This is a genomic window from Terasakiella pusilla DSM 6293 (genome assembly GCF_000688235.1).
Taxonomy (GTDB): Bacteria; Pseudomonadota; Alphaproteobacteria; order Rhodospirillales; family Terasakiellaceae; genus Terasakiella; species Terasakiella pusilla.
Map to the genome: position 1 here is coordinate 1 of NZ_JHYO01000028.1, position 50,774 is coordinate 50,774.

A 50,774-nucleotide genomic window follows, 5' to 3' on the forward strand; every position below is an offset into this window, starting at 1 on the left:
AAGGAAACTGTGGAACGCAGTTTTGCTGATGCCAAACAACTACATGGGCACCGCTATGCCCGTCTGAGAGGCCTGACTAAAGTGAAAGAGCAATGCTTGATGGCAGCCACCGCCCAAAACATCAAGAAAATCGCCCTCATCTTAGCCCGTCTCAGGTTTTTATGGCGATATTTACCCACTGGAACGCCCACATATGCCTGAAAATGAAGCAGTGGAGCAACCTGCTTAAAGAAATGTCCAACAGAACAAAAAAACACAACCTTATAGAAAATAACAAACCCCGCCAAAATTGACGGGGTTTGTCAGAGATCTGAGGCACCTCATTTAAGGTGCCTTTTTTCGCATGACCAAGGTAAAACTCATCGGAAAACCAAATCCAGACTCTTCGACATTTTTCCATATGTTTGACACATGCAACGGAAGCTCCTCAATAAATTCAAGGTCCAGCCCGTTGTTGATCCCTGCCATCAAAATATCGCTCAGGGTATACGAAAAAGTTGTCGCAGGTTTGGCTTCATATTTCTCCCCACGATAATAGTCCAACCCTTCAGTTTCCACATAGGGGTCTTTATCAAAATAAGACAACTCCCACACGATTGGTTTATTTCCCTCGTCGGGTTGAACCATATTCAGGAGGGGATGTTGTTCAAACATAAATAGACATCCGCCGGGTTTTAACAGCCTTGCCACAACCTTGAAAAACATCTCAAGATCCGGCATCCATGAAATCACACCATTTGTAATCGTTACAATGTCAAACTTGCGGGTATATTTTTCATCAATTTCATAAATGTCCGTGCAAACAAATTCCACATCCAAACCTGCGGCTTGGGCAAGCTCATTTCCTTGATTTATAAAGCCTTGCGCGCCATCAAACCCAACACAGCGCCCAGCCCCCATATTCTTTACAGAAATTAACTCACGGCCATTGTTGCAGCAAACCTGAGCAACATCCTTGCCCACCACATTCAGCGCCTCAAGTCGTTCTTTTTCAACATCAATGAGGCATGAATAACCGGCCTGACGCACCTCTTCTAACAAGGTCGCCTGATTTTCCTTACCATGGATAGGTGCAACCTCCTCCCATGCCTGGCGGTTTGCCGATGTAATTTCTTTAACACTTTTCGAGATAGTCATAATCACTCTCCCTTTTCTTATACCAAGGCTTATCAGCCACCCTATATCTCAATAAAAAAGGCGACCCTTAAGGCCGCCTTTTTGTCTGTCCGTCATCAAGATGACTTAGTTACGAGTCAACGGCTTGAACTTGATGCGGTGCGGTTGGTCTGCATCGGCACCCAAGCGACGTTTACGGTCAGCTTCGTAATCTTCGTAGTTCCCTTCGAACCAGACGACTTCGGAGTTGCCTTCGAACGCGAGGATGTGTGTTGCGATACGGTCAAGGAACCAGCGATCGTGTGAGATCACCACAGCACAGCCGGCGAAGTTCTCGATCGCTTCTTCCAGCGCGCGCAATGTATCCACGTCCAGATCGTTTGTCGGTTCGTCAAGCAGCAGAACGTTTGCTTCTTCTTTCAACATTTTGGCGAGGTGAACACGGTTACGTTCCCCCCCAGACAGTTGACCCACATTCTTCTGCTGATCACCGCCTTTGAAGTTGAAGCGAGATACATAGGCACGGCTTTGGATTTCGCCATTACCAAGTGCAATCATGTCCAGACCGTCAGAGATTTCATCCCACACAGTCTTATTGTCGTCCAAGCTGTCACGGCTTTGGTCAATGTAGCCCAGCTTAACGGTTTCACCGACGGTGAATGTCCCGCTATCCGGTTCTTCCTGACCTGTGATCATACGGAACAGGGTTGTCTTACCCGCGCCGTTCGGGCCGATGATCCCGACAACACCACCCGCAGGCAGGTTGAATTCAAGGTTTTCATACAACAGCTTGTCTTCAAAGCCTTTGGAGACGCCTTCAGCTTTGATAACCACATTCCCCAGACGCGGCCCCGGCGGGATAACGATCTGTGCGTTGGAGATCTGCTGTTTGATATCCTGATTAAGCAGCTCTTCGTAAGAATTGATACGGGCTTTCTGCTTGGCCTGACGCGCTTTCGGGGACTGCTTGATCCACTCCATCTCGTGGGCAAGGGTCTTCTGACGGTTGGCTTCTTCTTTGGATTCCTGTTCCAGACGCTTCTGCTTCTGTTCCAGCCACTGAGAATAGTTGCCTTCGTAAGGGATAGCTTTACCGCGATCCAATTCAAGGATCCAGCCCGCAACGTTATCAAGGAAGTAACGGTCGTGGGTAACGGCTACAACAGTCCCCGGATAATCTTCAAGGAAGCGTTCCAGCCATGCAACAGATTCCGCATCCAAATGGTTGGTCGGTTCGTCAAGCAGCAGCAGGTCTGGTTTTTCCAGCAAAAGCTTACACAGTGCGACACGGCGTTTCTCACCACCGGACAGCTTATCAACCGCCCAGTCACCCGGTGGGCAACGCAGTGCGTCCATCGCGATCTCGATCGTGCGCTCGATCTCCCAACCGTTTGCAGCGTCGATCTTTTCCTGCAACTCGCCCTGTTCTGCCAACAACGCGTTCATTTCGTCATCGTCCATGGGTTCCATGAACTTGTTGCTGATTTCGTTAAAACGGTCCAGATCGCGCTTGGTATCGCCCAGCGCTTCAATGACGTTTTCGGCAACGGTTTTGCTTTCATCCAGTTGCGGCTCCTGCGGGAGGTAGCCCACTTTGGCGCCGTCAGCGGCCCAAGCTTCACCGTTATAATCCTCGTCCAGACCCGCCATGATTTTCATCAAGGTGGATTTACCTGTCCCGTTGTGCCCCAAAACGCCGATCTTCGCGCCCGGCAGGAACGAGAGATAGACATTCTCGACAACCTTCTTGCCACCGGGATAGACCTTGGAGAGGTCTTTCATGACATATACGTACTGATATGAGGCCATTTAATGAAATCCTTTTAAATTGAAACCTGCTCATAGAGCGACAGGACAACTGCCGCCTAAAATTTCCAACCTTTTAACATATCTTTTTGCAATTAACACCCTTTAAACAAAAGCAAGCTTTGGGCCTTGTAGATCAACCTGACAGCAATTATCTAGAAACATGAGTGTACATCCGTCACTTTTTTCCACAAAACCGAATAGAGCTGAAAGGTGATCTGCGCAGTGCTGAATTTTAAACGAGTTTTCTGTACCCTGATGGTATTCTTCTGTTCCTTCAGTGCGCCTCCGTCCCAAGCCTACAACACCGAATTTTCTACCTATAGCGAAAGGCTGACCCGTCACCTGATCACCGCTATGCGCAAGATGTACGCGGACGATACAATTAACATCGAAGCCTGCTCGACCTGCTACAATCACTTACAGGATCGGCACTTTTATCAGCGCACCCGAGACGTAGACTTTCAGGTTGATGCTTTTTTACGCATGATCGGGATCAATACAGGTGATCTGAAACCACTGGAGATCAGGCCCTACACCAAACAGGATGTAACCGCCGCACTGATCGCCCTGCACGATAAGTTTGAAAAGTTCGCCCTCGACACCCGAATGATTGATCCCAGCAGTAAAGACCTCAACCGTAAAACGGTCGCAGAAAACAGAAAACACACCTTTAATCCCCTAACTTCCTTGGACCGGATAGAGCTTCTTTTATCCGAACTGGGCAGTCCCTCTATTCAACCCAACACGGTCTTACATCGCGCCCGCCTGATGAGCGAACTGGTCAAACGGCTTTGTGATAACGGTCCGTGTAAATCCGTCCCCCACCAGCTCTCCTCTCCGGTCAGCGTCAAGCGTCCTGTCCATGTCTTTACCGAAGTGAATCTCTTGATTATTGAGATGAACGCCTATGTTGAAAAACATCAGCTTACCGCTGTAAACGGCGTTGCCAACGTCAAGGCGCGTGGCAATGTTATCACCCCGGCCGAGGTCTATCGTTTAGCAGGGGTTGCGATGGCGGATCTCGTCGCCATCAACTACGCCAAGTTCGGCACCTCCGATGCCTATGTCGGCCAAATCCCGCCTGCCGCCAACCCCACCGAAGTTTGGCGCGAGGTCAATTACGCCAAACGCCTATTAAAAGCCGTATTGCAATAAAGCTGTCTCTATTGCCAGTAGCCCCGAATAATAATAGTATAAGGAAAAAGGAAGATAAAAAATAATGTTACAGGCTCAGGAGGCTCCACAAGATCATGACAAAATCCGTCTTGGTCGTCGACGACGAACCAAATATCGTTCTTTCGCTTGAATTTTTGATGTCACAAGCCGGCTATGAGGTCCGCGTTGCCCGCGATGGCAACGCTGCTTTAGAAGCGGTGGTGGAAAAAACACCGGACCTGATCCTGCTGGATCTCATGATCCCCGGGCGCGATGGGTATGATGTCTGTCAGACCCTACGCCGCTCGGAAGAATGGGCCAGCATTCCCATCATCATGCTGACCGCCAAAGGCCGTGAAGTAGAAAAAGAAAAAGGTCTGGCCCTGGGGGCGAATGACTATGTCACAAAGCCCTTTTCCACAAGCGAGCTGACCAAGCGGGTCAAAGAACTATTGGGTGATCTATAACTCTCCATGCTGAAACGCATTTCAAAACTCAGCCTGCGTCTTAGAACGTTTCTGTTCTTTCTCTTTCTAGGGCTCTGCGTCCCCCTTATCATCGCAGGCGGGTTCTTTCTCGCTTATGGGCATATTCTGGCGCACAATGATCCGGCAAGCAGCCTGTTTCTGTTTGGGGCGGCGACCTCCGCAGCCCTGATCGGCTGCATTGTTGCCATTGCCCTGTTGTTTGACATCAATGTCGCCAGTCCCATCCAAGGGCTCATCCGCGATATCCAGACCATCCTGCACGGTAACGCCAGCCATAAGGTCGAACTGGATAGCGGCAAATATCTTGCCCACCTGCCGGAAACTGTCCACGACCTTGCCCGCCAGTATCGTCGCCAGCGCATTGAAGTAACCCAAGCCATCAATGCCGCCACATTAGAAACGCAGGAACAAAAAAAGACCCTCGAAGCCGTCCTCAAGGACCTGCATCAAGGAGTCATTATTTGCAACCTCAACAATCAGGTGCTGCTTTATAACCAAAAGGCTTTGTCCCTGCTGCATGTCAGTGGTGATATCGGCTTGATGCGGTCCCTGTTTCGCGTGATTGACAGCCCCCCGATCCTGCATTCCCTGCGCCGGCTGCGCAATCGCTTGGCGGAAGATCGCTTTCAGGATCACCCGGACGGCATGAGCACCTCTTTCGTCTGCGCCACCCTTGATGGGCGCTACACCTTGGAAGCGCGCATGACCATTGTGCTCAATGAGATTGAGCGCACACCGGAAAGCTACATCCTCACCTTTGAAGATGCGACGGAGGAACTCAACGCTCTGGGCAAGCGTGACCATTTGTTGCGTGAGGCCACGGAAGGATTGCGCCAACCAGTCGCCAACCTGCGTGCGGCATCGGAAATGCTGGAAAATGCAGATAATATTGATCCAGATATGCGTGATCGCTTCCAATCCGTCCTCGTCGCCGAAAGCCACAAGCTGTCGAAAAAACTCGACGAACTGGCCCAAGAATATCACGGCCTTGCCACGACCCATTGGCCCATGGCGGATATTTATTCAGCCAACCTCCTCTCTCTCGTGACCCTGAAACTGCAAGATCAGGACAAATTTACTGTTGTCATGACAGGTATCCCGACATGGCTGCATGGGGATAGCCATTCCCTGTTGTTGGCGCTGGATCAACTGTTGCACCGCATCCATGACGCAAACGGGGTCACAAAGTTTGATATCCAAGCCAGTCATCAAAACGGCAAGGTCCATATTGACCTTATATGGGAAGGCCAGCCCCTTTCCTCCAGCAAGATCGATAGTTGGCTCAATGTCCCCCTCACCGATTCCATTGGCGGCATGTCTTTGCGCGATATCTTTGAACATCATCGCTGCGAGATCTGGAGCGAACAGCTTGACCATCAACACTCCCGCCTGCGCTTGCCTATGCTGGCGTCTCATCGCCCCACCGCCGATCACACCAGCGAGCAATTGCCGTCCAGACCGGAATTTTATGATTTCAACCTGCTCAGCAATCCCAACGAACAGTTCGCTGAACTTGCCGACCGCCCCCTATCCGACCTCCCCTTTGTGGTCTTTGATACGGAGACAACGGGCCTGAAACCGTCGGCGGGGGACGAGATCATCGCCATTGCGGGCGTGCGTGTCCTAAAGGGGCGAATTTTGACGGGTGAATCGTTTGCCCGTATCGTCAACCCGAAACGCAGCATCCCCAAAAGCTCCATCAAGTTTCACGGGATCACCGATGAAATGGTCAAGGACAAGCCACCAGCCCAGATCGTCCTGCCGCAATTTCATGACTTTGCAAAAGAATCCGTACTGGTCGCGCATAATGCCGCCTTTGACATGAAGTTCCTGAAAATGAAAGAGGATGATTGTGCCGTGCGCTTTGATCATCCGGTGCTGGATACACTGCTTTTGTCCGTCTTCCTTCATGATCACACAACGGCCCATGGCTTGAACGATATCGCCAAACGCTTTGGCATTGAGATCGAGGGACGCCACACCGCCATTGGTGATGCGCTTGTCACCGCAGGCATCTTCCAACGCATGATCCCCATGTTGAAAGCACGCGGTATTCATACCCTTGGCGATGCGATTACAGCCTGTCAGAAAATTGTCGAAGTCCGCGCTCAGCAAGCTGACTTTTAAAAAGGCCGCAAGTCATGGATATTATACGCACCCCTGTCCCTGTTCTTGGCTGTCCCGAAGATGGCGTGGCACTGGTTGCCATTGGTGATGTGCATGGGCATTTTGGCATGTTGCAAAAAATCATCGCCACCGCCAAAAAGACCCTACCCAAATCCGCGAAAGAGATCGTCTTTGTCTTGCTGGGCGACCTTATTGACCGCGGCGATGCAGCGATTGAGATTATCGATCTGATCCGCGAAGGGATTGAAGACTGGCGGGTCATCCCCATTCTGGGGAATCATGAGCAATTGTTGCTCCGTGTGCTTCATGCTCCTGACGATGATTACCGCCATCACTGGGCCTTATGGCGCGGCAACGGTGGACAAAACACCCTTGAAAACCTGCAAATCAAACTCCCGCCCCTTGCCGACACCGACGTACCAGATCATCGCCGCGCCTTTGAAAAGGCCTTAGGCCAAGATCGCATCGCCGTTTTAAACGCCATGCCCAGCCATTACAAAAGCGGCAATATCCTGTGTGTTCATACCGGGGTCGACCCGACCCTTTCCCTTGAGGAAAATTTCGCCAAAGACAAACTGTCCAACGCGCCGGATCATTGGGCATGGATCCGTGAAGGGTTCTTGGATCATGACGGCACATATCCAGACAACTGTTTCATCGTCCACGGCCATACGGTCTTGCCCGGCCCCACGCTTGCCCCCCATCGCATCGGGCTGGACACCGGTGCTTGTGTCTTTGGCGTGTTAAGCGGGGCGACCTTCTTCAAGGGGGAAATGACGGTCTTTCAAGTCACCGCTGATTAAGGTACAAACCTTCGGGAAAAGAAATATAAGGGAGCTTCAACAATGCGATATCTTGCCTGGGTCATTATGGCCGCTGTCTTTCTGGTCACCTTCTTACTGACTCAAGACTTGTTGATGTCTTTTGCGGCTGAACTGGTCGCCGTTTTTGTCATGCTGATCTTCGGCAAGCAATTCTTCTTTGGGGATCAAACCAACGAAGACTTGAAAAAAGACGACTAATCCTACATCAGGCCCTTGGATGGGCCTTGTTATATTCCGTGCTGATTTTTTCTGCATCCACGGCGGTGTAACGTTGGGTCGTGGAAAGCGAGGCATGGCCCAACAATTCCTGAATGGTGCGCAAATCCCCGCCGCCTGCCAACAGGTGTGTTGCGAAACTGTGGCGCAGCGCGTGCGGCGTCGCATTTTCCGGCAGGTTTAACAAGGGGCGCAATTTGCGAATTTGCCGCTGGATCACACCGGGATCAAGGGCTTTACCGCGCGCCCCGACAAATAACGGGTCGGTCTTATTCAGCTTAAACGGACAGGCTTCCTGATAGGATTTGATCGCTTCAATCACTAAAGGCAGGACAGGCACCATCCGTTCCTTGCGGCCCTTACCGACCACCCGCATCACATCTTCGGTGGGTGCATCGCGCTGTTGCAGGCTTAACGCCTCCCCAATCCGCAAGCCGCAGCCATATAACAGGGTCAGTACCGCCGCGTCGCGTTTCGCAACCCAGCCCATGCCCCGGCTTTCATGCCAGCTCCCGTCACTCAAGGCTTCAATCGCTTGCAGGGAAACCACGGCTTCCTGCTGGCTTAGGGCTTTGGGGACAGACTGTTTTTGCCGTGGGGTGCGCACAGCCGCCAAGGCCGGATTTTGCACCAGCCCCTGACGATCCAGATATTTAAAGAAATTGCGCAAGGTCGACATTTGCCGATTGATGGAACTGCGCGCGATCCCGGCTTCTGTGCGATCCGCCAAAAAACCGCGAAAATCAGCGGTGGTGAATCCTTTTAAATCTTCCACACCCGCGGGATAGCCCAACAGGTTTTGACTAAAGCTAAAAAAGGCAGAGAGATCGCGCAAATACGCATCAAGCGTATGCTTGGAGGCACGACGCTCACTTTCCAGCCAGCGTCGCCAGTTGACAATGGCCTCTTTCAAGGCCGGTTCGCACTCAAACGTAATGCGATCTAGGCCATCAGAGGAGACCGCCATGTCACGCGCTCGTTTCTTCCTGTTCCAGCCATTTTTCGACCAGAATTTCCGCAACCCGTGCCATAAAGGTGATCAGTTCGGTCCCTTGCTGGGGATGGAAGGTGTTGGCATCACGCGAGCCGAGGATCAACAGACCCGCAGGCATCGCTTCACTTGGATAGAGCCGCGCAATCGCAACGGACTGCACCAGATCACGCGCCGCCCCAAACAGGTCATCACCGGGGGCCACATCTGCGATCAGTTGCACGTCATCATCCCCCAAGCGTTTTTGAATTTCCCCACTCGGCAGTAAGACCGGCATCCCATCTGCGGAAATGTCGATGGCCTCCACCGCGCCTTCAAGGGCAACGCAGGCCATGTCGATATCCAGCAGGATCGGCACTTCATCCTGAATGATGCCGATAAATTCATCCAAAGTGCGCGCTTCCATCATCGCCAGCACCGCTTCGTGGGTGGCCAGTTGGACGGACATATTGGATCGGGAATTATCGACCAAGACATCCTGCTTGGCACGCAGGCGCCTTAGGGCTTCATGCTGCAAATCCACAACATGATCCCCGCTATAGCGCTTGGGTAGTTCAAGCACTTCCAGCAAAGACGGATGGTGCACAAAAAAATCTGGATTTTTTTGCAAGTAGGCCTTCACCGACTGAACATCCATATCCGGTGAAAATTTAATATCCGATTCTGAGGTCATGCCTGAACCCTTTGTCTTTCGTCGTCGTCTTAATCGTAAGTGTAGCAGATTACAGGATGCTTTGCCCGGTTTTCGCCCAATCGGCCTCAAACGCTGCCAAACCCTTGTCTGTCAACGGATGATTAAACAGCTGCCACAGCGCCTTTGCCGGAACAGTTGCCACATCAGCACTCGCTTGCGCAGCCTGCACCACATGCAGCGGCCCACGGATGGACGCTGCCAGCACTTCGGTTTGCAGATCAGGGTAGTTGGCGTAAATCTCAACGATATCTTCAATCAAGCTCATGCCATCTTGGCCCAGATCGTCCAGACGACCAATAAACGGGGACACAAACGCCGCACCCGCTTTTGCCGCCAACAACGCTTGAGCAGCCGAGAACACCAGCGTCACATTGACCTGACAACCATCGTCCGCCAAATGCTTACAGGTTTTGATGCCGTCGCGGGTCATCGGCACTTTAATCGCCACGTTATCTGCGATTTTACGCAAGACCGCAGCTTCTTTCATCATGGTTTCAAAATCCGGCGCGGTGACTTCGGCACTGACCGGACCGTCCACGATTTTGCAAATCTCCGCGACCACTTCCAAGAAGGGACGACCGGACTTTGCGATCAGAGACGGGTTTGTTGTCACCCCATCCAGAAGGCCGACATCGGCAAGTTCTTTAATTTCTGTCACATCTGCAGTATCGACGAAAAACTTCATTTGAGTTCCCTTCCATTATCCTGTTTATACCTGTTTGCCGTTTTATCGCGCTTGGGTAAAGACTTTATGACAGAAAATCAAAAAAGGCCCTCTAAATCTAAAAAATTCCCCTCTTTAACATTTGCGCGGTTCCGGTTATGACTTATTTATATATACGTCATTCTTCTCAAGACGAGGGGAAGAAATCAAACAGAATTTATCGCAGGTTCCCTTGTCCCTTTTTGCCGATCAGGAAAAACGCATCAGCGTCCTTCTCCCCCTGCCGTTAAGCGGGGTGTATGACTATGCCTGCCCACCGGGAATGGTGCTGAACGAAGGCGATTTCGTCAATGTTCCCCTTGGCCCGCGCGAACGGATCGGCGTTGTCTGGTCCCTGACGCCCGAAAATCCGGACCTGCCCTTTTCCAAACTCAAGCCCGTCCTTGAAAAACTGGATCAACCGCCCCTGCCTGAACCGTCACGCAAATTCGTTGACTGGGTTGCCAAATATACGCTGCAACCCCAAGGCCTGATCCTCAAGATGGTCATGAGTGTCCCCGGTGCCCTCAAGGACCCTGCCCCCAAAGTCGCCTATATAAAGAGTACGGCACCGAATGATCTGAAAATGACCAAGGCCCGCCAACGTGTCCTTGAATTTATGGACGGCATGCCGCCGCTTGGGGCCACGGATATTGCGCGTGAAGCTGGCGTGGGAACCTCCGTTGTCAAAGGCCTTGCTGAGGCACGCGCCCTTGAGGTCGTCCACGTCCATGACGCCAGCCCTTTTGCCGAGCCTGACTTCCAAAAATCCGGCTTCGCGCTCGCCGACCAACAACAAAACGCTGCCGATGATCTGGTTGAAAAAACCGAGAGCGCGTCCTTTAGCGTCACCCTGCTGGACGGCGTGCCGGGCTCTGGGAAAACCGAAGTCTATTTCGAAGCCATCGCCAAAGCGCTTTCGCTGAATAAACAAAGCCTTGTCCTGCTGCCGGAGATCGCCTTATCCTCCCAATGGCTGTCACGGTTTAAAAAGCGCTTTGGTGTGGAACCGGCCGTCTGGCATTCCGACATCGGGGCCGCCAAACGCAAACAGACCTGGCGCGCGATCATTCGCGGGCAAGTGAAAGTCGTGGTCGGGGCACGTTCCGCCCTGTTTCTACCCTACAAGGACTTGGGTCTGATTATTGTGGATGAGGAACATGACGCGTCTTTCAAGCAGGAAGAAGGCGTCATTTATAATGGACGTGACATGGCGGTCGTGCGCGGACAGATGGGCCATTGCCCCGTTGTGCTGGCGTCCGCCACCCCCTCTTTGGAAACCGCGATCAATAGTTGGGAAGGACGCTACGGCAATCTGCACATGCCGGCCCGTCACGCCAACGTCCCTCTCCCCATCGTGGAAACCATTGATTTGCGCCTTGATAAACCGGAACGCCAAAAATGGCTTTCCCCCGGCCTGGTCAATGCGATTAAAGAAACCGTGGCCCGCGGTGAACAGGTGATGCTGTACCTCAACCGTCGGGGCTATGCGCCCTTGACCCTTTGTCGCTCCTGTGGGCACCGCCTGCAATGCCCCAACTGTACAAGCTGGCTGGTGGAACATCGTAAAAAAGGCAAACTGCAATGCCACCATTGCGGCTATTTCACCCGCCCCCTTAAGACCTGTCCGAACTGTGAGTCAGAAGACAGTTTTGCCGCCTGTGGCCCCGGCGTTGAACGTCTGGCCGAAGAAGTCGCCCTGACTTTCCCCGAAATGCGCTATGTGGTCGCCGCCAGTGACACGGTCACCGGCCCCGCACAAGCCGCCGAAATGGTCAGGAAGATCGAAGATCATGAAGTGGATATCCTGATCGGCACCCAGATGGTTGCCAAGGGGTATCACTTCCCCATGCTGACGCTGGTCGGCGTGGTCGATGCCGACCTTGGCCTATCCGGAGGTGACTTGCGTGCCTCGGAGCGAACCTATCAGTTGCTCTATCAGGTGGCGGGCCGTGCAGGACGAGGCGATAAGCCCGGCACCGTGATGTTGCAGACCTTCATGCCGGACCATCCGGTGATGAAGGCGTTAAAATCAGGTCTACGCGATCGCTTCCTGCAAACCGAAGCCGAAGCGCGCAAAGGCGCAGGCATGCCACCTTTTGGGCGTTTGGCTGCCCTGATTGTGTCCGGTGAAGACGAAGTGCTGGTCGATGACGCCGCAAACGCCTTGGGGCGCAATGCCCCCCACGGTAAGGGAATTCTGGCTTTAGGACCGGCCCCGGCACCGTTGTCCATGATCCGCGGACGCCATCGTCGTCGATTGCTGTTAAAAACCGATAAAAAGATGCCCATACAGGCCATCGTCAAAGACTGGTTGGAACGAACAAATGTTGCGTCGAACGTGCGCGTTCAAGTGGATATCGACCCTTACAGCTTCCTTTAGGGCAATACGGTAATTGAACACCGCGATTCGCGTACAACATTCCTTCGAAAAATTTACCCCGATTCTCTCGTAAAAAGAGGGCTTAGCCCCTTTGTTTTGGTATGACCACAGCCCTTAAACAGCCTTATTTTCCTATGGTTTCACTAGATTTGCGCAACTGCGACATGGTGGCTTGCATCAACGGGTCAGGCTATGCTATGACAGCGCAACTCGTGAGCTTGCTGTTTTCGGCAATCAAATGAGTGAATTGTCGTTTGGGGACGTGCATCCGCATGTCCCTTCGGGTGGACCAGATGTCGAGGGCTGTCCCAGGTGGCTTCTAAAGCACAAGGTGCAAGCGGACTTGCCGGTCGTTATGCGAACGCTATTTTCGAATTGGCGTTAGAAAACGATGCGGTTGATCAAGTGGCTCAGGATCTTTCTGACCTCAGTGTAATGCTGGGCGAAAGTCAAGATCTCTCCAAACTTGTTCGTAGTCCTGTGATCGCACGCGTAGAACAAGGCCGCGCCATGACTGCTGTTATGGACGCTGCAAAAATTTCAGATCTCACGAAACGCTTTATCTCAGTGGTGGCACAAAACCGCCGCCTCTTTGAACTGGAAGGCATGATCAATGCATTCCAAGCGCTTCTTGCCAAGCACAAAGGCGAAGTTTCCGCAGAGGTAACTTCGGCTAAAGCGCTGACGCAAAAGCAAGTTGATTCGTTGACCGCTTCTTTAAAAGAAGCAATTGGCAGTGATGTCGCTGTTGAACAGAAGGTGGACCCTGCAGTACTTGGCGGTTTAGTCGTCAAGGTTGGCTCACGCATGGTGGATAGTACCCTGCGGACCAAACTGCAACATCTTCAACTCGCCATGAAAGGGGTTGGGTGATGGAAATCCGCGCCGCGGAAATTTCTGCGATCCTCAAAGATCAGATCGCTAATTTCGGGACTGAGGCTGATGTAGCCGAAGTCGGTCAAGTATTGTCTGTGGGTGATGGTATCGCTCGCGTACATGGTTTGGATAACGTTCAAGCAGGGGAAATGGTTGAATTCCCTGGCGGCTTGAAAGGTATGGCACTGAACTTGGAAACCGACAACGTCGGTATCGTTATTTTCGGTGACGACCGTCGCATCAAAGAAGGCGATACAGTCAAACGTACTGGCGCCATCGTAGAAGTGCCGGTTGGTAGAGGCCTGTTGGGTCGCGTTGTTGACGGTCTGGGTAACCCGATCGACGGCAAAGGCGCGCTGACAGACGTTACAAACCAGTTGATGGAAGTGAAAGCACCGGGCATCATCCCGCGTAAATCCGTTCACGAACCAGTACAAACTGGCTTGAAAGCTGTTGATAGCTTGATCCCGGTTGGTCGTGGCCAGCGTGAGTTGGTTATTGGTGACCGTCAAACAGGTAAAACGGCGATCCTTCTGGATACGATTTTGAACCAGAAAAACGTAAACGACAACGCCAAAGACGAAAGTGAAAAACTTTACTGCGTCTATGTTGCGGTTGGTCAGAAGCGTTCTACGGTTGCTCAGTTGGTTAAAGTTCTCGAAGAGAACAACGCTCTGGAATATTCCATCGTTGTTGCTGCGACAGCTTCTGAACCGGCTCCGATGCAGTTCCTTGCACCTTACTGTGGTGCGGCAATGGGTGAGTACTTCCGTGACAACGGCATGCACGCATTGATCTGTTATGATGACCTGTCCAAACAGGCCGTTGCTTACCGTCAGATGTCTCTGCTTCTGCGTCGTCCACCAGGTCGTGAAGCATATCCTGGTGACGTTTTCTATCTGCACTCCCGTCTGCTGGAACGTGCGGCGAAAATGTCTGACGAGCGTGGCGCTGGTTCTTTGACAGCTTTGCCTGTTATTGAAACACAAGGCGGTGACGTTTCTGCGTTTATTCCGACAAACGTGATCTCCATTACTGACGGTCAGATCTTCTTGGAAACTGAACTGTTCTACAAAGGTATCCGTCCTGCTGTAAACGTTGGTCTGTCTGTATCTCGTGTAGGTTCTGCCGCACAGATCAAAGCCATGAAACAGGTTGCGGGTTCCGTTAAGTTGGAACTGGCTCAGTATCGTGAAATGGCTGCCTTTGCTCAGTTCGCATCTGACCTTGATGCGTCTACGCAAAAGCTGTTGGCACGTGGTGAGCGTCTGACTGAGCTGCTGAAACAGCCTCAGTTCTCCCCGCTTCCGGTTGAAGAGCAAGTCGTTTCCATCTTCTCAGGTGTGAACGGTTATCTCGATGGCATCCCTGCTGGCGACGTAAACCGTTACGAAGCTTCCATGCTGAATGACATTCGCGCGAACGGTGCTGAAATTCTTTCCACAATCCGTGGCGAGAAGGCCCTCAGCGATGAGACCACCGAAAAACTGAAGAAGTACCTAGACGACTTCACCAAGTCTTTCGCTTAATCGTTTTCATCGTTGAAGAAGAGGATATAGGCATATGCCCAACCTCAAGGACCTAAAAATCAGGATCGACAGTGTCAAATCGACACAGAAGATCACTTCGGCCATGAAAATGGTGGCGGCAGCGAAACTCCGTAAGGCACAACTGTCTGCGGAGTCCGCCCGCCCCTATGCGGAGCGCATGGAAACAATGGTCGCGGCTTTGGCAAAAAGCTTCGATGGCGTTGACGGCGCACCGGAACTACTGGCTGGTAACGGCAAAGACGAAAAGCACCTTATCGTGCTGGTGTCTTCTGACCGTGGCTTGTGTGGTGGTTTCAACGCAAATATTGGTCGATTTGCCCGGAACAAAATTACCGAGCTGCGTGCAGCCGGTAAATCCGTAAAAGTCTTGTGTCTGGGGCGCAAAGGTCGTGATCAGGTTAGACGCGATTTCGGGGATGCTATCCTTGATACCGTAGAAGACCTGACCAAGAACGGTGCGCAGTACAACGACGCAAACAACCTCGCCCTTCGCATCCGTACGATGTATGAAGAAGGTGAGTTTGACGTTTGTACGGTGATATACAACAAGTTTATATCCGCCATTACACAGGAAGTAACGCCGCTTCAGGTTATTCCCTTTGCTGTTGCTCAAATCGAGGATACAGCCAAGGAAGCCCAGGATGATGAACTGAAAGCTTTGTACGAGTACGAGCCTTCTGAAGAAGAAATCCTGGAAGACCTGTTACCGCGGAACCTTTCGGTACAGATCTTCCGTGCCATGTTGGAAAGCTTTGCTTCCGAACAGGGCGCTCGTATGGCAGCTATGGATAACGCGACACGTAACGCTGGCGACATGATTAACAATCTGACGCTGACTTACAACCGCGCCCGTCAGGCCGCTATTACAAATGAACTGATCGAAATCATTTCCGGCGCAGAAGCGCTGTAACCGTTAGACGCAATTTATTGCGAAGTAGGAGTTTTTTGCGATGAGCAAAAATGTTGGTAAGGTAACTCAGGTACTGGGTGCGGTCGTGGACGTAAAGTTCGACGATACCCTTCCTGAAATCTTGTCCGCTCTGGAACTACAAAACCAGGGCAAACGTCTGGTGCTGGAAGTTTCCCAGCACTTGGGGGAAAATACAGTTCGTTGTATCGCGATGGACACAACTGACGGCCTCGTTCGTGGTCAGGAAGTTGTGGACACAGGTGCACCGATTTCTATTCCGGTTGGCCCGGAAACACTTGGTCGTATCGTAAACGTAATCGGTGAAGCCATCGACGAACGTGGCGAATTGAAAACATCCAAAGGTGTTCTGCCGATTCACCGTGAAGCACCGGCATTCATTGACCAGTCTACAGATTCTGAAATTCTCGAAACAGGCATTAAAGTTATCGACCTTCTCGCACCGTATGCGAAGGGTGGTAAAATTGGTCTGTTCGGTGGTGCAGGTGTAGGTAAAACCGTTCTTATCATGGAATTGATCAACAACATTGCGAAAGGTCACGGTGGTTTCTCCGTATTCGCGGGTGTTGGTGAGCGTACACGTGAAGGGAACGACCTTTACCACGAGATGATCGAATCCGGCGTTATCAAGCTTGACTCTGATGAGTCTAAAGCGGCGCTTGTATACGGTCAGATGAACGAACCACCGGGAGCGCGTGCACGTGTGGCCCTGACTGGTCTGACGATGGCGGAATATTTCCGTGATGAAGAAGGCCAAGACGTTCTGTTCTTCGTTGATAACATCTTCCGCTTTACACAAGCGGGTTCAGAAGTGTCCGCCCTATTGGGTCGTATTCCTTCTGCGGTAGGTTATCAGCCGACACTTGCAACAGAAATGGGTAACCTTCAGGAGCGTATTACCTCTACGAAAAAAGGTTCCATTACATCTGTACAAGCTATTTACGTTCCTGCGGATGACTTGACTGACCCGGCTCCGGCAACGTCATTCTCCCACTTGGATGCGACAACAGTTCTTAACCGTTCTATCGCCGAGCTTGGCATTTACCCGGCCGTGGATCCGCTGGATTCCACTTCCCGTGTACTTGAGCCGCGCGTTGTTGGTGAAGAGCACTACAAAGTTGCTCGTGAAGTTCAGCGTATTCTGCAAACATACAAATCTTTGCAAGACATCATCGCCATCCTTGGTATGGACGAACTGTCTGAAGAAGACAAAATGGTTGTGGCACGTGCTCGTAAGATCCAGCGTTTCCTTTCTCAGCCGTTCCACGTTGCGGAAGTATTCACAGGTTCACCGGGTAAATACGTGAAACTTGAAGACACAATCAAAGCCTTTACAGGCATCGTGGCTGGTGAATACGATCACCTGCCGGAAGCTGCTTTCTACATGGTTGGCGGCATCGACGAAGCTCTGGAAAAAGCTAAGAAAATGGCTGCTGAAGCCGCTTAATTTGACAGTAACAACTAGCCAGGAGACAACACTATGAGTGATACAGTTCTGTTCGAACTCGTTTCCCCGGCCAAGCTGCTTCTGTCAGAAGAAGTCGAAATGGTTGTGGTTCCGGGTGGCGAAGGTGACTTCGGTGTTCTGCCCGGACACACGCCGATGCTGACGACAGTACGTCCCGGCATTATCGACATCTATGAGAACGACAAAGTTGTCAAAAGCATTTTTGTCGTCGGCGGTTTTGCTGAAGTTTCTGAAGAACGCTGTGCCGTTCTCGCTGAAGAAGCAATCGCGGTTGACGAACTCGACCGCGACAACGCCGAAGCCCGTTTGCAAAAAGCGACTGATGCGCTGAATGCTGCGGAAAGCGACGTTGCCAAACAAGCAGCCGAGCGTGAATTACGCGCTGCGGAAGCTATGGTTGCGGCTTGTGATGCTTAAGTAAGCGTCATAGAGACAAGATCGAAAAGGGCGTGTGGTTTTTTCCATGCGCCCTTTTTCTTTGACACATCCCATGAACAGTCATAGCCTATCCCAATGCATTTTTTAAGGGAGGCTCTGATGTCCAAGTCTATTGAATATAAAGATTTCGTCAGCTATCGCGCCAAGCTTCATCTTGCGCTTGATGATCTTAAAAAAGATAAGAAATCCGCCGCCAGCAACCGCCTGCGCGCTGTCAAAAAGCACCTTGATGACCTAGAAAGCCTGCGCAACGACCTCAACTGCGAAAGCATCGGGCGGCTTAATCATTTACAAAAGATGACCCGTGAAGTAGACGGTATCCTCCATCCATCAAAATAAAGTTGACCCTTATGCTAAGCTATCAACACGGATACCACGCCGGCAACTTCGCCGACGTTCATAAACACACGGCTCTTTGCTCTATTATTGATCATTTCAAGGATCATAAAAAGGTCGTGACCTTTCTTGATAGCCATAGCGGACGTGCCCTCTACGACCTAAGTGACGAGCAAGCGCAAAAGACCGGCGAATGGAAAGACGGCATCGGTAAAATCCACAACCAAGCCGTCAAAAACGATTTACTGAAACGCTATCTCGCGACCCTTGAGGCCTTTCAGGAAAATCATACCCCCCAGACCTATCCCGGCTCCCCGGCTCTTGTAAAACAACTCATGCAGCCCAATCAGCGCGCAGTGTGTTTTGAACTTCACCCCGCAGAATTTGAGGTTCTTCAAAGCCACTTATCAGAAGATCAACGCTTCCGTCTGGTCAATAAAGATGCGCAGCAGTTCCTCATTGATTTCCTGCCCGCGCGTCAGTCGGACGGGGCGCTGCTGATTGATCCCTCCTATGAGATTAAAGACGACTATTCCACCATCGCCCGCCTGACCAACAACGTTCATAAACGTTGGAAAGCCGGTGTCATCATGGTCTGGTACCCGATGTTACCCGAAGGCCGTCACGAAACACTCAAGGCAGACCTCAAAGATGCCGTGTTCTACGAACTGATCGGGCCTGAGCGCGCGCGCGGTATGTACGGCACCGGCCTTGCCGTCCTCAACGCCCCGGACGGTTTCCATGAAAGCTTCACCGCAGCGACCGAAGAAATGAAGGAGCTTCTCTTTCCATGACCCGTGATGAATTTGATGTATATTGCAGCCACTTAAAAGCCACCACCCACATTGTACAATGGGGAGATGCCAGCGTCTGGAAGGTGGGCGGCAAGGTCTTTGCTATTGCGCCCGCCACCACCGCCGCCGCGGACAACGTTCAGGTCAGTTTTAAATGCAGTCCGTCCCTCTATGACATTTTGCAAGAACTTGACAGCTTTCACCCTGCCCCCTATCTGGCACGGGGAAACTGGATCCAGACCAAAGAACCGGACGCGATCAGTGATGAGGACTTAAAAGACTATATTCAACAATCCTACCAAATCATCGTCGCAAAACTCACCAAAGCCCAACGCAAGGAGCTTGGTCTGGATAGCCTAAACGAGACGAAGTGACATGTATAAACTGTCAGAACAGCTGATGCAGATGAATGAGGGTGCCTGGAAACGCCATGCCAACCCCCTAAGCGTCTATACCCGCTACACAGCCCTGCCGTTTCTCGCGCTCTCTGTCTGGAGCCGCTATTGGCTGGGATGGGATGCCCTTTATCCCCTGCTTGCCACTTTTTTGTGGATCTGGCTGAACCCACGCCTGTTCCCCGCCCCCAAATCACTTGATAGTTGGGCCTCGCGGGGGGTGATGGGCGAGCAACTGTTTCTCAACCGGGCTCAACTGGTTTTGCCTAAATCCCTTCTACAAGGCGTGCACAACTGGACGGCCCTGTCCGTCGTCGGCGTAATCGCCATGATGTATGGACTGTGGCAATTCAACCTGATCGTCACCCTCGCGGGCATGATCGTAGCCATGGTTGCCAAAACCATTTTCCTCGATCGTATGGTCAAACTCTATGATCATGTCAACGCGGCTACGACCAAAGAATAGTACTTAAGCCCCTACCCATCTGATCCAAAATGTCCGTCTCATACGTAAGCACTATTGTAAATTAGTCATTCAGACTATAATGAAGTCCCTCTTTCCAATTAGGACATGTACCTCGATATGTTTGTCAGCGAAGAAAGCAGAGCAATCGCTGCTGCCCTTATCTTTGGCTTGCTGGGTCTTCTCGCCCTTGCCTGGGTGGCGACCAAAGCAAATGACAGCCAGAAGCCCATCGCTTTGATCTTTCCCTCTTGGTTTGAAAGAGAACAGAGCTTCGCGGCAATCGCGCAGGCAGAAGGTACGTTAATCCGATATGGTGCAACAGAAAATGTCATCGTCGCACAGTTTAACAGCCTCTCTCTCGACGACATCAAAAATATAACCGGCGCAATCGGTATCCTGGACCCGCTTGCCGCGGGATCCTGCAACGTACTCCAATAACGAGGAACCAGCCATGAACGATATTCAATCCCTACAGGTCAGTACGGCAAAGTATCTTATCCCGTATCTTTTCCTGCATATCCCGCTGGTGTGGGTCAGTGGACTTGTTACGGGCAATGATATTCTGCCCGCTTTAATCCTGACGACCCTTTTTAGCGCCATCCCGCTGATTATGAAATGGGTCAAGGGTGCGGACAGCCAGTATACTATCTTCAGTTCCTCGGTCGCCTTTATGCTGATTATCGCTGTTATGGTCTATGCGTTTCGCGGGCATCCTTGGCAGATCGATATTCATATGTACTTCTTTGCCGGTCTCGCCATGCTTCTGGGTTTTTCCAACTGGAAAGCCTTTATCGTCGCAACCGCCGTCATCGCCGCACATCACCTTGTTCTCAATCTGACCTTGCCCTATTGGGTCTTCCCCGAAGGTGCCAGCATCGTGCGTGTGTTGCTTCATGCCGTCATCGTAATCCTTGAGACCATCGTTCTTGTTATCGCGACGATGAAACTGACCTCCGCCCTTCAGGCTGCACAGATTGCCAAAGACAATGCAGAAAAGGCCGAAAAGCAAGTACAAGAAGCCGGTGCACGCCAGCAGAAACAAGAAGCAGACCAAAGACAACAGCGTCAAATTGATCGCCAGAATGTGGCCCGCACCTTTGAAAAGGAAGTTGGCGCCATTATCCATGCGGTAAAATCAGCCTCCAACGAATTGCAGGAACTGGCAAGCGGCATGTCAGAGGCCGCCACACAGGTCGGTGAAAATGCGGCTCAAGCCTCTGCCGCCTCCAACACCATTGCACAACAGGTCGATGTGGTGGCGGCAGCATCCACCGAACTTTCCGCCTCCATCTCCGAGATCTCTCATCAGGTGAATGAATCGAGCGCGATTTCCTCCGACGCAGCCGACCTCAGCACAAACTCGACCCAGAACGTGCGCAGCCTCTCCAGCCGGGTGAACGAAATTTCCGAGGTCGTCAACCTGATTTCAAACATCGCCAACCAAACCAACCTCCTCGCACTCAACGCCACCATTGAAGCCGCGCGTGCCGGTGAGGCAGGCAAAGGGTTCGCCGTTGTCGCAAGTGAAGTGAAAAACCTTGCCAGCCAGACCGCCCATGCTACCGAACAGATTGAACAACAGATCAACGCCGTTGTGGGCGCAACAGATGAAACCGTGCGCGGTATAACGGAAATTCACAGTTCCATTACACGGGTGCAGGAAACCGCGACCACCATCTCCGCCGCCATTGAACAACAGCGTGCGGCGACAGAAAATATCGCCCGCAACGCAACACAAACCGCCGATGATGTGACGCATGTCGCCAACACCGTCAATTCTGTTCAGGAGGGCAGCCGTACAAACATTGACCGCGCCCAAAGAGTCCTGCAAGCCTCAGAAGCGCTGCAACAACAAGCTGACAGGCTCGACACCCAAGTGGACAATGTCCTGCTAAAAATGCGGGAAAGCTAATCTGAAGAAAAAAGGCTGATGTCCTAGAAAGGATCGTCAGCCTTTTTTCTTATTGGTCTTCCACCGCCATGGCAACACCGGCCCCCACCAGCAAACCGCCGGACAGGGTATTCAAAACCTTCAACGGCATGGCTGACTTAAACAGGGTCTTGGCCTTTGCTGCGCTCAACGCCCAGCCAAAATTCATCAGCGCAAAAGTGGTCGGCACCAAAAACGCCGCCAAAAATGTGTCGGTAAAACTGAGAGCCTGCACATCAATAAAGGTCGGCAGAAAACCGACATAAAAAGCCACCAGCTTCGGATTGCCCAAGGTCACCAACAGGCCTGACATAAACCCGGCGCCTTTGCGGGAGGATTTAGGAATGTGAATTTCTTGATTTTGCGCCATGGCATGACGGATCGCCCCAATCCCCAGATAAATCAGATAAGCCGCCCCGACATATTTGATCACCAGAAAAACAGTCGAATATGTCGCCGCCACATAACCAAGGCCGGAGACGGCAGCTAACAACCACGCCAGATCCCCAACAAAGACCCCTGCCAAAAACCCAAAGGTCGAGCGCACACCGCTATATAAAGCCCGTCCCACCAAAGCCGCAACAACCGGACCCGGCACCAGCCCCAATACAGCTGTGGCCAGAACCAACGCAATCAACGCCTGTACGTCCATTTTCGTCTCCCATTCTGTTCAGATGGGGGAAAGCGTACCATTTTTTTCTAATAAACCAAGAAGAAAGCCACAGGCCGTTCACAATTAAAAGTCGATACGAACCTTCGCGCGAGTCTTTTTAACATCCCCACGCTTTACCTTACTTTCCACCCGTTTGCGCTTGGCAGCGAGGGAGGGTTTCGTCTTGCGACGCTTCTTCGGCGCAACGGCGGCTTTTTGCAGCATCTCGACCAAACGATCCAGCGCGTCTTTACGGTTTTGTTCTTGTGTGCGAAAACTATGGGCCGTGAGCACAATCACCCCGTCCTGTGTCATGCGCCGCCCCGCCACCTTTTGCAGCCGCAAAAAAATTGCATGGTTCAGGCTGGGGCACTGACGGGCGTTAAAGCGCAACTGCACCGCCGTCTCCGTCTTATTCACCTTCTGCCCGCCCGCGCCGGGGCTGCGGATGAATTTTTCCTCTATCTCATCTTCTTCCAGCGAAATCGTATCGGTGATGCGGATCATGCCTTGGGCCTTATCTTGTCTTTATGCTTTTTTTATCAAATGCGCCCCTGCACCGTACTGCATCCTGAAGCACATTCAAATAGGATTAAGACTGTGTTGATCACAAAGTCAACCACCGCCGATCTATTTGAACGAATGAAGGAGAAAGATGATGAACAATACTATTCTGTTAGGCCTGATCCTTGTAGGCGTCCTGATCATTGGCGGGGTTGTCATTCACGAAGCGAACGAAACACCCTTAGAAAGCGCCGGCGAAGCCCTTGAACAAGCCGCCGATGATGTGGGCGACGCCATCACCGAGTCAACAAACTAGCACCAAGCTCTCTAAAGAGTGCCCTCCTCTAGAGTGAGTTTACAGAACTGTTGCCTCGTGTTCTCCCACACACCTGCAGCGATCCGGTCTCCCCAACCGGATCGCTGTTTTTTTGCTATCTTATTGTGAAAAATAGATTCCTTATGGAGATTTTATACAATCGTCGTTATGTTTTTAAAGAACAGATGGCGAGAGGTTTTTTTACGATATGTCGGGTCATTCCCAGATCACAGTCTGCATCGATGCACATACCAAGACCAATATCCTGCTGCGCGCCGCCCAAAGCAGCGCAGAGGAACAGGAACTCCCTTGGTCGGTTTTATATGTGGAAACCCCGAACCACTACCGCGCCAATAAAGAAGAACGGGCACGAATTTTACGGTTCCTCACCCATGCGGAAGCCTTGGGCGCCGTCATCTATCACATCGAAGATACCGACGTCATCAAGGGCATCCACCGTTTCGTTCAAGATTCTTTTCAAACCGAGACACCCGTCACCCATCTGATTGTGGGCGAAAGCAGTCGTGAGGGCGTTTTTGATCAGTTTCGCACCTCCCTCGCACGCAAACTGGTGCGTCAATTGCGAAACCTTCCAACTCAAATTCAAGTGATCCCCCTTGCCAGTCAGGGGTATAAATCTGGCTGGTTTGACAGATTGCCGCGCCCAGATTTCAGTCTCTATAAAATCGCCTTTGCGCTCTTTAGCGTCCTTCTGGCCTATGGGGCTTCAGAACTCTTGCGCAGCAACATCCCGCAGATAGAATGGAAGATCAATTCCCATAATATCGCCGCGTTCTTTTTGCTCGCGACCGTGATTTCAGCCCTAAGATACGGGATGATTGCAGGCCTTGTGTCAGGGATTGCCGGTTTTTCCACCATTAATTATTTTTACACCAAGCCGTTCGAGAAATTTGCCCTGCTTCACACCGGCGATAGCCTGAATCTGACCATCTTTCTGGGGGCGTCCCTCTTCATCTCCTTCCTTGGGGGATATAACCGGGCCAGTCACCTGTCTTTGGTCAAAAAAGAAAAGCGATCTCAGGCACTCTATAAAATCCATCGCCTTGCCAGTGCTGCAACAGAACGAAATGAAGCACTTAAAATCCTGCATGAAGAATTGACCGAACTCCTGGAAATGGAAGTTGCCTTTTTTATGCCCCCTGCCGTCAATCCCAACGCCATTGAACTGGTCCATCCCCAACAAGTCGACTTCAATGACGCAGATCGCAATTCGCTGGAGACATGCTGGGATCAGGTCCGTACCACCGGCCTTGGGACACTTTTTTCGCGCAAGACGAACTGGCGTTTTGAACCCCTGTTGGTTCCCAGCGGGGAAATCGGCGTTATCGGGTTGAAAGTGCCCGCAAACATTCGCTTGGATGCCTCCTTTGGGCGGCTCCTGACCGCGCTTGCCGATCAAGCCGCCAGTATTCTGGAACGGCTGGAACTGGCGCATATGATGTCGGAAAGTCAAATGCGCGAAGAACGCGAGAAATTGCGCGCCATGCTTCTCTCCAGTGTTTCCCATGACCTCAAGACCCCGCTTGCCTCCATCATTGGCAGCCTAAGTGTCTACAAACGTATGAGAAAAAGCGACCGCCTTGTCCCTGAAATCGCAGACGAGTTGACCGACACAGCCTTGTCTGAGGCACAGCGACTGGATAGCTTTATCTCCAATATTCTGGATATGACGCGCATTGAAAGTGGGGATATTACCTTTCAAGCGGAATGGATCGATCCAATGGAGCCGCTTAAGAGTGTCGCCAAACGCCTGAAAAACCGCTTATCTGAACATGACTTGCAAATTATCCGCCCCGATCACGACGTGGAAATCGAAATTGACCTGATGATGACCGAGCAAGTCTTGCAAAACATCCTGGATAATGCGGCAAAATATTCACCGACAGGCACGGTCATTAAAGCAATTATCCGTGCAGAAAACAAAGGTTTCAGCTATATTATTCAAGATCAAGGGCCCGGCATCCCAGAAGAAAACCGCCAATCCGTTTTCGACAAATACGAACGGTTAAAACAAACCGACACCAAAGTTGCAGGAACAGGGTTAGGTCTTGCCATTGCCAAAGCAATTATTGAAAAACAAAATGGTAAAATCCATTTAAGAAACCACGAAGCTGGTGGCGCAGAATTTACCCTGTTTTTCCCGAACGTACGCACCAAGAAAGAGGAGAAGATAAAATGAATTTAGAAGGACGCACTATTCTGGCCATAGATGACGCCCCTTCTATCCTGACCTTTTTGCGGGTTTCCCTGCATGATGAAGGCGCAGATTTCCATGCTGCCTCAACCGCAGAAGAAGGGCTGAAACTCTGTAAAGAATTGTCGCCTGATCTGATTATTCTGGACCTTGGGCTACCAGATAAAGACGGACTGGACCTTCTGCCGGAACTGAAAGAAACACAAGCAGACAACAAACCACCTGTCGTGATCCTGACCGTTCGCAAAGAAAAAGACACCATCAACGCTGCCTATGAAAAAGGCGCGGATGCGTATTTGACCAAACCTTTTATGGTGGAAGACCTGTTGGATATACTGGACCAGAAAATCAACTAACCGCAGTGAACCGCTCAACAAAAAAGCCAGCAGGCCCATAATGCCTCTGGCTTTTTTGTTATGTATAAAAATTAAGGTGCGCTGTTAACGCATCCCCGCTTTACAGTGGTGGGTTAGATCTTCTGCCGGTCAACAGATTGCTCACGAGAGAGAGAACAAACAAGATGACAAAGGCAAAGAACAGAAGCTCCGCCGCCCATGCAAATGTCCCAGCAAGACCGCCAAAACCTAACAGACCGGTTACGACCGCCAACAAGAAAAATGTAATAGCCCAACCGAGCATGATTAACTCCTTTCTTTTCATTTAATATCTGCTTCCTACTATCGCCCTTTCTGACTTAGGAAACTATTCGACGCACGGGCCACACCATAAAAATTGCATAAACAAATATCGAAAATTCGATATCTCACTGCATTTCCTTATGGCTTTCTTATTTTATTGGTCGCTATATTTCTCGCTAGATACATTCTAGTAACCATAGAGGTGGCAATGTCCGAGCCTATCGTGAATAAAAAGAATACCGTTCTGGTCGTCGATGATGAGCCGCAAATCCGCAAATTGCTCAAGATCATTCTGCTGGATGAAGGATTTAAGGTCGAAGAATGTGAAAATGGCGCGCAAGCCGTGCGCATGTCCATTTCCATCAAGCCTGATCTGGTCATTCTGGATCTTGGCCTGCCCGATATGGATGGCAAGGAAGTCATCGACAATATCCGCGAATGGTCACAGGTGCCGATCATTGTCTGTTCTGTGCGCGATAGCGACAGCGAAGTTGTCGATGCCTTGGGGCGCGGCGCGGATGATTATGTCACCAAACCCTTTAACCCGGATGTCTTGATGGCCCGCATCATGGCGAACTTGCGCAAATCCGTAACGCAAGAAGCGGGCGATCCGATCATTGAAAATGGCACCATCAAGATGGACCTGATGCGCCATGAAGTCTTTGTCAAAGGCAAAAGCACCTCCTTTACCCCCAAAGAATATGACCTGCTGCGCTACCTCATGACCAACCGCGGCAAGATGGTCACGCACAAACAACTGTTAAAGGACGTCTGGGGTCCGGCCCATGGCGATGATATCCAGTATCTACGCGTCTATATCAGCCAGCTGCGCGATAAGATCGAACCGGATGCAGACGATCCCACCTATATCGTCACCGAACCCGGTATTGGCTATCGGATGGAATTGATCGAGATTACAAACGGATAATTCTTCCATTTTTCGAGAACAGCGCAGATAATTAGTCTGCGCTGTTTCTTTTTATGGAATGATTATGGATCAACTGTCTGCAATGCTGGTCTTTACCCATGTGGTTGATACCGGCAGTTTTTCGCAAGCTTCCCGTAAGCTCAATATGCCGCTGCCCACCGTCAGCCGCAAAATTGCCGAACTGGAAGATCATCTGGGCGCGCAGCTTTTGACCCGCACCACCCGCAAAATCACCCTGACAGAAAGCGGTGCGCGCTACCTAGAAGCCGCAAGGCGCATCCTCAATGATGTACAGGAGGCCGAACGCCAAGCCTCCAGCGAATATGTGGAACCTGTCGGCACCATGACCCTCACCGCCCCCACTGCCTTTGGGCGGTTGCACATTGTCCCGATCGTGCGTGAATTCCTCAAGGCCTATCCAGAGGTCAATATCCGCCTGCTGCTCTCCGATCACGTCCTGCATCTGTTGGATGAGGAAATTGATCTGGGCTTACGGATCAGCCCGTTGCATGACAGTACCATGATGATTAAACCCTTAGGCCATGTACAGTTTATCCATTGCGCCAGTCCCAGCTATATTGAAAAAGTGGGCCTGCCCCCGACATTAGACAACCTTGATCGTTTCGACCTTATCTCCTTTGGTCCCATTGACCTGAGGCCGGAATGGACGTTTATCACGGACAATAAGCCCAAAACCTGTCCGATCCTGCCCCGCCTGACCCTCAATTCCGCCGAATCTGCTGTGGATTGCTGCATCGATGAAGCGGGCCTCACCCGTGTTCTCTCCTACCAAGCCGCGCAACAAATCGCAGACGGCAAGCTAATCCGCGTGCTGACTGACGAAGAAACACCACTGATCCCCGTGCATTTTATCTACACCCAGCGCCGCCTTGTCCCCTTAAAACTGCGCACCTTTATTGATTTTGCCGCGCCTCGCCTCAAAGCGAGATTACGTACGGTCGCGGCCCAATGCGGCTTCGATTATTAATTCCAAAAAATGGAATAATTATTTTCAAAACTAACAGATTATCTTATTTAATATAAAAATATAAAACGTCAGGCATGTTCTTCCTCCCAAACAAACGGAGCCAAACACGCCATGACAAACGCCCTTTTCCCTGCCAACGCAGCGCCAATCAAACTTTACGGTCTGGCCCTGTCCGGTCACACACACCGCGTCCGTCTGATGCTGTCTCTGCTCGACCTCCCTTATGAAGAGATCGTGGTCGATGCCGCCAATCGTGCTCACAAAACACCCGACTATCTTGCAAAGCACCCCTTTGGTCAGGTCCCGTTATTGGATGACAATGGCACCGTCCTTTGGGACTCCAATGCCATCCTGATCTATCTGGCTGGCACCTATGACACCGAAAACATCTGGCTGCCCAAAGACCCGCTGGCAGCTGCCAAAGTCCAGCAATGGTTAAGTGTCGCGGCGGGCCCGATCTTTAACGGGCCGTGTGTTGCCCGATTGGTAAAGCTTTTCAACGCCCCTTACGATCCCGATAAAGCCATCGAAAGTGCCCACACGACATTGGCGATCATGGACGATTACCTGCAAGACAAAGCCTTCCTTTGCGCAGAACGGCCGACCTTGGCGGATATTGCCTGCTATAGCTACATCGCCCATGCTCCGGAAGGTGGGGTGGACCTAAGCGCCTATAGCTCACTCAAAAACTGGTTGGCGAAGATTGAAGCCCTGCCACGTTTCATCCCCATGCAATCAACGAAAGTGTGACTCATGAACGGGCTTTCAAAACAGTCACTGGCCCCGCCGCCGTTCCATGACGGGGAAAAAACCATCCAGTCGCGCCTTGGTGTTCGCGAAAGGGTTGCTCAGATCGGTGCGCGCTTCATCCGGCGATTTCTGCCGGATCAGCACCGCGACTTTTATGCCAATCTAGGCCATATCTACGTCGCCGCATTAGATAAAACGGGCGCGCCTTGGGCCAGTCTTTTCCTTGGAAAGCCCGGTTTCATCACCTCGCCAAGCGATAGAGGGATAGAGATCCATGCCCCCTTACCCCATGGCGATGCACTGGACGGACAGTTAAAAACAGGTCGCAAAATCGCCCTTTTGGGCATCGACCTTGCCACCCGCAGACGCAACCGCCTCAACGGATTGATCAGCGACAAGACGGATAACAGGATCACAATTGATGCAGAACAAAGCTTTGGCAATTGCCCCAAATATATCCAGCGTCGCCAGCTGGAGATTACCCCACCGGCCCGTCCTACACAGCCGATAGAGGAACGGGATCATTTACCATCAGACCTCCAAGCCCTCATCACCCAAGCAGATGTTTTCTTTATTGCGTCACGATCTCAAGACATGGATATCCGACACGAAAACGGGCTTGATATCTCCCATCGCGGCGGACCGCCGGGGTTTGTCACGGTGGTAAATCCACAGACCCTGACCTTTGAAGATTTTCCCGGCAATAACTTTTTTAACACCTTAGGCAACATCCAATCAGATCGCCGTGTCGGCTTGCTGTTTCTGGATTTTACCAAAAACCGCCTGATCCAAATCACCGCGTGGGCCAGCATTTTATGGGAAGCGGAAAACCGCACCATCCAACTGGACCTCAAACGCATCCTCATCAACCCCAACATCACACTTACACAAACGCCGCTAGAGAAAGCGAAATAGAAAGGTTTAATCCTATGTCACGACCACCCCTTCCCCCATTTAACGAAGCCAGCGCCATCGAAAAAGTCCGCCTTGCCGAAGATGGCTGGAACACCCGCGATCCAGAAAAAGCATCCCTCGCCTACACGGTAGACAGCCGTTGGCGCAACCGTGCGGAATTTGTGCAAGGTCGCGCAGATATCCAAGCCCTGCTTACACGCAAATGGAACAAGGAACTGGACTATCGTCTGGTTAAGGAACTATGGGCTTATACAGACAACCGCATTGCTGTGCGCTTTGCCTATGAATATCGCAACGACAGCAATCAATGGTTCCGTGCCTATGGCAACGAAAATTGGCAATTTGATGAAAACGGCCTGATGGAATGGCGCGTCGCCAGCATCAATGAACATCCCATTGAGGAAAGCGAGCGCAAATTCCTTTGGCCCATCGGTCGCCGCCCCGATGATCACCCCAGCCTGAGTGATCTCGGTTTCTAAGATTACGCCCCCAAAACTCAGGGGCCGCGACGTTTCTTCGTCTTTTTACCGGCCCCTGCTTTTTGGGCAGCACCCTTCGCCACCCCGGCGCGATCCAGGCCCAACTCGGATGCCTCCAGACGGCGGATTTCATCGCGCAGGCGGGCCGCTTCCTCAAACTCAAGGTTGGCGGCGGCCTCTTTCATACGTTTATCCATATCGGCCAGCACGGTCTTCAGGTCTTTACCGACCAGATGCTTGTCACCAGCCGCCCCTGTATCCACCGTCATATAGTCATTTTGCGATACATCATCCAATACGTTGGAGATGTTGGACTTGACCGTCTGCGGCGTAATGCCATGGGCTTCGTTATAGGCCTGCTGCTTGGCGCGTCTGCGGTTGGTTTCCCCAATCGCATAATCCAGACTGTCGGTCATCTTGTCGGCATAGAGGATCACCCGCCCACTAATATGACGCGCCGCGCGCCCGATGGTCTGGATCAAGGATCGTTTGGAGCGCAAGAACCCTTCTTTATCCGCATCCAAAATCGCAACCAGCGAACATTCCGGGATATCCAGCCCTTCTCGCAGCAAGTTGATACCGACCAGCACGTCAAACGCCCCAAGGCGCAGATCGCGGATAATCTCGATCCGTTCCAGCGTCTCAATGTCACTATGCATGTAACGCACCCGAATCCCCTGTTCATGGAAATATTCCGTCAGGTCTTCCGCCATGCGTTTTGTCAGGGTGGTGACAAGCACACGTTCGCCTTTGGCTGCCGTCTGCTTACATTCATCCAGCAGGTCATCCACCTGAGTCTCCACCGGACGCACAATGGTGATCGGATCAATCAGACCTGTCGGGCGGATCACCTGTTCGGCAAAGACACCGCCCGTGCGTTCCAGTTCCCAATCCCCGGGTGTGGCCGACACATAGACCGTTTGCGGGCGCATCTGATCCCATTCTTCAAACTTCAAAGGGCGGTTATCCACGCAAGACGGCAAGCGGAAGCCATACGATGCCAGTGTGCTTTTGCGATTATAGTCCCCCCGATACATGCCGCCGATTTGCGACACGCCCACATGGCTTTCGTCCACAAATAACAACGCATCATCGGGCAGATATTCAAACAAGGTGGGGGGCGGCTGGCCCGGTGCGCGGTCGGTTAGATAGCGCGAATAGTTTTCAATCCCCGAACAGAAGCCCGTGGTTTCAATCATCTCCAGATCAAAGGTCGTGCGTTCCTGGATACGTTGGGCTTCCAGCAATTTGCCATTTTCCTGAAACCACGCCACGCGCTCTTTCATCTCTTCCTTAATTTTTTTGGAAGCCTGCATCAAGGTCGGGCGCGGGGTCACATAGTGACTGTTGGGATAAATGGTGATGCGATCCAACGTGGTGATTTTCTCCCCCGTCAGCGGATCAAATTCCCAGATTTCCTCCAACTCCTCCCCAAAGAAAGACAGGCGCCACGCGCGATCTTCAAAGTGGGACGGGAAAACTTCCACAATATCCCCGCGCACCCGAAAGGTGCCGCGATGGAAATTGTTGTCGTTGCGTTGATATTGCAGCTCGACCAGCGCTTTCATCATGTCGCGCACGTCATATTCTTCACCAGCTTCCACACCCAGCGTCATTTCCGCATAAGTTTCCACCGCACCGATGCCGTAGATACAGGACACGGAAGCCACGATGATGGTGTCGCGATATTCCAGCAAGGACCGTGTCGCGGAATGACGCATGCGGTCGATCTGTTCGTTGATGGAACTGTCTTTTTCGATATAGGTGTCCGTCTTCGGGACATAAGCTTCCGGCTGGTAATAGTCATAGAAGGAAACAAAATATTCCACGTGGTTGTCGGGGAAAAAATGTTTCATCTCGCTATAAAGCTGGGCCGCCAATGTTTTGTTGGGGGCAAGAACAATGGCCGGACGTTGCATCTGTTCAATCACATGGGCGACGGTAAAGGTCTTCCCCGACCCGGTTACGCCCAGCAACACCTGATCACGTTCGCCTTCTTCAATGCCTTTGACCAAATCGGCGATGGCATCGGGTTGGTCCCCGCTGGGTTTAAAATCGCTGACGAGCTTAAACGGCTTCCCGCCCCGCGGGATCGGTCGTTTAACGGGTGTGAATATCGGTACATTTTCCATGTTTCCAGATATAGTCAACTGCACTTGTTTTGACCAGTGGCTTTTAAAGTGACTTTTTGACATATATCATACAAAACAATCATAAACCTGCTACATTCAGATAATACCAACATATCATCATCGGAGAGCTATATGAGCGTAAAAAAAGAAAAAACAACACTTGAGCAAACAACAGCCGAGATTGTTCAACTGGATGCGGAAACCCTTGATGATGAGCTGATCGAACAAGAGATGATCGCAACCGATGACCTTGAAAAAATCAAACCCGCCGGACGGGATGCAGAAAAGTTCAAGGGAAAGAAAAACGCGAAAGCCGTCCTGAACAAGATGGGCAACGGTCTGATCGGTGGCATTCCCATTGACCAGCTCGATGGACTTGATGCCCCTGTTGGCAAACTCAAAACCGCGGACTATCTGGAAATCATCGCCCCGCTGCATGTCGAGCTGCTGAAAATGCAAAACTCCGTCAAAGAAAGCGGGCAAAAAATCCTGTCCATTTTTGAAGGACGCGACGCCGCAGGCAAAGGCGGCACCATCAAGCGCTTTATCGAACACCTCAACCCACGGGGATGCCGTGTCATCGCCCTTGAAAAACCAACGGACCGGGAACGTACCCAATGGTACTTCCAACGCTACGTAAACCACCTGCCCGCGGGCGGTGAAATCGTGCTGTTTGACCGGTCGTGGTACAACCGCGGTATGGTGGAACGGGTCATGGGCTTTTGCGAGCCGGAAGAGGTCAAAGAGTTCCTGCGCTCCGTCCCTGAGTTTGAACGTATGCTCTATCGCTCCGGCCTGAAGATGTTCAAATTCTATTTTTCAGTCAGTAAAGAAGAACAGGCGCGCCGTTTTGCCAGCCGTGCGGATGATCCGTTAAAACAGTGGAAACTGTCCCCGGTGGATAAAGAATCGCAAAATAAATGGGCCGATTACACCAAAGCAAAAGAAGATGTCTTCTTCTACACCGATACAAAAGAAGCCCCTTGGACCATCGTTAAATCCGATGATAAGAAACGCGCCCGTATCAACGCCATTCGATATTACCTCAGTAAAGTCGAGTATGAGGGCAAAAAAGACGAACTTCTTCAATGGGATCCGCGCATTATTCGGACCACGGATGAAGAACTGGACGTCGAAGATTAAAAAGCGACAAAAGGCATCCTGCGGGGTGCCTTTTTTTCTGCCGCCAAGTCCCTTTGAAATAATTGATCTTTTTGTCACAAAACTGTCCATTTGGTCTTGCGTCCCATTTCGGGCAGGCGTAGGGTCGACCTGTTTTGAAGGGATAGCCTTCGTTTTTTTACACTCACCTATTCGAAAAGGTCTGTAGCACTATGTCTTTTCTTGCTGACAAATTGTCTCGCATCAAACCTTCACCGACCATCGCCGTTTCTACCAAAGCTGCTGAATTGAAAGCTGCCGGTCGTGACGTCATTGGCCTTGGCGCTGGCGAGCCCGATTTTGATACACCGCAACACATCATTGATGCGGCAATCAAAGCAATGAATGAAGGCAAGACGCGTTACACGGCAGTTGCCGGTACACCGGAACTGCGCAAAGCCATTTGCGACAAGCTGAAACGCGACAACGACCTGACCTACACACCTGACCAGATCACGGTCGGTTGCGGCGGTAAGCAAACCATCTATAACGCCCTGATGGCGACCCTCAACGATGGCGATGAAGTGATCATCCCTGCCCCGTACTGGGTGTCTTATCCGGATATTACCCTGTTAGCAGGGGGCGTGCCTGTCACCGTTGCGTGCACAGCAGAACATAACTTCAAGCTGCAAGCTGCTGATCTGGAAGCGGCGATTAGCGACAAAACAAAATGGGTGGTTCTGAACTCCCCTTCCAACCCGACAGGCGCGGCTTATTCTCATGACGAGATGAAAGCCCTAACCGATGTGTTGTTAAAGTACCCACACGTCCATATCATGACCGACGATATGTACGAACTCATCACCTATGATGATTTCAAGTTCGTCACACCGGCGCAGGTTGAACCGAAACTGTTTGACCGTACCCTGACCTTGAACGGTGTGTCCAAGGCTTATTGCATGACAGGCTGGCGTGTCGGCTATGCGGCTGGTCCGCTTGACTTGATCAAAGCGATGAACAAGATCCAGTCTCAAAGCACAACTCACACTTGCTCGATTGCGCAAGCGGCAGCGGTTGAAGCCCTGAACGGCCCGCATGACTTTGTTGCCAAACATAACGAAGTCTTTAAAGGGCGCCGTGATCTGGTTGTTAAAATGCTGAACGAAGCCGAAGGTCTGGACTGTAAAACACCTGAAGGCGCATTTTACGTCTACCCAAGCTGCGCAGGCGTGATCGGCAAAAAGACACCGGACGGCAAGGTAATTGAAAATGACGAAGATTTCGTCACCTACCTGCTGGAAACAGAAGGGGTTGCCGCCGTTCATGGGGAAGCCTTTGGCCTGTCACCGCACTTCCGTGTCTCCTACGCGACAAGCAATGCGGCCCTGACAGAGGCCTGCAAACGCATTCAACGTGCATGTGCAGCCCTGTCCTAGAATACACTCGCCTATAAGATAAAATGTGCGCAGGATTATTATGCTCCTGCGCACATTTTTTATCTATGCAGAGCATGACAAGCCCTTTATGCTATCAACCACAGCATACCAAACGGACTTGATCTCGCGCATGAATGATGAAGTAGCAAACCTCCGAAAAGAGCTCGCGGCCCTAAAAGGCCAGATGGTCGCCCAACGTCGGGAACTGTCACGCTATCGTATGCTCTCTTCTGTCTTTCAGTCCGCAACTCAACCGATTGCCCTCATTAACGCAAACTTTCAGATCCTCAATGTCAATCCGGCCTTTTGTGAGCTGACCAAGTATAATGACGACGAGGTGATCTATTTTCCCATCAACGGAATGATCGCCCATCACAAACGTCAGGAGCTTTGGCCCCCTGTTCAAACCAGCCTGGAACAAGAAGGTCATTGGGAAGGACTGCTGTGGCAGGAAAGCAAAACCGGTCACGTCTATCGTGTACAGGTCCATATTCAAAGTCTGGATACAGAAGATTTAACCCAGGCCAAATATGTCTTCTTCTTCCATGATGTCACCCATCAAAAAGAAACCGAAGAACAGCTTCAGCATCGTAGTAATTACGACCTGATCACGGATCTGCCCAACTGGAACCTGTTTCTCAATCACTTTATCAGTGCGCTTTATGTGTCCGGTCAGGAAGGCACACAGACGGCCCTGCTGTTTATCGGACTGGATGGGTTTAAGGTCATCAACGATACCATGGGCTACACCATCGGTGACAAACTATTGCAAGAGGCCGCCCTACGGTTTGAACGGACCATCCCCGAACAGGGGACCATTGCCCGCTTTAGCGGGGATCAGTTCACCGCCGTCCTGCCCGACATCAAAAGCTCCGAAGACCTTGTTGTCATTGCCCATGATATTCTAGAAGCGCTGGAACGCCCGTTCGAGATTGAAGATGAAGAAATTTTTGTCTCCTGCTCCATTGGCATCTGCACATGGCCCGGCGATGGCGATGACGTCGAAACACTGCTACGCAATGCCGACAGTGCCATGCATAAAGCCAAAGAAAACGGACGCAACACGTTCCATTTCTTCACCCCTGATCTCGATGCCAAAGCGCAGGCCAAACGTGCGCTTGAACGCGATTTGCGGCGCGCCGTGCGTACCTTTGACGAATTCCATCTGGTCTATCAACCCATCGTGGATATGAAGACCGGACTGATGAAAAGCGCCGAAGCCCTGATCCGCTGGCACAGTGCCGAGCGCGGGCTTGTGTCCCCCGATCAGTTCATCCATCTGGCAGAACGCAACAATCTAATCCTACCTATCGGGGAATGGGTATTAGAAACCGCCTGCCGCGAAATTCAAAACTGGACCCAGCAAACGCAAGACCCGTTCCGCGTCAGTATCAACCTCTCCAGCCGACAGTTTCAGGAAGACGACTTGCCCCAGATCGTCCAGAACGTGTTGGACCGGACGGGCTTTGACCCCAATCAACTCTCCCTCGAGATCACCGAAACATTGATGATGGAGAATTTGGATGAGGCTCTCAAGATGCTGCACGAACTGAAAGCCATGGGCGTGCGCCTGTCTATTGATGATTTCGGCACAGGCTATTCCAGCCTGAACTACCTAAAAAGCTTCCCCCTCGACACCCTGAAGGTGGACCGTATGTTCGTGCGCGACGTCACCACCAATCCAGAAGACGCCGCCATGGTCACAGCCATCCTCCATATGGCAGAGAGCCTCGGACTGGAAGTTGTCGGCGAAGGGATTGAAACCATCGAACAAAGCAATTTCCTGCTGGAAAAAGGCTGCCTGTTAGGACAAGGCTATTACTTCAGCCGCCCCTTGCGCATTGAAGAGTTCAACACATTTGCGCAAACCCAAAAGCAAAAGATGTTCGTCTAATCCTCCCCTTGCCCCTCCCTGCCCCCCTTTTTTAAGGGGCGCATAGCTGTACGACTCCGCTTTTCAATCTACTCATACGAGTGAAATAACAATTTTTTATGGTTATTCACTTGATTTAAAAAACTAATGGAGGTACGTATCTTTCCCTAGGCAGAAATACAAAATATTACTGTTTAATAGTAAAGGTCTAAAAAGAGATATAAGGCATTGAAAATAATAAATAAAATTTCACATAAAATTTATGACATTTTGTGCAATATTTTGAAATATAATGACATGGTATCCCTTCCGATAAGAATGCTAGACTTTAATAATTTCAAAGTATTAGACGCTTTAAGTAAAAAACAAACTATTCTTCAATTTAATTAAGGATCAGGAAAATGGTTGTCGATAAATTAAAAGTTGCATCCAAAATTTGGTTGCCTGCAATTATTTTCAGCATCGCCTTAATTGCCGTTGCTGCCATCAGCGCTCAGACATTCAACCGCACCCTTCTGCAAGACAGACAAGATAAAGTCCGAACTCTTGTAGAAACCGCCTATAGCATTGTTGAGCATTATTCAGAACTTGCAAAAGTAGGAACCCTACCGGAAGAAGAAGCCAAGACATTGGCAAAAGAAACTATCCGCAGTATTCGCTATGATAAGACGGAATACTTCTGGATTAACGATCTCAACCAGATCATGCTGATGCACCCGATCAGCACGAAACTTGAAGGTAAAAACCTCAGTACACTGGAAGACAAAACCGGTAAAAAATTCTTTGCCGAGTTTACAACTATCGTAAAAGCCAATCCAGAAGGTGGTTTTGTAAACTACTTTTGGCCCAAAGCAGGCTTTGAAGAACCGGTCGAAAAAATCTCTTACGTCAAACTTTCTAAAGAATGGGGCTGGATCATCGGCACCGGGCTCTACATTGATGACGTAGATACCGCATTTTGGGCAGAGTTCAAAGTCTTTGCCAGTATCGTTATCGTAACACTCGTCGTTGCGGGTGCCATCTCATGGATGGTCGCCAAAAGCCTGTCCAATGGTCTTACGTCACTGGCAGGCCAAATGAGCGTTCTCGCCAGTGGAGACAACACCATCGAAATTACCGGACAATCCCGTGTTGATGAAATTGGTGACATGGCCAAAGCCGTTGAGGTCTTCAAACAAAACGCCCAAGAAAATGATCGTATGCGCGTGGAGCAGGAAGACAGCCGGCAACGCCAAGCACAAGAGCGTAAATCCAGCCTGCTGACCCTTGCCGACGAACTGCAAACCCGGATGCGCGGCGTTATCGACAATATGGCGGGCACCGTTCAAAGCGTGGGCACCTCTGCCGTTCATATGTATGAAAACGCCGATAAGACGAACCAGCAAAGTACAGAGGTTTCCAGCATCTCCGAACAAACTTCCGCCAACGTCCAAACTGTTGCAGCCGCCGCCGAAGAACTAAATGCCTCCAGTAGTGAAATTGGCCGTCAGGTCGAACACACCAACCAAACCGTTCAGGCCGCAGCCAGCGAAGCCGATCAAACCAATATTGTTATTCAGGGGCTGAGTGGGGCTGCTGCTAAAATTGGTGAAGTCGTCAATATGATCCAGAATATTGCGGAACAGACCAACCTGCTAGCCCTCAACGCCACCATTGAGGCCGCACGTGCTGGCGAAGCGGGCAAAGGCTTTGCGGTTGTCGCAAGCGAAGTCAAAAACCTTGCCAACCAAACCGCCAAAGCGACCGACGAAGTTTCCCAACAGATTGCCACAATCCAAAATGAAACCGATCGTGCGGTTGAGGCGATTAAGGGAATTTCAAGTACCATCAACGATGTTCACGATGCCTCCGGCGCCATCGCTGCCGCGGTGGAAGAACAACATGCGGCCATTCAGGAAATTAGCCGGAACGTGCAGGAAGCTGCGCGCGGCACACAAGAAATTTCCAATCATATTGCCGCTGTCTCCGAAGATGCCCACCTGACGATGACCTCCGCAAACGAGGTCAAAGACGCCAGCGCCAGCCTCACCCATTCTGCGCAGGAACTGGATACCACCATGCAGAGCCTGCTCAACGACATGCGGGAAAAAGCCAATCACGGCTAACCCTTTATAACAAAAGGCCCGATCTGATGTAGGATCGGGCCTTTTTTCTTTTTAAGACACTTTGTATTTTTCTTCCGCCGCGTAATAGTCGGGGAAACCGATCACGTCTTGCAGATGTTCAAAACTCGCCAGATTTTCTGGATGACGATTGCTTTTTAAATCTTCCAGCGCCTGCTCCATCGCTTTCATGGCAGAAAGCATCAGCGTCAAGGGGTAAGCCGCGATCTTAAAGCCCATAGCTTGGAGTTCTTCCGGCGGTAGAACAGGTGTTTTCCCCTGTTCCACCAAGTTTGCCATTTTCGGCCCACGGATCTCATCACAGAACAGCTGCATTTCTTCACGCGATTGCGGGGCTTCCAAAAACAGGATATCTGCGCCGATCTCTTCAAAGGCACGCATCCGTTTAAGGGCTTCGTCCATCCCTCTCGCTTCACGCGCGTCCGTGCGGGCCATAATCAAAATATCCGCCCCTTCCTTACGGGCATCGACGGCGGCCTGAATACGCATGCAGGCTTCATCAAACTCTACCGTTGACTTGCCTTTGGTATGTCCACAGCGTTTCGGGGAAATCTGATCTTCGATCATGATGCCCGCAAAACCGGCTTGCGCATAGCCCTGAACCGTGCGTTTCACGTTCAACGCATTGCCATAGCCTGTGTCGCCATCGCCGATGACCGGCAAGTTGGTCGCCTGACAAATGGAACGCCCTTGATCCACCATCTCGCCATAAGACAGCAGGCCCGTATCCGGCATACCGCCCCGCGCAGCCGAAACGGAAAAACCACTCATAAACGTCAAGGGGTAGCCTGCACGTTCCACCAACTTTGCACTCATCCCGTCAAAACAACAGGGCATTCTCAAAAATTCGTCACTTTGCAACAGGGCACGCAGTTTAGCAGCAGGGCTCACAGACTTATCCTTTCTTGAGAGCTTTCACCTGCGATGACGCTGAAATTTTGCCATCCAGACTATAAAGCTCATGATTTTTTTCAATATCTTTAAGCTTATAAAGATAATTGATCATCATACCAGCAGATTGTGCCATCCCTTTTTTCGAGATATCCCCCATCCAGTTGATCCGTTCCATCCGGGCCCCATTACTGAGGTGAAAATGGGCAACGGGATCAAGCGGGCGCGTCCCTTTGCGTTTGGCATCCATGAGATAGCGCGCGCACAGACGCATCAATGGTTCCTTCAAGGCATCTGCGGCTTGTGGGTCGTCTTTCCAAGAGGCCGTCTCCAACAGATGTTTCAAGCCGCCTTTCGGCCCTTTTTGACCACTGGCTTTTTTCAGGGCGTTGCGTTCTTTCGGGTTCAACAGCGTGCTATCCCCTTCTGACAAAGTTTGATCCAGCCATTTGGTAAAGCCAGGGATCGGCGACAGGGTCGCAAAGTTTTTAAGGTTCGGCATATCCTTGGAGATATGGGCCACTACTTTCTTGATCAAAAAGTTACCAAAACTAATCCCCGCCAAGCCCGCTTGCGCGTTGGAAATAGAATAAAAAATCGCCGTATCCGCCTCCTCTGGATCAAGCAAAGGCGCATCCTCGTCGAGCAATTCCTGAACATTATCCGACATGCCATTAACCAAAGCGACTTCCACAAAGATCAACGGCTCGTCCGGCATATTGGGATGAAAAAAGGCAAACAGGCGACGATCGCGCGCAAGTCTGTTCTTCAGATCATTCCAGCTTGTAATGGAATGGACCGCCTCATATTCTGTGATTTTCTCCAAAACAGAGGCAGGGGACGACCATGTCAAACGACGCAGTTCCAGAAAGCCGACATCAAACCACGAGATCAGCAAATCCTTCAAATCGCGTTCCAGTACTTTTAGGCGACTGTCCTTTTTCGACATTTTCATCACATCAGCGCGCAGGTCCACCAGAAACTTCACCCCTTGCGGCAAGGCGTTAAACTGACGCAACAGCTTCATGCGCGCAGGTTCCAACGCCCGTCTTAATTCATTCTCGCCCGTCTGACGCGTTTCGGCATCCTGTGCAGACTGATAGGCTTTCAGCGCTTCATCCACACGGGTTTGATCGGTAGCAAAATCATCAATCAGGATATTCAAAAACCGGATACGGCCCGTTTCATTCAAATTCAAATAGGCTTGGCCCAGTTGAGCAGCACGCGAGCGTGCCGACACTTCGCCGCCCTTGGCCTCCAGACAGGTTTGCATCTGTTTGCGCACTAAAGCCTGCTGCGAGTCGGGCAGGTCGGGCGCCAACTGAGTCAGATTATCGTCTTCTCCCCCCATGGCGATTTCTTTCCACGGAAATTTCCAGTTTTTAATCTTTTCCAGTAAGTCAGCCATTATGCTCCCCTGTTTCTATTGAGTTTTGCCCGGATCGGTCCCAGTTCCTTGAGAACATCCAACGCGTGGGCAGGTCGACGCTTGAGTTTGCGCGACATCATGCGCATGATCAGGTCGTTCAGCTCATCCGGCACACCGTCCGCCTCTTCCTGCGGGCCACTTAGCACACCGGAAGGAAGGTCCCCCGTCATCATGCGATACCCCAAAACACCCAAGGCAAACACATCCGCGCGCGCATCCACCTCGGCTGCATTACGTCTTTGTTCCGGTGCGAGATATTCTCGTGTTCCGACCCAATATCCAGACATCGATTCTTCACTTTCCGGTGCCTTCATCAAGCCCGGATCACACAATTTAACTAAGCCGCTATGCAGTCTTGTCAAGAGCACGTTGCCCGGTTTTATGTCGCGGTGCACCATACCCCGCCCATGGAACGCACTTAAGGCACTGGCCAGTTGAACCATCAACTCAACAGAACGCGCAACACCGATCCTTGTCGCCTTTGGCGCAGTCCTCAGTTCGGGGGCATATCCCTCCACACCGGGATCAGTCCCGATCTCGTACAACAAACAGGTCTCGACAAACGGCATGACATAAAAAGGTCGTCCCTCAATTGACGACAACTCGCGTACCGCAATCACATGGGGGTGATCAATCTGCGCCAAAATACGGACCTCGCGCATAAATCGGGTCCGCCAATTGTCCAGATCATAGGGCAATGCGTCCAAAAGTCTCTTTTTAGGGTTAAACACCTTAATGGCAACGCGTGTTTCCAGATCAGGATCAAAACATTCATAAAGATCGGAACTCCCGGTCGAGCGTACCAGACGCTTGACCTCAAACTTTCCAATCTTTTCATACTCGGCAACGGGCATTTTTCTCATGATGGATAGAAGACCAAATTTACACCTTTCGGGCAATCAAAAAGGCCGCCGATTTTCACCGGCGACCTTTTCTTTTTCTTTAAGCACTGAGTGCTTACCACTCGACTTTTTCGACACCTTCGAAAATGACCGTTGAGCCATCGTCGAAATCGATCTGACCCGTCAAACCGGAGGAGTCGGTGTACTCGTCAATTTGTGCTGATTCAGACGTCACCACATCTTGAGAGCCATCGTCGTTGGTAATGGTCAACGTCCATCCTTCAGAGCCGTTCAACTGGATTGTATCGTAGCCTGCGCCACCATCAACCCAATCCTGCCCGTTGACGCTGTCATGGTTTGCCTTGTCAAAGATAAACAAGTCATCACCAGCCCCACCGGACATCGTATCGTTGCCCCAACCAGAACCACCGATGATCACATCATCACCAGCGCCACCTTCGATGATATCGCTACCAGCACCACCATCCAATGTATCGTCACCAGCGCCACCATCAATGGTGTCGTTGTTTCCTTCACCATAGATCACATCATCGCCGCTGTTGCCGAACATTGTATCGTCATTGGTCCCGCCATACATCGTGTCATCACCAGACCCGCCGTACAGGGTGTCATTGTTGCTGCCGCCATACAGGGTGTCGTCACCGGATCCGCCATGCAGCAGATCGTCGTTGGCCCCACCATCCAGAATGTCGTCACCAGAACCACCGACCAAGAAGTCATCGTTGGCCCCACCGATCAGCACATCATCGCCACCTTCCCCATAAAGGGTATCGTTGCCTGAGTCACCAATCAGTGTATCGTTGCCGTTGTCCGGGTTGTTATCCGGGATCGAGTCCAGATTGTTGCCGCTATCACCATAAATGATGTCGTCTTGAGCACCGCCATACAGGGTATCATTGCCGGACCCGCCAGCCATGACGTCCTCACCCCAGTTGTTGTTGCTTTCACCCACAACATCATTACCAGCGCCGCCTTCATAGACTTCACGACCACTTGTCGCCCAGTCCTGATCGTGTGCTGTCAGCCTATCGTTGCCGCCAGTCCCCTGAACGGTTTGGTGGCTGCCAAGTTCATCAACGGCTTCGTCAAACTCCGTATATTCATGGGGGACATTTTCAACGACCGCATCAGATGAGCCACCGATATCGGAGCCTGTACCCACCTGTTCGGTATCTGATGCAGCATCACTGACATCACTCCCATCAACAGTTTGCGCACTTGCCGTCAGATCAAACACACCATGGTTGCCGCGGGCATCACTTGGGACGGTCAAAGTGCCTGTGACGCTCATGCCCTCGCCCAATGTCTCGCTTGGGATATGGAGCGTGGTACCGTCGACGCTGACATCGTCACCGCCTGTCACCGTCACAACGCCGTTCGAGCCAACCGTTACTGTCGCATCACCAATCACCAGAACCGAGCCAGCCGGTACGGACGACAAGTCAACACTGAGACTATCATCCGCCAGACTTTCGCTGCTATCACCCATGGTCACGGCAAACTCGACCGGATATTCGACCGCTGGTGAGCTTGCACCCACAATGCTGCCGCTACCGATGCTGACATCAACTTGTGCCCCGTCAGCCACACCAGCCACATCGATAGAAGCTGTGCCCGTATCCGTGGCGCCATTACCGTCACTCACGGTGTAATCAAACGAGACTTCCCCGGAGAAGTTGGCATCCGGCATAAAGTTGATTGAGCCATCCGCATTCAAGGTCACAGTGCCGTTGCCGACATCAACCGTGTCACCAATTGCAACATCATGACCACCGATTTGGGTAATCGTCAGGCTATCGCCATCCCCATCCGTATCATTGGCAATCAAATCAAACGTTTCGGCCTGATCTTCGGTTGCGACCAGATCGTCATCTGTGGCCACTGGCGCATCGTTTGTATCCGGCAGACTGACCGTGACACTTTGCGTCGTGGTCGCAGTGTCGCTACCATCTGTCGAGGTCACAGCCGCGCTCAGATTAAAGTCTTCGCTGCCTTCCGGTACACGGATTTTCACGTCATCGATATTATCCAACGAGATCGTAACCGACCCGTCTGTTACCTCGACTTCCTCGCCATCCACCAACAGAACAGCGCCAGCCGGCAAGCCCGACAAGGTCACGCCGGACAGGGTTTCAGACCCGTCCACGTCAGTTTCTGTTGCACTCAAGTTGATCGGATATTCCACATAAGGTGTGTCTTCCCCAACAGCCGTTGTGTAGGTCAGGTTTTCGATATGGAAGTCGGAACATCCTTCCCCGACCACAACAAACTGATCGAAAGACTGACCATCTGTTGCTGTAAAGGTGAAAGTATCATCCCAACGGTCATTGCCGTCAAATGTTCCAGATCCGACAAGCTGACCATCTTGATACAGCTCGTAAGACGCATGCTCGTTGTAGCTAAAGGAGTCAAAGATCACTTCGACAGAAGACATATCATCATCGAAGGAGAAGATCAGTTTCTCCCCATCATTGATATTGTCATCACCGCCATGCCCATCGACACCGATGCCACCGCCTGTTTCCGCAACGTTTTTGGCGTTTTCCACTTCAACCCAGTGACCACCACTGGAGTCGCCGTAGGCACCGCCACTGGAACCGCCGTGTGACCCGCCACTTGATCCACCATGTGATCCGCTGCCATATGCGCCGCCGGAACTATCGCCACCTTCGACCCAGTTCCAGTCGTAGCCAGTGACACTCACACCATCAGTACTGTCATAGTTATGAACATTGATGCTGCCGGTTTGGCTTTCGCCTTCCACGTTCACCGTTTCAGGTGTCCCGAGGGAGAAGTTCAACGCCGGCGCATCCGCAACCGCTTCCACATTTACAGTGGCCGTCGCTGTTGCGGTTTCCGTACCATCTGTAACGGTATATTCAAAGCTTTCAGAGCCAGAATAATCCCCGTCCGGTGCAAAGGTGACAGTGCCGTTTTCATTCAAGGTCACCGTGCCGTTGCCCACATCTACAGTCTCACCAACCGCGATGTCCTGACCGTCAATTTGCGTGATGGTCAATGTATCGCCGTTCAAGTCCGTGTCGTTGCCCAACAGGTCCATCACAACAGATGAGTCTTCGTTTGTGGCAGCCAGATCATTTGTGGCTTCCGGTGCATCATTGACGTCCGGTACATCCACCGCGATAGAGGTTTGCGAAGTTTTGCTATCGCCATTCGGTTCTGTTGAGGTCACAGAAGCCCTCAGGTTAAAGTCTTCGCTGCCTTCCGGCACACGGATTACAACGTCATCCAGGTTTGTGCTGTCCAGCGTGACAGACCCGTCTGTGACAGAAATTTCTTCCCCATCCACAAGGATAACGGCACCATCCGGCAGACCCGTCAAGGTCACGTCAGACAGGGTTTCAGACCCATCCACATCGGTTTCAGCAACATTCAGATCCAGCGGGAAGTCGAAATAAACATCATCCACATCCGGCATAGTCTGCGTGGCTTCGATATTATCGATATACATGCCACGGCCTTGATCTTGCGCATCACCGACGAAGACAAACTCGACATTCATCGGCTCGCCATTGCCTGTAAATTCGAAGGAACCATCCTGCCAGTTGTTGTTATAGCCATTTTCATTGTCATGGCTAAATTCCGCAACGGTTTGACCGTTCACACGGATTTCAATCGCATTGACATTTTCATCGAAGCCCGGACGGCCTGAGTAGTCAAAGTTGAAGCTGTAAGTCGCTCCCTCTTCAGTATCAATTGTCCGGTTGATGCTTGTGGCGTCATCAAAGTGATCGTTCAGATCATCGTTCAATTCGATATAAGAACCATCACCGGATTGACCATAACCATTTTCCCAAACTTCGATCGCATCAGAAGAGGTGTTCCAGCCATCAACCTGACCGCCATAGAACCCACCATCATAGCCACTAAATGATGTGTTAAACAGGGTTGTGGTTTCACCCGGCCCGCCATCAACACTCACCTGTGTTGGCTGCCCCAAAGACATCTCGATATCCGGTGCATCCGCAACCGCTTCGATATCAACCGTCGCTGTCGCTGTTGTGGTTTCTGTGCCATCGGTCACGGTATATTCAAACGTTTCAGAGCCAGAATAATCCCCATCCGGTGCAAAGGTCACTGTGCCGTCTTCATTCAAGGTCACCGTGCCATTGCCCACATCCACAGTCTCACCAACCGCGATGTCCTGACCATCGATTTGCGTAATGCTTAGGGCATCCCCATCAAGGTCCGTATCGTTGTCCAACAGATCAATAACAACGGACGTATCTTCGCTGGTTGCAGCCAGATCATTTGTGGCTTCCGGTGCGTCATTGACGTCCGGTACATCCACCGCGATAGAGGTTTGCGAAGTTTTGCTATCGCCATTCGGTTCTGTTGAGGTCACAGAAGCCGTCAGGTTAAAGTCTTCGCTGCCTTCCGGCACACGGATTACAACGTCATCCAGATTTGTGCTGTCCAGCGTGACAGACCCGTCTGTGACAGAAATTTCTTCCCCATCCACAAGGATGACGGCACCATCCGGCAGCCCCGTCAGGGTCACGTCAGACAGGGTTTCAGACCCATCCACATCGGTTTCCGCAACGTTCAGATCCAGCGGGAAGTCGATAAATGTTTCGCCTTCTGTCGCACTTTCAAACTCAATGGAGTTAATCAGATAGTCATCGCCATTACCCGGTGCGCTAAAGATGATCTGGTCAAAGTCGGACCCGTTTTCAGCAGACAGGGTGACCGCCGGATCAATACCGTCGCTCCCGCCAACAACTGTGCCTTCACCAACCTTCACGCCATCTTTATAAAGCTCGAAGGTTGCATCTTCACCGCTATGTTTCCAAGAGAAGGAAACATCAACAGAGGACACATCATTATCAAAATCAATGATCAATTGTTCAGACAGACCACTTGTGTTGTCATGACCGATTTCCACCTGATCACCGGAAGAGGCACCCGACACGCCGAAGCCTTGCGGGTAATTGGTTTTCACGCCGATATTATCGACAGATGCTTCTGTTAATTCGCCATTTACAATCGAACGACCTGTGACCGTAAAGCCGCTATCGCCGTCCATATAGTTGTCAGACCCAATGGTCACATCAACCGGATCACCTGCTGTTTCCACAACGCTTGACGCGCCAAGGCTCATGGTGATATCCGGCGCATCCGCAACCGCTTCCACATTGACAGTAGCGGTCGCTGTTGTGGTTTCCGTGCCGTCTGTAACGGTATATTCAAAGCTTTCAGAGCCAGAATAATCCCCGTCCGGTGCAAAGGTGACAGTGCCGTCTTCATTCAAGGTCACCGTGCCGTTGCCCACATCCACAGTCTCACCAACCGCAATGTCCTGACCGTCAATTTGCGTGATGGTCAATGTATCGCCGTTCAAGTCCGTGTCGTTGCCCAACAGGTCCATCACAACAGATGTATCTTCGTTGGTCCCAGCCAGATCATTTGCGGCTTCCGGGGCCTCATTGACGTCCGGTACATCCACCGCAATGGAAGTCTGCGAAGTTTTGCTATCGCCATTCGGTTCTGTTGAGGTCACAGAAGCCGTCAGGTTAAAGTCTTCGCTGCCTTCCGGCACACGGATCACAACGTTATCCAGATTTGTGCTGTCCAGCGTGACAGACCCGTCTGTGACAGAGACTTCTTCCCCATCCACAAGGATGACGGCACCATCCGGCAGACCCGTCAAGGTCACGTCAGACAAGGTTTCAGACCCATCCACATCGGTTTCAGCAACGCTCAGATCCAGCGGGAAGTCGATAACGGTTTCGCCCGCATCCCCCACTGTCTCGTACTCGATAGACGTGATCAAATAATCGGAATGTTCCGTATTCGAGCTGCCGTCAGACAGGGTGTCAGATGCTGTAAACACAATCTGATCAAACCCGCCGCCATCACTGCTTTCAATATTCAGTTCCAGACGACCCGTTGAACTTTCCGCCGTAAAGGTGCCGGAGCCAACCTTCACGCCATCACGATAAATGTCATACTGACCTTGCTCATGCGCGCCAGCCCCACCTTCATTCGGGAATAGACGGCTCACTTCGATAGAAGCAGAAGACACATCTTCATCAAATGTGACGATCAGCTCTTCAGAAACGCCTTCGCGCTCCCCAATATGCTCGCTTGGTCCTGTGCTGCTGCCGTTCACGCCAAACCCGTCACGATGCGGGCTAACATTGTCCGCAGACGCTTCAGACAGAGTACCATTTCCATCAACAGTTCGACCGGTTACGCTAAAGCCGTTGTCAGTAGAGTTGTAATTATCCTGATTGATCTCGCCCGTTTCACCGGCATCCCCATCAAGGACAACAACCGTCCCTGCACCAAGGCTCATATCAATATCCGGCGCATCCGCAACCGCTTCCACATTTACAGTGGCTGTCGCGGTCTGGGTCGTCGTGCCATCGGAAACCGTATATTCAAAGCTTTCAGAACCTGAATAATCACCATCCGGTGCAAACGTCACTGTCCCGTCGGCATTCAAGGTCACGCTGCCGTTGCCAACATCCACAGTTTCCCCGACCGCAATATCCTGACCATCGATTTGTGTAATGGTCAATGTATCGCCATCCAGGTCGCTGTCATTCGCCAACAGGTCCATCTGAACAGATGCATCTTCCTGCGTACTTGCGACATCACTCTGCGCATCCGGTGCATCGTTCACGTCAGAACCACCCACACTTGCAGACGCGGTGGATGTCGCTTCGTCGTCATTGGAACTTTCAACGGATGTGACAGAAGCACTCAGGTTGAAGGACCCTTGCCCGTCCGGCACGCGGATAGACATATTCTCCAGATTATCGGACGCAATAGTGGCACTCCCATCCGTCACCTCGACTTCAACGCCATTCACGATCAGGGTTGCCCCGTCCGGAATACCGCTCAAGGTCACAGAAGACAAGCTTTCAGAACCATCTTCATCCGTCAGGCCGACAGTAATATCAACCGGATATTCGGTATAACCGCCGCCCGCTGTGATCGGACCGCCGTCGCCGCCCAATTCCCCAACCGTGGTTTCTTCATCCGCTTGGTTCGGAATATCAGCAACCTGATTACCAGACTCATCATAATGATTTTGACCAGCCTTAATGGTGTAGCCCTCAACAGCCTGACCATATTCCGCTTCAATTTCATCAATCCAACGCGATGGATCCGCCGGGTTTTTGTTGTCGCCCGGATATTCATCAATCTTGACGGTCGTGCCATCCGCCAGTTCATAAATTACGTGACTAATCCCATGCGGAATTTGAGAAGCAGAAACATCTGTACCTGCACCAATCTCAATCCCGATCTCAGGCGCATCCGCGACCGCTTCAATGTCTACAGTCGCTGTTGCGGTCTGTGTGCTTGTGCCATCGGAAACCGTATATTCGAAGCTTTCAGAACCTGAATAATCACCATCTGGTGCAAACGTCACTGTCCCGTCGGCATTCAAGGTCACGCTGCCGTTGCCGACATCCACAGTTTCCCCGACCGCAATATCCTGACCATCGATTTGCGTAATCGTCAGATTGTCGCCATCCAGGTCGCTGTCGTTATCCAGCAAATCAATTTTGACAGATTTATCTTCTTGCGTGCTGGCCTCGTCGTTCTGCGCGACCGGCCCGTCATTCACACCTGTCACATCAATGGTGACAGTCGCGCTGTCCGTCCCGCCATTACCGTCGCTGATTGTGTAGGTAAAGTCGGTTTCACCGTTCCAGTTCGCATCCGGTGTAAAGGTATAAGTGCCATCGCCATTGTCAACGATTTCGCCATGTTCCGGTTGATCGAAGCCAACAATGTGAAGGCTATCCCCGTCAAGGTCACTATCGTTGCTCAACAGACCCGCAGCAGAGAAAGTGATCGGCTGATCTTCCAGACCGCTCAAGTCATCATCCTGCGCCAACGGATCAAAGTCCGGGCTGGCTGTCAGCGTAGTACTCGCCTCATCACCGTTTGGTTCTGTCGCAGTTGCTGTCACCGTCAGGTTAAAGTCACTGACTTCCCCGTCCACAGTCATGGTCAGTTCGTCCAGACGATCCAGATCGTCCCCACTGATCACCAATACACCGTCAACCACGTTGCCCAAATTAAACTCGGCGCCTTCCGGGAAATCGGCAATCGTGATGGTCAGGCTTTCCGAATTATCAATGTCCGTAATCGCCGCAGACACGTTCACATCAAACGTCCCGGCCTCGTCAGATTCAACGATAGATACGGCCAGATTTGGTGTATCAGCCACACCATCCACGTTCAGTGCGATATTCGCTTGTGCAACACCACCTTCTCCATCGGTCACGATGTAGGTCAGGTTCTCACTACCACTCCAGTCTTGATCCGGCGTAAAGGTAAAGGTCCCGTTTTCCGCATCAAATGTCAGCGTCCCATTGCCCAGATCAATGCCTTCCTCTGGGATATTATCCAGATTTACACCGTTGATTTGTGCGATAGACAGGCTGTCATTATCCACATCACTGTCATTCCCCAGCAGGTCATTGACCGTAAAGGTGATCGCCTGATCTTCCTGACCACTAAAGGTGTCGTCAACAGCAACAGGTTTATCATTCTCCGGATCAACGCTCAGGTTGACGGTCGCGGTTTGAGTTTCCCCATCGTTGTCCGTCACCGTGTAGGTGAAGCTGTCGGTGCCGTTGTAGTTTGCATCCGGCGTATAGGTCACGGTGCCATCGTCGTTCAGCACCACGGTGCCATGCTCGGGCTGGCTCAGGCCTGTGATCGTCCCGCCATCCACAATGCTGTCATTATCCAGCACGTCGATGGTTGCAGACTTATCTTCGCCCAGGGTCTGGCTGTCATCCTGCAAGGTGTTGTCGATATCGGTGATATCGATGTTCACCGTTGCTGTCGTGATCTCGCCATCTTCATC

43 protein-coding genes are annotated in these 50,774 nt (G+C 51.4%); 30 read left to right on the forward strand and 13 right to left on the reverse strand.

Annotation, left to right across the window (positions count from 1 at the left end):
• Positions 1-201: transposase (locus Q397_RS23005; protein WP_038012863.1), on the forward strand; the 201-nt coding region annotated here is incomplete at its 5' end.
• Positions 202-324: 123 nt separating this feature from the next.
• Here Q397_RS23005 and Q397_RS23010 read toward each other — a convergent pair.
• Together Q397_RS23010 and ettA are read right to left on the reverse strand one after the other, a co-directional pair.
• On the reverse strand, positions 325-1,137 hold the full coding sequence (locus Q397_RS23010) for a class I SAM-dependent methyltransferase (protein WP_038014403.1): 813 nt from the start codon (positions 1,135-1,137) through the stop codon (positions 325-327).
• Between the two features lie 105 nt (positions 1,138-1,242).
• Entirely contained in the window at positions 1,243-2,925 is a 1,683-nt protein-coding gene (gene ettA / locus Q397_RS0116140) for an energy-dependent translational throttle protein EttA (protein ID WP_028880299.1), read from the reverse strand.
• Between the two features lie 222 nt (positions 2,926-3,147).
• Between ettA and Q397_RS0116145 the strand changes: the two genes are divergently transcribed.
• The 5 genes from Q397_RS0116145 (at position 3,148) to Q397_RS25050 (ending at position 7,717) form a co-directional block, all read left to right on the forward strand.
• Positions 3,148-4,080 (forward strand): hypothetical protein, encoded by a 933-nt coding sequence (locus Q397_RS0116145; RefSeq protein ID WP_028880300.1) that lies wholly within the window; start codon positions 3,148-3,150, stop codon positions 4,078-4,080.
• Positions 4,081-4,175: 95 nt separating this feature from the next.
• Positions 4,176-4,547 carry a response regulator transcription factor gene (locus tag Q397_RS0116150; RefSeq protein WP_028880301.1) on the forward strand — a complete coding sequence of 124 codons (372 nt, stop codon included), beginning with the start codon at positions 4,176-4,178 and terminating at the stop codon, positions 4,545-4,547.
• A gap of 6 nt (positions 4,548-4,553) precedes the next feature.
• Entirely contained in the window at positions 4,554-6,695 is a 2,142-nt protein-coding gene (locus Q397_RS23015) for a 3'-5' exonuclease (protein ID WP_051610178.1), read from the forward strand.
• Positions 6,696-6,709: 14 nt separating this feature from the next.
• Positions 6,710-7,498, forward strand: coding sequence for a metallophosphoesterase (locus tag Q397_RS0116160; RefSeq protein WP_028880302.1), 789 nt, complete (start codon positions 6,710-6,712; stop codon positions 7,496-7,498).
• Positions 7,499-7,540: 42 nt separating this feature from the next.
• Positions 7,541-7,717, forward strand: coding sequence for a hypothetical protein (locus Q397_RS25050; RefSeq protein ID WP_156950752.1), 177 nt, complete (start codon positions 7,541-7,543; stop codon positions 7,715-7,717).
• A gap of 7 nt (positions 7,718-7,724) precedes the next feature.
• Here Q397_RS25050 and Q397_RS0116170 read toward each other — a convergent pair whose 3' ends face one another.
• Genes Q397_RS0116170 through fsa form a run of 3 tightly spaced genes read right to left on the reverse strand, consistent with a single transcriptional unit; the run spans position 7,725 to position 10,105 of the window.
• Positions 7,725-8,702 (reverse strand): tyrosine recombinase XerC, encoded by a 978-nt coding sequence (locus Q397_RS0116170; RefSeq protein WP_084149092.1) that lies wholly within the window; start codon positions 8,700-8,702, stop codon positions 7,725-7,727.
• Between the two features lies 1 nt (position 8,703).
• Complete coding sequence (locus tag Q397_RS0116175) at positions 8,704-9,399, reverse strand: DUF484 family protein (RefSeq protein ID WP_051610180.1); 696 nt, start codon at positions 9,397-9,399, stop codon at positions 8,704-8,706.
• A gap of 49 nt (positions 9,400-9,448) precedes the next feature.
• Positions 9,449-10,105, reverse strand: a complete 657-nt coding sequence (fsa, locus tag Q397_RS0116180) for a fructose-6-phosphate aldolase (RefSeq protein ID WP_028880305.1) — start codon at positions 10,103-10,105, stop codon at positions 9,449-9,451.
• 211 nt (positions 10,106-10,316) lie between these two features.
• On the opposite strand from fsa, the gene Q397_RS0116185 reads away from it, so the two are divergent.
• The 12 genes from Q397_RS0116185 to Q397_RS0116245 all read left to right on the forward strand — a co-directional run bounded on the left by Q397_RS0116185 (position 10,317) and on the right by Q397_RS0116245 (position 21,669).
• Positions 10,317-12,506, forward strand: coding sequence for a primosomal protein N' (locus Q397_RS0116185; protein WP_240475093.1), 2,190 nt, complete (start codon positions 10,317-10,319; stop codon positions 12,504-12,506).
• A gap of 312 nt (positions 12,507-12,818) precedes the next feature.
• On the forward strand, positions 12,819-13,379 hold the full coding sequence (locus Q397_RS0116195) for a F0F1 ATP synthase subunit delta (RefSeq protein ID WP_028880307.1): 561 nt from the start codon (positions 12,819-12,821) through the stop codon (positions 13,377-13,379).
• Complete coding sequence (gene atpA / locus Q397_RS0116200) at positions 13,379-14,911, forward strand: F0F1 ATP synthase subunit alpha (RefSeq protein WP_028880308.1); 1,533 nt, start codon at positions 13,379-13,381, stop codon at positions 14,909-14,911. The genes Q397_RS0116195 and atpA overlap by 1 nt, the downstream gene beginning before the upstream one ends.
• Positions 14,912-14,945: 34 nt before the next feature.
• The gene (locus tag Q397_RS0116205) at positions 14,946-15,842 is read left to right on the forward strand and encodes a F0F1 ATP synthase subunit gamma (RefSeq protein ID WP_028880309.1); all 897 of its coding nucleotides are present in this window, start codon (positions 14,946-14,948) and stop codon (positions 15,840-15,842) included.
• A 40-nt stretch (positions 15,843-15,882) separates the two neighbouring features.
• Positions 15,883-17,307 (forward strand): F0F1 ATP synthase subunit beta, encoded by a 1,425-nt coding sequence (gene atpD, locus Q397_RS0116210; protein WP_028880310.1) that lies wholly within the window; start codon positions 15,883-15,885, stop codon positions 17,305-17,307.
• A gap of 33 nt (positions 17,308-17,340) precedes the next feature.
• The gene (locus tag Q397_RS0116215) at positions 17,341-17,745 is read left to right on the forward strand and encodes a F0F1 ATP synthase subunit epsilon (RefSeq protein WP_028880311.1); all 405 of its coding nucleotides are present in this window, start codon (positions 17,341-17,343) and stop codon (positions 17,743-17,745) included.
• A gap of 120 nt (positions 17,746-17,865) precedes the next feature.
• Positions 17,866-18,105, forward strand: a complete 240-nt coding sequence (locus Q397_RS0116220) for a hypothetical protein (protein ID WP_028880312.1) — start codon at positions 17,866-17,868, stop codon at positions 18,103-18,105.
• Positions 18,106-18,221: 116 nt separating this feature from the next.
• Positions 18,222-18,896, forward strand: coding sequence for a 23S rRNA (adenine(2030)-N(6))-methyltransferase RlmJ (gene rlmJ, locus Q397_RS23020; RefSeq protein ID WP_169738007.1), 675 nt, complete (start codon positions 18,222-18,224; stop codon positions 18,894-18,896).
• Positions 18,893-19,270 (forward strand): MmcQ/YjbR family DNA-binding protein, encoded by a 378-nt coding sequence (locus Q397_RS0116230; protein ID WP_028880313.1) that lies wholly within the window; start codon positions 18,893-18,895, stop codon positions 19,268-19,270. Before rlmJ ends, Q397_RS0116230 begins: the two co-directional genes overlap by 4 nt.
• A gap of 1 nt (position 19,271) precedes the next feature.
• On the forward strand, positions 19,272-19,757 hold the full coding sequence (locus Q397_RS0116235) for a DUF6653 family protein (protein ID WP_028880314.1): 486 nt from the start codon (positions 19,272-19,274) through the stop codon (positions 19,755-19,757).
• Between the two features lie 117 nt (positions 19,758-19,874).
• Positions 19,875-20,195, forward strand: coding sequence for a hypothetical protein (locus tag Q397_RS0116240; RefSeq protein WP_156950753.1), 321 nt, complete (start codon positions 19,875-19,877; stop codon positions 20,193-20,195).
• Between the two features lie 13 nt (positions 20,196-20,208).
• Positions 20,209-21,669, forward strand: a complete 1,461-nt coding sequence (locus tag Q397_RS0116245; protein WP_028880316.1) for a methyl-accepting chemotaxis protein — start codon at positions 20,209-20,211, stop codon at positions 21,667-21,669.
• Positions 21,670-21,718: 49 nt separating this feature from the next.
• Here the strand turns inward: Q397_RS0116245 and Q397_RS0116250 are convergent, their stop codons facing one another.
• Both Q397_RS0116250 and arfB read right to left on the reverse strand, forming a co-directional pair.
• Positions 21,719-22,339: a LysE family translocator gene (locus Q397_RS0116250; protein ID WP_028880317.1), complete on the reverse strand. Its 621-nt coding sequence runs from the start codon at positions 22,337-22,339 to the stop codon at positions 21,719-21,721.
• A gap of 84 nt (positions 22,340-22,423) precedes the next feature.
• The gene (gene arfB, locus Q397_RS0116255) at positions 22,424-22,846 is read right to left on the reverse strand and encodes an alternative ribosome rescue aminoacyl-tRNA hydrolase ArfB (RefSeq protein WP_028880318.1); all 423 of its coding nucleotides are present in this window, start codon (positions 22,844-22,846) and stop codon (positions 22,424-22,426) included.
• A gap of 148 nt (positions 22,847-22,994) precedes the next feature.
• Between arfB and Q397_RS25055 the strand changes: the two genes are divergently transcribed.
• The 3 genes from Q397_RS25055 to Q397_RS23025 all read left to right on the forward strand — a co-directional run bounded on the left by Q397_RS25055 (position 22,995) and on the right by Q397_RS23025 (position 25,730).
• Complete coding sequence (locus Q397_RS25055) at positions 22,995-23,159, forward strand: hypothetical protein (protein WP_156950754.1); 165 nt, start codon at positions 22,995-22,997, stop codon at positions 23,157-23,159.
• A 208-nt stretch (positions 23,160-23,367) separates the two neighbouring features.
• A complete protein-coding gene (locus Q397_RS0116265; protein WP_028880319.1) occupies positions 23,368-25,359 on the forward strand; it encodes an ATP-binding protein in 1,992 nt (663 codons plus the stop codon).
• Positions 25,356-25,730: a response regulator gene (locus Q397_RS23025; RefSeq protein WP_051610183.1), complete on the forward strand. Its 375-nt coding sequence runs from the start codon at positions 25,356-25,358 to the stop codon at positions 25,728-25,730. The genes Q397_RS0116265 and Q397_RS23025 overlap by 4 nt, the downstream gene beginning before the upstream one ends.
• Positions 25,731-25,830: 100 nt before the next feature.
• On the opposite strand, the gene Q397_RS0116275 is transcribed toward Q397_RS23025, so the two are convergent.
• Complete coding sequence (locus tag Q397_RS0116275) at positions 25,831-26,013, reverse strand: DUF1328 domain-containing protein (protein WP_028880320.1); 183 nt, start codon at positions 26,011-26,013, stop codon at positions 25,831-25,833.
• Positions 26,014-26,220: 207 nt separating this feature from the next.
• Between Q397_RS0116275 and Q397_RS0116280 the strand changes: the two genes are divergently transcribed.
• The 5 genes from Q397_RS0116280 (at position 26,221) to Q397_RS0116300 (ending at position 30,072) form a co-directional block, all read left to right on the forward strand.
• On the forward strand, positions 26,221-26,940 hold the full coding sequence (locus Q397_RS0116280) for a response regulator transcription factor (RefSeq protein ID WP_038014408.1): 720 nt from the start codon (positions 26,221-26,223) through the stop codon (positions 26,938-26,940).
• Between the two features lie 64 nt (positions 26,941-27,004).
• Entirely contained in the window at positions 27,005-27,928 is a 924-nt protein-coding gene (locus Q397_RS0116285; protein ID WP_028880322.1) for a LysR family transcriptional regulator, read from the forward strand.
• A 111-nt stretch (positions 27,929-28,039) separates the two neighbouring features.
• Complete coding sequence (locus Q397_RS0116290) at positions 28,040-28,678, forward strand: glutathione S-transferase family protein (protein ID WP_038014410.1); 639 nt, start codon at positions 28,040-28,042, stop codon at positions 28,676-28,678.
• A 3-nt stretch (positions 28,679-28,681) separates the two neighbouring features.
• Positions 28,682-29,593: a pyridoxamine 5'-phosphate oxidase family protein gene (locus tag Q397_RS23030; RefSeq protein ID WP_051610186.1), complete on the forward strand. Its 912-nt coding sequence runs from the start codon at positions 28,682-28,684 to the stop codon at positions 29,591-29,593.
• Between the two features lie 14 nt (positions 29,594-29,607).
• Positions 29,608-30,072 carry a nuclear transport factor 2 family protein gene (locus Q397_RS0116300; RefSeq protein ID WP_028880324.1) on the forward strand — a complete coding sequence of 155 codons (465 nt, stop codon included), beginning with the start codon at positions 29,608-29,610 and terminating at the stop codon, positions 30,070-30,072.
• A 17-nt stretch (positions 30,073-30,089) separates the two neighbouring features.
• Here the strand turns inward: Q397_RS0116300 and uvrB are convergent, their stop codons facing one another.
• Complete coding sequence (gene uvrB, locus Q397_RS0116305; RefSeq protein WP_038014412.1) at positions 30,090-32,204, reverse strand: excinuclease ABC subunit UvrB; 2,115 nt, start codon at positions 32,202-32,204, stop codon at positions 30,090-30,092.
• A gap of 132 nt (positions 32,205-32,336) precedes the next feature.
• Here uvrB and ppk2 point away from each other — a divergent pair, with 132 nt between their 5' ends.
• From ppk2 to Q397_RS0116325, 4 genes are all read left to right on the forward strand, one after another.
• Entirely contained in the window at positions 32,337-33,347 is a 1,011-nt protein-coding gene (gene ppk2, locus Q397_RS23035; RefSeq protein ID WP_084149093.1) for a polyphosphate kinase 2, read from the forward strand.
• 191 nt (positions 33,348-33,538) lie between these two features.
• Entirely contained in the window at positions 33,539-34,741 is a 1,203-nt protein-coding gene (locus Q397_RS0116315; RefSeq protein WP_028880326.1) for a pyridoxal phosphate-dependent aminotransferase, read from the forward strand.
• A gap of 40 nt (positions 34,742-34,781) precedes the next feature.
• A complete protein-coding gene (locus Q397_RS23040; RefSeq protein ID WP_051610188.1) occupies positions 34,782-36,635 on the forward strand; it encodes a putative bifunctional diguanylate cyclase/phosphodiesterase in 1,854 nt (617 codons plus the stop codon).
• Positions 36,636-37,015: 380 nt separating this feature from the next.
• Complete coding sequence (locus Q397_RS0116325) at positions 37,016-38,719, forward strand: methyl-accepting chemotaxis protein (protein WP_028880327.1); 1,704 nt, start codon at positions 37,016-37,018, stop codon at positions 38,717-38,719.
• 51 nt (positions 38,720-38,770) lie between these two features.
• Here the strand turns inward: Q397_RS0116325 and Q397_RS0116330 are convergent, their stop codons facing one another.
• The 4 genes from Q397_RS0116330 to Q397_RS0116345 all read right to left on the reverse strand — a co-directional run bounded on the left by Q397_RS0116330 (position 38,771) and on the right by Q397_RS0116345 (position 50,744).
• On the reverse strand, positions 38,771-39,628 hold the full coding sequence (locus Q397_RS0116330; protein WP_028880328.1) for an isocitrate lyase/PEP mutase family protein: 858 nt from the start codon (positions 39,626-39,628) through the stop codon (positions 38,771-38,773).
• Between the two features lie 4 nt (positions 39,629-39,632).
• Complete coding sequence (locus Q397_RS0116335; protein ID WP_051610191.1) at positions 39,633-41,036, reverse strand: malonyl-CoA decarboxylase; 1,404 nt, start codon at positions 41,034-41,036, stop codon at positions 39,633-39,635.
• Entirely contained in the window at positions 41,036-41,920 is an 885-nt protein-coding gene (locus Q397_RS23045) for a serine/threonine protein kinase (RefSeq protein ID WP_084149094.1), read from the reverse strand. Before Q397_RS23045 ends, Q397_RS0116335 begins: the two co-directional genes overlap by 1 nt.
• Before the next feature lie 94 nt (positions 41,921-42,014).
• On the reverse strand, positions 42,015-50,744 hold the full coding sequence (locus tag Q397_RS0116345; protein WP_205618847.1) for a cadherin-like domain-containing protein: 8,730 nt from the start codon (positions 50,742-50,744) through the stop codon (positions 42,015-42,017).
• Positions 50,745-50,774 lie beyond the last annotated feature (30 nt).

Coding starts and splice junctions, on each gene's coding strand:
- Q397_RS23010 (WP_038014403.1), bottom strand. CDS start 1,137: ATGACTATCTCGAAAAGTGTTAAAGAAATTACATCGGCAAACCGCCAG.
- Q397_RS25050 (WP_156950752.1), top strand. CDS start 7,541: ATGCGATATCTTGCCTGGGTCATTATGGCCGCTGTCTTTCTGGTCACC.
- uvrB (WP_038014412.1), bottom strand. CDS start 32,204: ATGGAAAATGTACCGATATTCACACCCGTTAAACGACCGATCCCGCGG.
- Q397_RS0116220 (WP_028880312.1), top strand. CDS start 17,866: ATGTCCAAGTCTATTGAATATAAAGATTTCGTCAGCTATCGCGCCAAG.
- Q397_RS0116150 (WP_028880301.1), top strand. CDS start 4,176: ATGACAAAATCCGTCTTGGTCGTCGACGACGAACCAAATATCGTTCTT.
- Q397_RS0116240 (WP_156950753.1), top strand. CDS start 19,875: ATGTTTGTCAGCGAAGAAAGCAGAGCAATCGCTGCTGCCCTTATCTTT.
- atpA (WP_028880308.1), top strand. CDS start 13,379: ATGGAAATCCGCGCCGCGGAAATTTCTGCGATCCTCAAAGATCAGATC.
- Q397_RS0116265 (WP_028880319.1), top strand. CDS start 23,368: ATGTCGGGTCATTCCCAGATCACAGTCTGCATCGATGCACATACCAAG.
- Q397_RS0116315 (WP_028880326.1), top strand. CDS start 33,539: ATGTCTTTTCTTGCTGACAAATTGTCTCGCATCAAACCTTCACCGACC.
- atpD (WP_028880310.1), top strand. CDS start 15,883: ATGAGCAAAAATGTTGGTAAGGTAACTCAGGTACTGGGTGCGGTCGTG.
- Q397_RS0116280 (WP_038014408.1), top strand. CDS start 26,221: ATGTCCGAGCCTATCGTGAATAAAAAGAATACCGTTCTGGTCGTCGAT.
- Q397_RS0116160 (WP_028880302.1), top strand. CDS start 6,710: ATGGATATTATACGCACCCCTGTCCCTGTTCTTGGCTGTCCCGAAGAT.
- Q397_RS23025 (WP_051610183.1), top strand. CDS start 25,356: ATGAATTTAGAAGGACGCACTATTCTGGCCATAGATGACGCCCCTTCT.
- Q397_RS0116290 (WP_038014410.1), top strand. CDS start 28,040: ATGACAAACGCCCTTTTCCCTGCCAACGCAGCGCCAATCAAACTTTAC.
- Q397_RS0116175 (WP_051610180.1), bottom strand. CDS start 9,399: ATGACCTCAGAATCGGATATTAAATTTTCACCGGATATGGATGTTCAG.
- Q397_RS0116250 (WP_028880317.1), bottom strand. CDS start 22,339: ATGGACGTACAGGCGTTGATTGCGTTGGTTCTGGCCACAGCTGTATTG.
- ettA (WP_028880299.1), bottom strand. CDS start 2,925: ATGGCCTCATATCAGTACGTATATGTCATGAAAGACCTCTCCAAGGTC.
- Q397_RS0116275 (WP_028880320.1), bottom strand. CDS start 26,013: ATGCTCGGTTGGGCTATTACATTTTTCTTGTTGGCGGTCGTAACCGGT.
- Q397_RS0116300 (WP_028880324.1), top strand. CDS start 29,608: ATGTCACGACCACCCCTTCCCCCATTTAACGAAGCCAGCGCCATCGAA.
- Q397_RS0116170 (WP_084149092.1), bottom strand. CDS start 8,702: ATGGCGGTCTCCTCTGATGGCCTAGATCGCATTACGTTTGAGTGCGAA.
- Q397_RS0116285 (WP_028880322.1), top strand. CDS start 27,005: ATGGATCAACTGTCTGCAATGCTGGTCTTTACCCATGTGGTTGATACC.
- fsa (WP_028880305.1), bottom strand. CDS start 10,105: ATGAAGTTTTTCGTCGATACTGCAGATGTGACAGAAATTAAAGAACTT.
- Q397_RS0116235 (WP_028880314.1), top strand. CDS start 19,272: ATGTATAAACTGTCAGAACAGCTGATGCAGATGAATGAGGGTGCCTGG.
- Q397_RS0116325 (WP_028880327.1), top strand. CDS start 37,016: ATGGTTGTCGATAAATTAAAAGTTGCATCCAAAATTTGGTTGCCTGCA.
- Q397_RS0116230 (WP_028880313.1), top strand. CDS start 18,893: ATGACCCGTGATGAATTTGATGTATATTGCAGCCACTTAAAAGCCACC.
- arfB (WP_028880318.1), bottom strand. CDS start 22,846: ATGATCCGCATCACCGATACGATTTCGCTGGAAGAAGATGAGATAGAG.
- ppk2 (WP_084149093.1), top strand. CDS start 32,337: ATGAGCGTAAAAAAAGAAAAAACAACACTTGAGCAAACAACAGCCGAG.
- Q397_RS25055 (WP_156950754.1), top strand. CDS start 22,995: ATGATGAACAATACTATTCTGTTAGGCCTGATCCTTGTAGGCGTCCTG.
- Q397_RS23040 (WP_051610188.1), top strand. CDS start 34,782: ATGCTCCTGCGCACATTTTTTATCTATGCAGAGCATGACAAGCCCTTT.
- Q397_RS23045 (WP_084149094.1), bottom strand. CDS start 41,920: ATGAGAAAAATGCCCGTTGCCGAGTATGAAAAGATTGGAAAGTTTGAG.
- Q397_RS23015 (WP_051610178.1), top strand. CDS start 4,554: ATGCTGAAACGCATTTCAAAACTCAGCCTGCGTCTTAGAACGTTTCTG.
- Q397_RS0116205 (WP_028880309.1), top strand. CDS start 14,946: ATGCCCAACCTCAAGGACCTAAAAATCAGGATCGACAGTGTCAAATCG.
- Q397_RS0116215 (WP_028880311.1), top strand. CDS start 17,341: ATGAGTGATACAGTTCTGTTCGAACTCGTTTCCCCGGCCAAGCTGCTT.
- Q397_RS0116335 (WP_051610191.1), bottom strand. CDS start 41,036: ATGGCTGACTTACTGGAAAAGATTAAAAACTGGAAATTTCCGTGGAAA.
- Q397_RS0116245 (WP_028880316.1), top strand. CDS start 20,209: ATGAACGATATTCAATCCCTACAGGTCAGTACGGCAAAGTATCTTATC.
- Q397_RS23030 (WP_051610186.1), top strand. CDS start 28,682: ATGAACGGGCTTTCAAAACAGTCACTGGCCCCGCCGCCGTTCCATGAC.